The organism is Geodermatophilus bullaregiensis, from assembly GCF_016907675.1.
Taxonomy (GTDB): Bacteria; Actinomycetota; Actinomycetes; order Mycobacteriales; family Geodermatophilaceae; genus Geodermatophilus; species Geodermatophilus bullaregiensis.
The window spans coordinates 2,003,831-2,059,634 of the sequence record NZ_JAFBCJ010000001.1 but is presented as its reverse complement, the minus strand read 5'-3'; the positions used below and the strand labels follow the sequence as shown (position 1 = coordinate 2,059,634).

Below are 55,804 nucleotides of genomic sequence, written 5' to 3'. Positions count from 1 at the left end.
AGTCCTTCGGCCTGGTCGCGCTCGAGGCGCAGGCCTGCGGCACGCCGGTGGTCGCCGCCGCGGTGGGCGGGCTGCTGACCGCCGTGCGCGACGGGGTCTCCGGAGTGCTGGTCGACGGCCGCGACCCGGCCGCCTACGCCGCGGCCATCCGCTCGGTGCTGGCCCGCCGGCCCCTGCTGGCCGCCGGTGCCCGCCGGCACGCGAGCGACTTCTCCTGGGAGCGCACCGCCGACGCCCTGGTCGCGGCCTACGCGTCGGCGGTCACCGAGATGGCCGCCGCGGCGGCTGCCGCGGCCCGCCGTCAGTGGGTCCCGGGCACGCTGTGGCCGGTGCCCGGGACGCAGGTGGCCTGGTGAGCCCGGACGGCGCGGAGCGGCCCGCCCGGGCCGACGTCGTCGCCTCGCTGGACGCGGTCATCGACCGCACGCTGCGCGACAGCGAGCTGGTGCACGAGCACCCGGCGCCCGGCCGGTGGCTGGTCGACCTGCCCGGCACCAAGAAGCTCAAGACGGTGTGCGGGCTGATCGTCGGCGAGCACGCGCTGCGGATGGAGGCCTTCGTCTGCCGCCAGCCCGACGAGAACCGCGAGCAGCTGTGGACCTACCTGCTGCAGCACAACGCCCGCATGTACGGCGTCGCCTACTCCGTCGACCGGGTCGGCGACGTGTACCTGACCGGCCGCCTCCCGCACGCCGCGGTGACGCCCGAGGAGCTCGACCGGCTGCTGGGCGCCGTCCTCAGCTACGCCGACGACCACTTCAACACGATGCTCGAGATCGGCTTCGGCACCTCGATCCGCCGGGAGTGGGAGTGGCGGGTCAAGCGCGGGGAGTCGCTGCGCAACCTCGAGGCCTTCGCCGCCTTCGCCCAGGCCGGCTCCCGCCGGGACGACGGCGACGGCGGCGGCGCACCGGCCGGGGGAGGGGACGGCCCGGACGGCGGGGCGTGACCGCGACCGAGCGGGACCACGCGGCCGTCGGTGCCGACGAGCGCCCCGGCCACGCCCGGCGGTGGTGGGTGCTGGCCACCATGACCGTCTGCCTGCTCGTGGTGATCATGGGCAACACGACGCTCAACGTGGCCATCCCCACGCTGCAGCGCGAGCTCGGCGCCACCCAGGGCGAGCTGCAGTGGGCCGTGGACGCCTACATCGTCGTCTTCGCGGGGCTGCTGTTCTCCTGGGGCGTCATCGGCGACCGGATCGGCCGCCGGAAGGTGCTGCTCATCGGGCTGAGCGTCTTCGCCGCGGGGTCGGTGCTCGCCGCGTTCTCCGGCAGCCCGCTGGAGCTCATCGCCTGGCGGGCGGTCATGGGTGTGGGCGGCGCGGCCGTGCAGCCGACGACGCTCGCCGTCATCACCAACGTCTTCCCGGCGGCCGAGCGGGGTCGCGCCATCGGCATCTGGGCGGCCACCGCGGGGCTCGCGGTCGCCGGCGGACCGCTGGCCAGCGGCCTGGTGCTCACCCACTCCTGGTGGGGCGGCATCTTCCTGATCGGCGTCCCGGTGGCCGTCGTCGGCGTCGTGGGCACGCTGGCGTTCGTGCCGGAGTCGCGCGACCCCGACCCCGGCCGCCTCGACGTCCCCGGCGTGCTGCTGTCCATCGCCGCCCTGGCCGGCCTGGTCTACGGGATCATCCACGGCGGCTCGGGGGTGGGCTGGGCGACGCCGGGCGTGCTGGTGCCGCTGCTGGGCGGGGCGGTGCTCATGGCGCTGTTCGTCTGGCTGCAGCGCCGCTCGGCGCACCCGGCGCTCGACGTCTCGCTGTTCCGCCTCCCGGCGTTCTCGGCGGCGGCCGCGGCGCTGGGGCTGAACTTCTTCGCCCTGATGGGCGCGACCTTCTACCTCGTCTACTACCTGCAGGGCGCCCGGGGCTACGACCCGCTGCAGTCCGGTGCCGCGCTCATCCCGGTGGCGCTGGGGATGGCGCTCATGGCGCCGCGCAGCTCGCGGCTGGCCGAGCGGTACGGCGCCAAGGCCGTCTGCGCCGGTGGGTTCGTGCTGATCACGCTGTCCTTCCTGGGGTTCCAGCTGCTCGACCAGGACGCCCCGCTGTGGCTGCTGCTCACCACGCTGAGCGTGCAGGGCGTGGGCATGGGCGCGGTCATGGCACCGGCCACCGAGTCGATCATGTCGGTGGTGCCGCGGGAGAAGGCCGGAGCGGGCGCCGCGGTGAACAACACCGTCCGCCAGGTCGGCGGCGCCCTCGGCGTGGCCATCCTCGGCTCGCTGCTCGCCACCGCCTACGCCTCGGCGGTCGGCCGGGCCGTCGACGTGCTGCCGGCGCCGCTGCGCGCCGAGGCGAGCACCTCCATCGCGGCCACGCTGGAGAGCGCGCGGGTCACCGCGGCGCAGGCCCGCGCGGCCGGTGACGAGGAGACGGCCGCGGCGGCCGAGGCGCTGGTCGAGCCGGCGCGCGAGGCGTTCGTCTCCGCCATGCACGTCACCGCCGTCGGGACGGCCGCCGCCTCGGCGGTCGCCGCGGTCGTCGTGCTGGTCTGGCTGCCGGGACGACGCCGGCCGGACCGCCCGGCGCCGTCGTGAACGGTGGGGCGGGGGACCGGGCCGGGCCCTAGCGTGGGGCCCGTGCAGGACCGTCCCGCCGCGCAGGAGCGCCTGGGCCGCGCGCTGATCGGCGTGGTGGCCGCCTCCGGCCTGGTCTACCCGCTGCTGCTGTGCGCGGTGCAGCTGGTGTTCGTCCAGCTGTTCGTCGTCGACGTCGCGGCGACCGCGCTGTGGCTGGTCGTCGCCGTCACCTGCTGCGTGGCGCTGGTGGCCGCGGTGCGCTGGGGCGCGGCGCGCCGGGTGCGCAGCCCGTGGCTGCTGGCCGGCCTCGCGCCGCCGGTGCTCTACGAGGCGTGGGTGCTCTGGCCGCTGGTGACCGCCTGATCGAAGGACCTCCCTGCCCCCGCCACTCGCAGGCTCGCGGCGGGCCCCTGCAGGGAGGCCGCGCTCCTCCCCACACCTCGCACGCTCGGCGCGGGACTCTGGGGGCGGCCGTTCCAGCACCTCACCCGGCTCCGGGCGGGTCCCTGCAGGAGGGCCGTCCAGTGCCTCGACAGAGCCGGTCGGGCAGGATGGGCCCGTGACGATGTCTGCGGTGACCTCTCCGGGGACCCTGGTCCTGCTCCGCCACGGCGAGAGCGAGTGGAACAAGGCCAACCTGTTCACCGGGTGGGTCGACGTCGAGCTGTCGGACAAGGGCCGGACCGAGGCCGCCCGCGGCGGGCAGCTGCTCGCCGAGCACGACCTGCTGCCCGACGTCCTGCACACGTCGCTGCTCAAGCGGGCCATCAGCACCGCCGAGCTCGCCCTGGCCGCCGCCGACCGGCAGTGGATCCCGGTGCGCCGGTCGTGGCGGCTCAACGAGCGGCACTACGGCGCGCTGCAGGGCAAGGACAAGGCCGCCACGCTCGCCGAGTACGGCGAGGAGCAGTTCATGGTCTGGCGCCGCTCGTACAGCACCCCGCCCCCGCCGATCGAGGCCGGCAGCGAGTACTCCCAGGACGCCGACCCGCGCTACGGCTTCCTGCCGCCGGAGGTGCGCCCGGCCACCGAGTGCCTCGCCGACGTCGTCGTCCGGATGCTGCCGTACTGGTACGACGCGATCGTGCCGGACCTGCGCAGCGGCGCGACCGTGCTGGTGGCCGCCCACGGCAACAGCCTGCGCGCGCTGGTGAAGCACCTCGACGGCATGGGCGAGGACGAGGTCGTGGGGCTCAACATCCCCACCGGTGTCCCGCTGCGCTACGACCTCGACGCCGACCTCAGGCCGGTCAAGCCCGGCGGCGAGTACCTCGACCCCGACGCCGCCGCGGCCGCCATCGAGGCCGTCCGGAACCAGGGCAAGAAGTAGGCGTCCGGGCGCCGTGCCGGCCGACGGCGCGCGCCGGCCGGCACCCTCGTCAGCCCGCGGTCTCCTGCATCTGCCGCTCGCCGGTGACCAGGTAGACCACGCGGCGGGCGACGCTGACGGCGTGGTCGGCGAAGCGCTCGTAGTAGCGGCCGAGCAGCGTGATGTCGATCGCCGACTCCATGCCGTGCGGCCAGTCGGGGCTGAGCAGCTCGGTGAACAGCTGGCGGTGCAGCGCGTCCATGAGGTCGTCGTCGCTCTCCAGCTCGGTCGCGGCCTGCACGTCGAGCTTCGCGATCACCGCGCCGGTCTTGGTGACCAGGCTCTGCGCGACGTGGCCGGCCTCGAGGAAGATCGGCCGCACCTCGGCGGGCACGGCGGACTCGGGGAAGCGCATCCGGGCCAGCTTGGCCACGTGGGCGGCGAGGTCGCCCATGCGCTCGAGGTCGGCGACGATGCGCATCGCGGTGGTGATCGTGCGCAGGTCGGTGGCCACCGGCTGCTGCCGGGCCAGCAGGGTGAAGCAGCGTTCCTCGAGGCTCTCGCGCACCGCGTCGACGTGCTCGTCCCCGGCGATGACCAGGTCGGCGAGGGCGACGTCGGCGTCGAGCAGGGCGGTCGTCGCCTTGCTCATCGCCGAGCCCACCGAGTTGGCCATCTCCACGAGGCACGTGTTGATGTCCTCGAGCTCTTCGCGGTAGTGCTCCCGCACGGGGTCCTCCTCGTGGCCGGCCGCAGCGTGGCGGGCAGCGCACTCCGGTCGCCGTCTGCATCCGGTGCGCCGACGTCTGGAACTCGAGGGTAGGAGGTGGGCGGGCGGTACAGATCCCCCGCTGGTGAACGAGCGGGCACGGCCACGTGAACAGTCCCCGCCGGTGCCCCCGTGACCACTCGCGCGGGGGATGACCGGACCGCGGCGCGGCCTAGCATCGCCCCTGTGAGCCCGCTGGTCGCCCTCGTGACCGGCCTCGTCGTCGGCGCCGTCGTCGCGGCCGCCGTCCTGCTCCTGCGCCGCGGGACCGCCGTGCCCGAGCGCAGCGTCGGCGAGCCCGACGCCGGGGTGGCCCGGGAGGCCCAGCTGGCCCGCCGCCTGCTCGACCTGATGGACCCCGCGGTGCTCGTCCTCGACGCCGACGAGGCCGTCGTGCTGGCCAACCCCGCCGCACGCGGCTTCGGCATCGTCCGCGACCGCCGCCTCCTGGTCCCCGAGCTGCTGCGCCTGGCGCGTGAGGCGCGCACCTCCGGCAGCCGCCGCGCCGACGTGCAGCTGCCCGGGGACCTGGTCGGCACCGGACCGCACACGGTCGGGGTGCACGCGGTGCGGCTGGGCAGCGGGCCGGCGCCCACCCCGGGTCCGGTCGCCCTGGTGCTGCAGGACGTCACCGAGGCCCGCCGGGTGGAGGCCGTGCGCCGCGACTTCGTGGCCAACGTCGGCCACGAGCTCAAGACGCCGGTCGGTGCGCTGGGACTGCTGGCCGAGGCGATGCAGGGCGCCGCCGACGACCCGGAGACCGTGCAGCGCTTCGCCGCCCGCATGGCGCACGAGGCCGACCGGCTGGCCCGCCTCGTCCGCGAGCTGATCGACCTGTCCCGGCTGCAGGGCGCCGAGCCGCTGCCCGAGCTCGTCCCGGTCGACGTCGACACCGTCCTGGCCGAGGCGGTCGACCGCACCGGCCTCGCCGCGGCCGCCAAGGGCATCACCATCGCCGTGGGCGGCCGGCCGGGGCTGGTCGTGCGCGGGGTGGAGGCGCAGCTGGCGACGGCGGTGACGAACCTGCTGGCCAACGCGGTGGCCTACAGCCCGGCGAACACCCGCATCGCCGTCGGCGCGCGGGCCCGCTCGGGCTTCGCCGAGATCGCCGTGACCGACAGCGGCATCGGCATCCCGCGCCAGGACCGCGGGCGGGTCTTCGAGCGCTTCTACCGCGTGGACCAGTCGCGGGCCAGCAGCACCGGTGGCACCGGGCTGGGCCTGGCCATCGTGAAGCACGTGGCCAGCAACCACGGCGGGTCGGTCACCGTCTGGAGCGAGGAGGGCCTCGGCTCGACCTTCACCCTGCGCATCCCGCTGGCGGCCGAGACGCCCCACCCCGACACCGACCCACCCGAACCCCCCGGTGCGGCACCCGATGCCGTCGCCGGGCAGCTCCAGGAAGGACGCCCATGACCCGAGTGCTCGTGGTGGAGGACGAGGAGTCCTTCTCCGACGCGCTGTCCTACATGCTCGGCCGTGAGGGCTTCGAGGCGGTCGTGGCCCCCACCGGGCCCGACGCGCTGGCCGAGTTCGACCGCGCTGGCGCCGACGTCGTGCTGCTCGACCTGATGCTGCCCGGGCTGCCGGGCACGGAGGTCTGCCGGGCGCTGCGCTCCCGCAGCAACGTCCCGATCATCATGCTGACGGCCAAGGACTCCGAGGTCGACAAGGTCGTGGGCCTGGAGCTCGGCGCCGACGACTACGTCACCAAGCCGTACTCGGCGCGGGAGCTGGTCGCCCGCATCCGCGCCGTCCTGCGCCGGCGGGGGGACGTCGAGGCCCCGGCCGACGGCACGCTGGAGGCCGGCCCGGTGCGCATGGACGTCGAGCGGCACGTCGTCGCCGTGGACGGCGAGCCGGTCGCGCTGCCGCTCAAGGAGTTCGACCTGCTCGAGCTGCTCCTGCGCAACGCTGGGCGGGTGCTGACCCGCGGCCAGCTCATCGACCGGGTCTGGGGCTCGGACTACGTCGGCGACACCAAGACCCTCGACGTCCACGTCAAGCGGCTGCGCGCCAAGATCGAGCCCGATCCGGCCAACCCCAAGCACCTGGTCACCGTGCGGGGGCTGGGCTACAAGTTCGAGACCTGAGGGAGGACCCTCCTGCCCCCCGCCACTCGCAGGCTCGCGGCGGGACCCTGCAGGAGGGCCACCCGGCCCCCGGAGGCAGCCGGCCGGGGGAGTCAGTTGCCCCGGCCGGTCTCCTCCTGCAGCTCGTCGATCTTGCGGGACGCGTCGGCCTTGGTGATGTCCTCCGGCACGTCCTCGCCGGCCTGGCGCGCCAGGGTGTTCAGGTAGCTCTTCTGCGCCCCGGTGGCGGGCTCGTCGCCGGTCACCCAGTCCGACGGGTCCTTCTCGGCGGTGGGGTCGCCGGGCTGGCCGGTGTTGACGTTCTCTTCGCTCATGTGTTCGAGTCTAGGCGGAGGCCAGCTCGGCCGCAGGTCGGGCGGCGGCGCGGACGGCCCGGGCCTCCTCCCAGCGCCGGCCGGTCCGGTACACGTGCACGCTCCCGCAGGAGGGGCACTCCACCGACAGGGCGACGTGCGTCGGGTGGTTGGTGACCGATCGGATGCGCCGGTCTGCGACCAGCTCGTCGGTCCGGGTCACGGGGCAGGTGATCAGCAGCACGTCGACGAGCGTGCTCCGGTGCGGCCCGGCGGACGAGTGGCCGGACTGACACTGTTCGCGTCTTTCCTGCCACACTGTCGGCGTGCACGAGGACCGTCCCGTCGTCGTCAGCGCCGTCGTCGCCGACGGCATCGTCGGCAGCTTCGGCATCGGTGTCGCCGCCGAGGTGTTCGGCTACGACCGCCGCGCCATGGGCCTGCCGCGCTTCGACTTCGCGCTGGTCACCGAGCGGCCCGGGGTCGTGCGCACCGACACCGGCATCCCCATCACCGTGGAGCACGACTTCGCGCGACTGGCGGCGTCCGACATCGTGCTGATCACCGCGTGGGAGGTGTTCGACGCGGAGCCGACGGCGGCGCTGATCGCGGCGGTCCGCGCCGCGCACGCCCGCGGGGCCACGATCGTCACCCACTGCACCGGGGCCTTCGTCGCCGCGGCGGCCGGGCTGCTCGACGGCTGCCGGGCCACCACCCACTGGCGCTGGGCCGGGGAGCTCGCGGCCCGCTTCCCGGCGGTGCGGGTCGACCCCGCCGTCCTCTACGTCGACTGCGGCCAGGTGGTCACCGGCGCGGGGACGGCGGCCGGGGTGGACGCGATGCTGCACCTGGTGCGCCGCGAGTGGGGCGCCGCCGCGGCCAACGCGCTGGCCCGCGAGATGGTCGTCCCGCCGCACCGCGACGGTGGGCAGGCCCAGTTCATCGACGCCCCGGTCGCCGAGTGCGAGGACGACCGCCTCGGCGTCGTGCTCGACTGGGCCCGCGCCCACCTGGCCGACGACCTCAGCGTCGACGTGCTCGCCCGGCGTGCCCTGATGAGCCCGCGCAGCTTCGCCCGCCGGTTCAAGGCCACCACCGGCACGACGCCCCACGCCTGGCTGCTCGGCCAGCGGCTGGCCGCCGCCGAGACGTTGCTCGAGGACAGCGACGCCTCCGTCGAGGAGGTCGCCCGGCTGGTCGGCTTCGGCACCGCCGCCGGCTTCCGCGAGCAGTTCGTCCGCCGTCGCGGCGTCTCGCCGCGGGCCTACCGGCAGACCTTCCGCACCGGCGCGGTCGTGCGGGCGGTGCCCGACGCCGCCGAGGACGGCTCGGCGGCGTGAGGGGTCACAGCGGGACCGGCCGGGCCACGCCGACCAGGGAGTCCAGCCGCCCGGCGTTGGCCGGGGCCAGCGGGTTGCGCACCACCCGGGTCAGCGCCAGCCCCGCGCGGGCCAGCAGCACCCCGTGGGTGCGCGGGGTGAAGTGCCAGATGTGCTCGGCCGGCTTGAGCGTCCACCAGCGGGTGCCCAGCAGGCGCGCGGGCAGCGACGAGACGTAGGGCGTGGAGAACAGCACGACGCCGTCGTCGGCCACCAGCGACCGGACGGTGCGCCAGAGGTCGAGCGGGTCGGGCACGTGCTCCACGGTGTCCCACGCGCAGACGACGTCGAAGCCCGGCCGCAGCGGGGCGTCGGCGAGCTGGCCGCAGAAGACGTCGAGGCCGAGCGTCTCCCGGGCGTGCCGCGCGCCGGTGCGCGACAGCTCCACCCCGCTGGTCTCCCAGCCGGCCCGCCGGGCCGCGTCCAGGAACAGGCCGTAGCCGGCGCCGACCTCCAGCAGCCGGCCGTCCGGGCTCCGGCCGCGCACCCGGTCGAGCAGCGCGAGCCGGCCCGCCGTCCAGGTGCGCTGCAGCAGCATCGCGGGGTCGAACCTGCCGTCGGCGGCCGCGGGGCCGGTGCCGTCCCCGCCGTCGACACCGCCGCCGTACACGCCGCCCTCGAAGTAGCCGACGTCGTCGTAGAGCCGCTGGAGGGCCTCGGGGCGCAGCCGCGGGCTGACGAAGACCAGGCCGCACCGCGGGCACCGCACGACGCCGAAGGGGGCGAGGTCGTGCACGAGCCGGCCGCGCACGCCGCACAGGCAGCAGTCGACCTCCTCGGTGTCCTCGGTCGTCCAGGTCACCGGGGCAGCCACGCGGTCAGCCTACGGAGCCTCCGGCGACGCTCCCGGTACCGGTCCGCGCCGCGCCCACCGGCGCGCCGGCGGTGCCGTCGGGCCCTCCCTCGCCGGTCTCCGGGTGGCGCTGGGCGAGCAGCGTGGTGATCCGCCGGCGGACGGCGTCGGACACCAGCCCGGTCCCGCCGGACGCGGCGTCGGCGCCCAGCAGCTCGCCCGGGACGACGACGTAGCGGGTGGGAGCGGCCTCGGCCTGGGCGAGGAAGGCCGCGCGGACGGCGTCGGCGTCGGCGTCCACCGGGCCGGCGGTGACGGGGGAGTCGACGACCACGGTGAGGTCGGGCAGCAGGCCGCGGGTGGCCCACAGCGACGTCCGGAAGATGCGGTCGGCGTCCAGGCCCTGCCCGGCGCCGTGGAAGGCGATCGAGGTGTCCACGTAGTGGTTGCACACCACGACCTCGCGCCGCTTGAGCGCCGGGCGGATCACCGTGGCCACGTGCTCGGCCCGGTCGGCGGCGGCCAGCAGCGCGGCGGTGTAGGCGGCCACCGGACGGCCCTCGCCGTCGGTCACCGACCGGCCGGCCGGGGGCACCGGCGGGTAGAGCAGCTGGCGCACCTGCCGGCCCAGTGCCGTGTCGCTCGGCTCGTGGGTGGCCACCACGGTGTGGCCGTCCTCCCGCAGCGCCTGCGCGAGGTCGGCGGTGTAGCGGCGGGTGAGGTCGCGGTCGGCGCCCTCGACCACGACGAACAGCCCGACGCCGCTCGAGGAGGCCGAGAGGAGGTCGGAGGTGCCCCACAGCAGCCGCAGCGAGTCGCGCAGGCGGGTCCGGGTCCGGTCGCGGGGCGCCACCTGCCGGACGGCGTAGGCGCTCACCGCGAGCGCGAGGACACCACCCACCAGCAGCGTGAGGCCGGGGCCGCTGAGGGTGAGGACCAGCTCGCCGAAGCGCAGCTCGTGCGTGCCCAGCAGGCCGGCCAGGCCCGGGCCGACGGCGACGGCGAGCAGCAGCACGATCCGCACCGAGGAGATGACGAACGCGAACACCCGGCCGCGCAGCCGGTCCTCGACCTCGAAGCCGATCAGCGTGTAGCCGATGATCCAGGACACCCCGGCGAACAGGCCGACGAGGAAGGCCGCGCCGGTGGCCAGCACGAAGTCCTGCAGCACCGACATGGCCAGCAGCGCCACCCCGGCCAGCCCGATGGAGCGGGCGAACAGCGCGCGCCGCGGCACCGTGGGCAGGATCCGCGGCCCGACGAGCATGCCCAGGGCCAGGCCGGTGAACACGATGCCGAAGACCACGCCGTAGCCGGCCGTGCCGGCGTCCAGCGTCGCGATGTAGAGCTGGGCGACGCCGATGATCAGCCCGCCGGCCCCGAAGGCGCCGATGACGCCGACGTAGAGGGCCCGCATGAGCGGCTGCCCGCGCAGGAAGGACACGCCCTCGACGACGAGGGAGAAGACGTTGGCCGGCGTCTCGCGGTCGGTCGCCGTCGGCGGGATCATCGCCCGCGAGAGGAAGACGGTGACCGCCGAGAGCCCGAAGCTGGCGGCGTTGAACACCAGCGCGACGACGATCGCCGTCCGCGCCTCGCCGCCCTCACCGCCGCCGGGGAAGACCCGGCTGACCGTGGACAGCAGCGCGAACAGCAGCGCGGCCACCGGGACGGCGCCGTAGACGCTGAACAGCGAGACCTGGTTGGCCACCGCCAGCCGCTCCCGCGGCACGATGGCCACCCAGATCGCCTGCTTGGCCGGGTTGGTGAACAGCCCGACCGCCTCGACGAGGAACTGCGCGACGTAGAGCCAGGTCAGCTCGTAGCTGACCGCGATCGACAGGTACAGGCCCAGCGCCAGCAGCTCGCCGACGACGACGGTGGTGCGCCGGTCGAGCCGGTCGGCCAGGGCGCCGGCGAGCGGGCCCAGGACCAGGTCGGGCAGCAGCCGGGTGAGGATGACGCCGGAGATCGCCGCGCCCTGCACCGCCGTCGACTCGTCGCGGGTGAGCTGCTGGGCCAGGGCCGTCGTCGCCAGCAGGCCGAGCCAGTCACCGAGGCTGGAGACGGTGATCGCCGCCCACATGCGCCGGAACACGGGGACGCGGACCAGCGCGAGCAGCGCGTTGTCGTGTCCGCGCCCGCTGGCCGACGACCCCGCACGGCCCGCCGCCTGTCCGTCGATCACAGTCCTCGCCGTCCGGTCGTCGCGGTGGTCCCGAGCAGGGTAGTGGCGGACGGCGCCGTCCGGGCGCTCCCGACCCCCGCCGGAGCGGTGCCGCTCAGCCGGCCGGCCGGCGTCGGTGCAGCGTCAGCGGCACGGGTGGGGGACTGGCCGGGTGCGGCGCGACCATGCCCTGGTCGAGCCGTGCCTCGGTCAGCCGGCGCAGCTCGGCGTAGGCGGCTGCGCCCAGCAGCGCGGTCAGCTCGGGGCCGTAGGTGAGCACCAGCGGCTCGGGGGAGACGTGCGCGGCGGGGGAGCCGGTGCACCACCAGTGCAGGTCCGCGCCGCCCGGGCCCCACCCGCGGCGGTCGAACTCGCCCACGGTGCTGACCAGCACGGTGCTCCCGTCGGGCCGCTCGACCTGCTCCTGCTCGCGGCGCACCGGCAGCTGCCAGCAGACGTCGGGCTTGGTGGTCAGCGGGTGCAGCTCCTCCCGCAGGGCCATGCGGTGCAGTGCGCAGCCGCTGCCGCCGGGGAAGCCGGGCCGGTTGAGGAACACGCAGGCGCCGTCGACCAGGCGGGTGCGCAGCGAGCGGACGCCGCCCTCGTCGTCCGCGGCGTCCTCCTCCGTCCACGCGCCGCGGCCGACGGGGGCCAGCTGCCAGTCCTCGTCGGCCAGGTCGGCGACCGCGGCGGTCACCCGGGCGAGGTCGTCCTCGTCGGCGAAGAACGCGCCGTGGCTGCAGCAGCCGTCGTCGGGCCGGCCGGGGACGACGCCCGCGCAGCCGCGGCCGAACACGCAGGTCCACGCCGAGGCCAGCCAGGTGAGGTCGGCCCGTACGAGGTGTCCGGGGTCGGCGGGGTCGGGGAACTCCACCCACTCGCGGGCGAAGTCGGGGTCGACCTCGGGAGGCGCGTCCTGCACCGCCCCAGCGTAGGGACGCCGGGGACCCCGGCGGCCCTCCGGATCGGCCCGGTGGCGGCGGGACCGGCAGACTGACCGCATGCGGCTCGGGGTGCTGGACGTCGGCTCGAACACCGTCCACCTGCTCGTGGTCGACGCCCACCGCGGCGGACACCCCACCGCGCAGCACGACGACCGGTGGCTGCTGCGCCTCGCCGAGCACGTCGGGGACGACGACGTGCTGTCCAAGGAGGGCGAGAAGGCGCTGGTCAAGGCCGTGCGCAAGGCGTGCGAGCAGGCCGAGAAGCTCGGCTGCGAGGAGGTGCTCGCACTGGTCACCTCGGCCATCCGCGAGGCGCGCAACGGCATGGAGGTGCTCGAGCGGGTCCGCCGGCAGACCGGCGTCTCGCTGCAGGTGACCAGCGGCGAGGAGGAGGCGCGGCTGACCTTCCTCGCCGTCCGCCGGTGGTACGGCTGGAGCGCGGGCCGGCTGCTGGTGCTCGACATCGGTGGCGGGTCGCTGGAGCTGGCCAGCGGCGTGGACGAGGACCCCGAGGTCGCCCTGTCGGTGCCGCTGGGCGCCGGCCGCATGACCCGCCGCTTCCTGCCGGAGGCCGCCACCGGTGGCCGGCCCGACCTCGCCGCCCTCACCGCCCTGGGCGAGCACGCCGTCGACGTGCTCAGGCCCGCGGCGAAGAAGCTCAAGGACGCCGGGCCGCCGGACCTGGTGGCGGCCACGAGCAAGACGTTCCGCACGCTGGCCCGGCTGACCGGGGCCGCCCCCTACTCGGCCGGGCTCCGGGTGCCGAGGGAGCTCTCCTGCGACGCCCTGGGCCAGCTGATCGGCTTCGTGTCGCGGATCGAGTCGCGCGCCCTGGCCGAGCTGCGCGGCGTGTCGCCCGACCGCGCCCACCAGGTGCCGGCCGGCGCGGTCGTGGCGCAGGCCGCCATGCAGGCCCTGGATCTACCCTCCGTGCGGATCTGTCCGTGGGCGCTGCGCGAGGGCGTCATCCTCCGGCGACTCGACTCGTTGGGAGACGCGTGATGGCACAGCCCCGGGACCCCGACCCCCGACGCGACCCGGAGACCGGCGGACGGCCGCTGGCCGACATCCTCCGCGAGGCCGGCATCGAGGCGCCGCGCAGCGTCCGCCGCCGTGGCCGCGGCGAGGACACCGGCGAGACGCCGATCCGGCAGCGCAAGCGCGATCCCGACACCGACGCCGGCCGGCCCAACCCCGGCCGCCGCGCCAGCGACACCGGCCGGGTGTCCGACACCGGCCGGCTGTCCCGCGACACCGGACGGGTCGCCGAGCGGAGCCGGGGCGCCGACACCGGTCGCGTCTCCGACACCGGGCGGGTGTCCCGCGACCCCGGGCGGGTCATCGGCGCCGGCCGGCCGGCCCGGGACGCGCCTCCGCCCCGCGCGCTGGCGAAGGGCCCGGCCGAGCCGTCCACGGCGGCCATCCCGGGGCTCCGGCCCTCCGGCAAGCCCGGAGTCCCCGGGGCGCCGGGCAGCGACCCCGCGCCGGCCACCGGCCCCATCCCGGTGGTCCGCGGCGACCAGCCCGAGCTGCTCGAGGACGAGCCGCTCGGCGCCCGCGAGGGCGTGGTGGCCTGGCTGCGCTTCGCCGGCGAGCTGGTCCTGGCCCTGGCCGCCGGGGTGGGCATCTACTTCCTGTCCACCGTCGTCTGGGAGCAGCTGCCCCAGGTCGCGGTGGTCCTGGCGCCGGCGGCGGTGACCGGCCTGGTCGCCGGGGTCGGCGCCTGGCGGCAGCGCACCGGCCGGGAGCTCCCGGGCCTGCGGCTGGTCGCCGTGCTCGTCTTCGCCGGGACGCTGCTCACCATCGCCCCGGCCGCCGGGCTGCTCGCCGCCGCCACCTGAGGCGCCGGCGGACGGCCCGGCCGTGGCTCACTCGTCCTCGTCGTCGCCGTCCTCGTCGGCGGCCCGGGCGAACTGCTCGACGATCGCCGCGCCGAAGGCGTCGAGGTCGTCGGGGTTGCGGCTGGTGACCAGGTTGCCGTCGACGACGACCTCCTCGTCCACCCACGTCGCCCCGGCGTTGCGCAGGTCGGTCTGCAGCGACGGCCACGAGGTCATCCGCCGGCCTCGGACGACGTCGGCCTCGGCGAGCACCCAGGGCGCGTGGCAGATGGCCGCCACCGGCTTGCCGGCCTCGAAGAACGCCTTGACGAAGGCGACGGCGTCGGCGTCGGCGCGGACGAAGTCGCCGTTGATGACGCCGCCGGGCAGGACCAGCGCCGCGTACTCGTCGGGGTCGGCCACGCTGACCACCGCGTCGACCTTCTTCTCGTCGCCCTTGTCGATGTGCTGGTAGGCGGTGATCGTCCCGCTCGCCAGCGACACCAGCTCCGGCTCGGCCCCGGCCTCCTCCAGGCTCTGCCACGGCCGCTCGAGCTCGACCTGCTCGACCCCGTCGGTCGCGAGCACGGCCACCTTCATCCCGTCCAGTTCTCCTGCCATGCGGCGGCGGCTACCCGCGCCCGCTGAGCGGCACACCCGCGCGCACTACGGTCCGACCGGGACCTCGACAGGCGGGAGCTGGACATGAGCGAGCGGCGGGGCCTGGCGGTCCTGGGTGGCGGGAAGATGGGCGAGGCGCTGCTGGCCGGGCTGGTCCGGCGCTCCGGCCCCGAGGGCGTCGTCGTCTGCGAGCGGCACCCGGAGCGGGGCGAGGAGCTCGCGCAGCGCTACGGCGTCGACGTCGTCGGCCTCGAGGAGGCCGCCGCCCGCTCGCGTGTGCTGCTGCTGGCGGTCAAGCCGCAGGACCTGCCGGACCTGCTCGGCCTGCTCGCCCCCTCGGTCACCGCCGACCACCTGGTGGTCAGCATCGCCGCGGGCGCCTCGACCGCCACGATCGAGGCCGCCCTGCCGGCGGGGGTGCCGGTCGTGCGGGTCATGCCCAACACCCCGGCCCTGGTCGACGAGGGGATGAGCGTCCTGTCCGCCGGGGCGTCCGCCGGCGAGGCCGAGCTCGACGAGGCCGAGGCGCTGCTGTCCACGGTCGGCCGGGTGGCGCGGGTGCCCGAGCACCAGCAGGACGCGGTGACGGCGCTGTCGGGCAGCGGCCCGGCCTACTTCTTCTACCTGGTCGAGGCGATGGTCGACGCCGGGGTGCTGCTGGGCCTGCCGCGGGCGCTGACCACCGAACTGGTCGTGCAGACCGCGCTGGGCTCGGCGGTGATGCTGCGCGAGTCGGGCCAGCACCCGGCCCAGCTGCGCGACGCGGTGAGCAGCCCGGGCGGGACGACGATCGCCGGGATCCGCGAGCTGGAGCGCCACTCCGTCCGGTCGGCGCTCATCGCGGCGATCGAGGCGGCCGCGCAGCGCTCGGTCCAGCTCGGCCGGGCCGACGGGAGCCGGTGACCGTAACCCGCACGGTCGCGCCATGGGGGGACGCTGCGTCACCATGTCGACACAGCAGCTCGCCGACGCGCCGATGCGGCTGTGAAGCGAGGTGCCTAGGTGTAGTTCTGCCCAGGACGGACCGTTCCGCCTGTCCGTTTCTTCCATCGCTTCTGTCACGCCGGTCCCCCTACTCTCTGTATCAGCACGTGCGTGTCCCGTAGTCGGTGGGGAAGCCGACGCCCGACGCGTGCTAGGTCCGGAGATGATCATGACGATGTCCCAGCGCACCCACGCCGCCTACGTCCGCCCGGCCGTCCCCGGCCCGCGGCCGATGGCCCGCCCGATCCCGGCTGCCGCCATGGCCCGCCCCGTCGGCCCGCAGCACCCGGCCGCCGTCCCGGTCGGCCGCCCGGCCGTCCCGCAGCAGCGCGCCGCGGTCACCTTCCTGACCGTCGCCGAGGTCGCCAGCATGATGCGCGTCTCGAAGATGACCGTGTACCGCCTCGTGCACGCCGGCGAGCTCGCCGCCGTCCGCGTGGGCCGCTCGTTCCGCGTCCCCGAGCGCGCCGTGCAGGACTACCTGCGCGACGCCTACACCGACATCGCCTGAAGAAGGACCACCTCGCCCCCCGCCGCTCGCAGGCTCGCGGCGGGCCCCTGCGAGGCGGCCGTTCCAGCACCTCGCCGGACCGCCGCTCGCAGGCTCGCGGCGGGCCCCTGCGAGGCGGCCGTTCCAGCACCTCGCCGACTGCTCGATCGCACCGTCGATCGGCGCCCTCGCCCGGCCCTCCCGGGTGGGATCCGTCCGGCCCGGTTCCCGCGGCAGCGTCGCCGCGGGGGCGCCGGGTAGGCTCGGACGCCGAGCGACACCCCGGCCCCGGCCGGAGCCGTCGCACACGAGCTGATCCACACTCGCGTGGCGCCCGGTTCCGCCCCTGCGGTCCGTGCCACGCGGCCACGACGTCGGGAGCAGGACATGGGTTCGGTCATCAAGAAGCGGCGCAAGCGGATGGCGAAGAAGAAGCACCGCAAGCTGCTCAAGAAGACCCGCGTGCAGCGTCGCAACAAGAAGTGAGCTGACGCTCGTGCCGCCTGACGTCGTCCTCGTGACCGGTGTGAGCCGGTGGCTCGGTGGTGCGCTGGCGGCCGAGCTCGCGCGCGACCGCGCCATCGGTCGGGTCATCGGGGTGGACACCGTCCCCCCGTCGGCGGAGCTGCTCCGCCGTCTCGGCCGCACCGAGTTCGTGCGCGCCGACATCCGCAACCCGCTGATCGGCAAGGTCATCAGCACGGCGGCGGTCGACACCGTCGTGCACATGAACATCAGCTCCACGCCGGCCGGAGCCGGCGGGCGGGGGCCGATGAAGGAGCTCAACGTCATCGGGACGATGCAGCTCCTCGCCGCCTGCCAGCGCGCCCCGTCGGTGCGCCGGCTCGTGCTCAAGTCCACGAGCGCCGTCTACGGCGCCTCGCCGCGCGACCCCGCCGTGTTCACCGAGGCCATGCAGGCCCGCCGGGTGCCCTCGGGCGGCTTCGCCGAGGACAGCCTCGACATCGAGGGCTACGTGCGTTCCTTCTCGCGCCGCCGCCCCGACGTCGGGGTCGCCGTCCTGCGCTTCACCAACTTCATCGGCCCGCGGATCGACTCGGTCCTGACCGGGTTCCTGCGCATGCCCGTCGTCCCGACCGCCCTCGGCTACGACGCCCGCGTCCAGCTGCTGCACGAGGACGACGCGCTCGGCGTGCTGACCCGCGCCACCACCGGCGACTTCGCGGGCACCGTCAACGTCGGGGGAGAGGGCACCCTCCTGTTGTCGCAGCTGATCCGCCGGCTGGGCCGCCTGCAGCTGCCGGTGCCCTCGCCCGCCCTGGGCTCGCTGGGCCGGTTCACCCGCCGGTTCGGTTTCGTCGACTACTCCCCGGAACAGATGCGCTTCCTCAACTTCGGCCGGGTCGTGGACACGACCGTGCTGCGCACGCAGTTCGGCCACGTCCCCCGCTACACCACCGAGGCGGCACTGGACGACTACGCGCGCACCGTGCCGCCCGTCGTCCCGTCCGACCTGGTCGCCGACGTCACGTCCCGGACCGAGGCACTGGTGGCCCGGGCCGGGTCGCTGACCTCCTCGGTCGGCAACGTGGTGCACGGACGGCTCCGGCCGGCACCGGCACCGCCGGGCCTGCGGGCGGTGCGCGATGCCTGAGGCGCGCGTCATCCGCCTGCGGCCCGACGACGAGCAGTCGCACGTCCCGCCGCCGTCGGACGCGACCTGGGACGAGCAGGTGACCGGCGGGCTGGAGTTCCTGCGCCGCCGGGCGACCGGTGAGTACCGGACCGACGAGTTCGGGTTCGACCCCGACCTCACCGACCACGTGCTGCTGCCGCTGCTGCGGCCGCTGTTCCGGCGCTGGTTCCGGGTGGAGACCCACGGTGTCGAGAACATCCCCGCCGACGGCGGGGCGCTGGTCGTGGCCAACCACTCCGGGACGATCCCGGTCGACGCCCTCATGACCACGGTCGCCCTGCACGACGACCACCCGGCGCAGCGCCGGTTCCGGCTGCTGGGCGCCGACCTGGTGTTCGACCTGCCCGTCGTCGGCGAGTTCGCCCGCAAGTTCGGCGCCACGCTGGCCTGCACCGAGGACGCCGAGCGGCTGCTGACCGGCGGCGAGCTGGTCGGCGTGTTCCCCGAGGGGTTCAAGGGGATCGGCAAGCCGTTCCGCGACCGGTACACCCTGCAGCGGTTCGGCCGCGGGGGTTTCGTCACAGCGGCCCTGCGCACCGGGAAGCCGATCGTCCCCTGCGCCATCGTGGGCGCCGAGGAGATCTACCCGATGGTCGGCAACGCGAGGACCGTCGCCCGGCTCTTCGGCCTGCCCTACTTCCCGATCACGCCGACGTTCCCGGCCCTGGGCCCGCTCGGGCTGGTGCCGCTGCCGTCGAAGTGGCTGATCGCCTTCGGTACCCCGATCGAGACGGCGTCCTACGGTCCCGCGGCCGCCGAGGACCCGATGCTGGTCTTCAACCTCACCGACCAGGTGCGCGAGACCATCCAGCAGTCGATCTACCAGCTCCTCCTGCAGCGCACCTCCGTCTTCAGCTGAGTCGCCGTGGGGTCGGCGGTCAGAACGGCCAGGCGTTGCGGCGGCGGAGGGCGACCGCGCCGCCGACCACGCCGCCGGTGAGGGCGGCGGCCGCGACGGTGGGGACGCCGATGCGCGCGGCCTTGCGGCCGGTGCGGAAGTCGCGGATGGTCCACCCGCGCGAGCGGGCGACGGCGCGCAGCTCGGTGTCGGGGTTCACCGCCACCGCGGTGCCGGTCAGGGTGAGCATCGGCAGGTCGTTGGCCGAGTCGCTGTAGGCGGTGCAGCGGGACAGGTCCAGGCCCTCGCGCTCGGCCAGCGCGCGGACCGCCTCGGCCTTCGCCTCGCCGTGCATGAGCTCGCCGACCAGCCGGCCGGTGTAGCAGCCGTCGACCACCTCGGACACGGTGCCGAGGGCACCGGTGAGGCCGAGCCGGTGGGCGATGATCCGCGCCAGCTCGACCGGCGTGGCGGTCACCAGCCACACCCGCTGCCCGGCGTCGAGGTGCTGCTGGGCGAGGTTGCGGGTGCCCGACCAGATCCGGTCGGCCATGAGCTCGTCGTAGATCTCCTCGCCGGCCTGCACGATCTCGGCCACCTCGCGGCCGGTGACGAAGGCCAGCGCGCTCTCGCGGATGGTGAGCATGTCGCCGGCGCTCTCGCTGCCGGCGATGCGGAACTTCGCCTGCTGCCACACGAACCGCTTCAGGTCGCGCGAGGTCAGGTACTTGCGGGAGGCGAGGCCCCGGGCGAACCAGAACAGCGAGGCGCCCATCATCATCGTGTTGTCGACGTCGAAGAACGCGGCCGCGGTGCGGTCCGCGACGACGGCCGGGACGGGCTCGACCTCCGCGGCGGCGGCGGACGCGGCGCCGGCGACGTGCGCCCTGGTCTCCTCGTCCGGCACGGCCCCGGCCGCCCGCCCCCGGCGGCTCCGGAACGGCAGTCCCGGCACCGGCCACCTCCCTGGTCTCCCCACCGCCCGCAGGCGGCACCTCCGCGACCCTAGCCGGGCGGCCGGGGCCCGACGGACCCGGTGCTCAGCAGACCAGCGGCCAGGCGCAGATGGGCAGCGGCGTGTCCAGGACCGGCCCGGACGGCCCGCCGGGGACCGGAGCCGGGGCCGTCTCCGTCGAGGCGTCGTCCCCCTCGTCGGGGACCGGCGACGGCGGCACGGTGGCCTCACCACCCGGGACGGACGGGGTCGGGGTCGGCGTGGGTGCGCCCCCGCCGGTGGGTGCCGAGGAGGGCGGGGAGGGCCCCGCACCCCCGGAGTCGCTCCCGCCACCGCTGGAGGTGGCGGCGGGTGCCGGGGCCTCCGAGGTCGGCGCCGGAGGGGCCTGGCCGGCCGGCCGGGTACCGGTCGGGGGAGCGGGATCGGCGGAGCGGGCGGCCGGGGCGGGTGGGTCCGGTGTCCCGGCGTCCCCGCAGGGGGTGGCTCGCGGGCCGAGCTGGTCGTCCCCCGCGGTCGCCGGACCGTCGGGGCACCCGAGTGCCGTCTGCAGCTCGCCGGCGCGGCTGCCGACCTCGGTGACCAGGCCGAGCGAGTGGCCGGCCGCGGTGCCGGCGTCCTCGGGCAGCGCCGACCGCAGCGCGGACAGGCCCGAACGCTGCTCCTGTGCCCAGCCGCTGACCACCGTCAGCGTGGCGGCGTCCCCGGCGTCGACCGCGCTGGAGAGCACCAGCGCGGCGCCCTCCGCCGTCTGCTCGTCCATGGTCGCGAGCGTGTCGCGCACCAGGTCCGCCGGCGGTCGTCCGGGCGCGCCGTCGACGAGCTCGTCGAGCTCCTCGAGCCGGGTGGTGGCGAACCCCAGCAGCGTCAGGCCGCGCTCGTCACCGGCCAGGGCCAGCCGGGTCTCCTCGGTGCCGCGCTTGAGCCCGTAGAGCGCGTCCCCGGGTCCCGCGTCGGCCGACAGCGCGACCAGGGCACCCAGCGCGGTGACGGACAGGGCCGCGCCGGCGGCCGCCGCGGCGAGCCGCGCCCGCCACCGGCCCGCCGGCCGGCGGTGCGACACGAGCGCGCGCAGCCCGCGCCGCGGCGCCGGCTCCGGGTAGCGGACGGCGGCCATGGCGACCAGCCGGGCGCGGGTGGCCGCACGGAAGCCGGGCGACGGTCCGTCGTCGAGGTCGGTGGCGAGTGCGCGCAGGCGGGCCTCGACGGCCTCCTCGCGGGCGGGCACGGACGCGTGGCGGGAGCCGCCCGCGGCGCCGTGCTCGGGGCTCACCTGGGTCCTCCGGCCGATCGGTCGACGTGCGGTCGACCGGAGCAACGAGGCTGCTCAGGGCCCGTTACGGCATACCGGCCGGTAACAACGTGGCGTCCCTCGGTCGAGGTCCTCCACGTCACCGCAACCCCTCGGGCAGCAGGCCGGCCAGCCGCCGCACCGCCCGGTGCTGCAGCGCCTTGACCGCGCCGTCCCTCTTGCCCATGACCGCGGCGGTCTCCGACACCGACAGCCCCTGCAGGAAGCGCAGCGAGATGCACTCCTGCTGCTCGCCACCCAGCTGCCGGATGCAGGACAGCAGCTGCTCGTTGGTCAGGCGCGCGACGACGGCGTCCTCCGGGCCGTCGGTCGCCCGGTCGGCGTCGCGCATGTCGGCGGTGGTGACCTCGAGCCGGAAGCGGCTGCTCTTGACGTGGTCGCGGATGATGTTGCGGGCGATCGTGACCAGCCACGCGCCGACGTCGCGCCCCTGGAACGACAGCGAGTCGATCCGGCGCAGCGCCCGCACGAAGGTCTCGCTGGTGAAGTCCTCGGCCTGCGCCCGGTCGCCGACCCGGTGGAAGACGTAGCGGTGGACCAGCGTCACGTAGTGGTCGTAGAGCCGGCCGAAGGCCTCGGCGTCACCGGCCTGGGCGCTGCGGACGAGGTCCCAGACGTCGACCTGGCCGGCCGGCAGCTCCTCCTCGAGCGCGGCGAGCTCCGCGGCGAGCGCGTCGTCGTCCTCGGGTGGCAGCTCGGCGACGACGTTCGGCTCCGTGCCGTGGCGGGGGAACGCGGTCGGGCGGGGACGCGGGGCGGGCCGACGGGCCGGGACGACGGACGACCGCTCGTCCACCGGGCGCGGCTGCGGCATGCGGGCGTCGACCTCCTCGTCGGCCCGCCGAGCCGGAACGGCTCACCCGACGGGGCTCTCACAGTCCGGCGGGTGCCCGCGGTGCTGCGTGTCTCTCCCCATGGTGACAACATCGTTGCGTTCCGTCCACATCGACCGGTCGAGCCGCGCCCCCGGGGGTCCTCTTCCAGGGGCGTGCAGCCGTCCATCGAGGAGGCGCCCGTGACGACGCGCCGAGCCACGACCGTGCCCGGACCCGCGACGGGCCTGGCCGCGCTCGTCCGGACCGCGGCCGGGGAGCGACCCGACGCCCCCGCCGTCGTCGACGGGGACGGGCGGCTGACCTGGCGCGAGCTCGACGCCCTCGTCGACCGGACCGCCGCCGGCCTCGCCGCCCGGGGGCTGGTACCGGGGGACCGGGTGGCGGTGCAGTTGCCCAACGGCGTCGACTGGCTGCGCGCCGTGCTCGGCGCCCTGCGCGCGGGGCTGGTCGTCGTCCCGGTGAACACCGCCTACACCGACCCGGAGCTCGCGTACGTCCTCGCCGACTCCGGTGCCGCGCTGCTCGTGGCCGGCGCGGGACGGGAGCCGGTCGCGGGGGTGCCGGTGACCGCCGGGCCGCCGGAGGCCGACGGCCCGCCGCCCGGGCACGACGACGACCCCGGCGCACCGGCGTTCCTGGCCTACACCAGCGGCACCACCGGCCGGCCGCGCGGGGCGGTGCTGACCGCCGGGGCCCTCCGGGCCAACCAGGAGCAGTGCCTGGCGATGGACCCGCCGCCGGTGCGGCCCGACGACCGGGTCCTGCTGGTGCTCCCGCTGTTCCACGTCTACGGGCTCAACGCCGGCTTCGGCCTGGTCGCGGCCACCGGTGCCTGCGCGGTGCTCGTGCCCGCCTTCGACCCGCGCGCCACCCTGGAGGTCATGGAGCGCGAGCGGGTCACCGCCGTCCCCGGGGCGCCGCCGCTGTACCAGGCCTGGCTCGCGGTGGCCGACGCCGAGGGCGACGCGCCCCTGCGGCGGGCCTTCGCGGCGGTGCGGATGGCCTCCTCGGGGGCCGCGCCGCTGCCGGAGGAGACGTGGACGGCGATGCGCGAGCGCGCCGCCGTCCCGGTGTGGGAGGGCTACGGGCTGACCGAGGCCTGTCCCGTGGTGACCAGCACGCTGGCCACCGGGCGGCTGAAGCCGGCGTGCATCGGCGGCCCGCTGCCGGGGGTGGAGGTGGTCCTGCGCGACCTGTCCGCCGGGTACCCGGCCGAGACCGAGGAGGGGCCGGGGGAGATCTGGGTCCGCGGCCCCAACCTGTTCGCCGGCTACTGGCCCGACGGTGCCGACGCCCCCGGTCCCGACGGCTGGCTGGCCACCGGCGACCTCGCCCACCGCGACGACGACGGCGACCTGCACCTGGTCGACCGGCGCAGCGACCTGGTGCTGGTCAGCGGCTTCAACGTCTACCCGGCCGAGGTGGAGCGGGTGCTGGACGCGCACCCGGCCGTGGCCGAGAGCGCGGTCATCGGTGTGCCCGACGCGCGCACCGGGTCCGCCGTCCGCGCCGTCGTCGTCCTCGCGCCCGGGGCGCGGGTCACCGAGGCCGAGTTGCGCGCGCACGCGGCCGCCTCGCTGGCCCGCTACAAGGTGCCGACGTCGATGACCTTCCGCGCCTCCCTCCCGCACTCGCTCACCGGCAAGGTCAGCCGTGCCCGGCTGCGCGAGCTGGGCCTGCCGGCCGACGGTGCCGGGGACGCCGCCGAGGACGCCGGGACCGACCGGGGCGCACGGTGACCGCGGGGCCGCCGCCGCGGCTGGAGCTGCTCACCCGCGCCGGCTGCCACCTGTGCGCCGCGGCGCTGGAGACGGTCACCCGGATCGCCGCCGAGGCCGGGGTGGCCAGCCGGGAGGTCGACGTCGACACCGACCCCGAGCTGCGGGCGGAGTACGGCGACCGGGTGCCGGTGGTGCTGCTCGACGGCCGCGAGCACTCCTACTTCACCGTCGACGTCCCACGCCTGCGCCGCGACCTCGGGATCACCTGACCGGCCGGCGACGTGGTGGAACGGCCCCCGTGCAGGGAGAAGGACCCCCTCCTCCCCACCTCTCGCTCCGCTCGAGGCGGTACCCGGGAGGGGGCCGAGCGGATGGGGCAGCGGGGTTCCTCCGGTATGGTGTCGGACACAGCGGGACGCATCGGCGCTGGCCCGGCACCCGGTGGGCTCACCGGGACTTTGTTCCTGCGTTCACAAGCGGCTACCGTGGCAGTCGCCGGGCGGTGCTCCGCCCGGATCCCCGATGTCGTCCGCCCCCCTCGGCTCCCGCCGTCGTCCGGGCGCGAGCGCTGTGGAGTAGGCCCTGTGATGCAGCCGCGGCCCCGGATCCCGGAGGCCACCGTCGCCCGTCTGGCCGTGTACCTGCGGGTGCTCAGCGGGCTGGCCGACGGCGGTCGCGGCACCGTCTCCTCGGGCGAGCTGGCCTCCGCGGCCGGCGTCAACCCCGCCGGCCTGCGCAAGGACCTCTCGCACCTGGGCCCCTGCGGCGTCCGCGGCGTCGGCTACGAGGTGGCCACCCTGCGTGACCGCATCGCCGGAGTGCTCGGCATGGAGACCGCGCACGCCTGCGTCCTCGTGGGGCTGGGCAACCTGGGGTCGGCACTGGCCGGCTACGGCGGCTTCGGCAGCCGCGGCTTCGAGTTCGTCGGCCTGTTCGACGCCTCGCCGGCCCGGGTCGGCCAGCAGGTCGGTGGCCGGCCGGTCCGCCCGATGGAGGAGCTCGACGAGGTCGTCACCGCCACCCGGGCGACGATCGGGGTCATCGCGACACCGGCCGAGGTGGCCCAGCCGGTGTGTGACCGGCTGACCGCGGCCGGGGTGAGGAGCATCTTGAACTTCGCACCGGTGGCGCTCACCGCGCCCGCGGGCGTCCACGTCCGCCAGGTCGACCTCTCCGTCGAGCTCCAGGTCCTCGCGTTCCTCGACAAGCAGCGCGGCGCGGTGTCCGCCCTCGGCGACGCGCTCTCGCCGGCGGCCGGCCGCGCGGCCGCGCCGGTCGGGGGGATGGCATGAGCCTGCTCGCCGTCGGCATCAGCCACCAGACCGCGCCGGTCGCGCTGCTCGAGCAGTTCGCGATGGGCGCCGACGACCGGGTCAAGGCGCTGCACGAGCTGGTCGAGAGCGACCACGTCAGCGAGGCGCTGGTGCTGGCCACCTGCAACCGCGTCGAGGTCTTCGCCGAGGTCGACCGCTTCCACGGTGGTGTCTCGGAGGTCAGCCGCGTGCTGGCCCGCCAGGCCGGCGCCACCGTCGAGGAGCTCTCGCCCTACGTCACCGTGCACTACGAGGACCAGGCCGTCGCCCACCTGTTCACCGTGGCCGCGGGGCTGGACTCCATGGTGGTCGGCGAGACCCAGGTGCTCGGCCAGCTGCGCGCCGCCTACGCCCTCGCGCAGGAGGAGGGCACGGTCGGCCGCGAGCTGCACCCGGTCGCCCAGCACGCCCTGCGCGTGGGCAAGCGGGTGCACGCCGAGACCGGCATCGACCGCGCCGGCGCCTCGCTGGTGACGGTCTCCCTCGACCGCGCCGAGGCCCGCATCGGCCCGCTGGCCGGCCGGCCGGTCCTCGTCGTCGGCGCCGGCTCGATGGGCGCGCTGGCCGCCACCACGCTGTCCCGGCGGGGCGCGCTGGTGACCGTGGCCAGCCGGTCCCCGGAGTCGGCCGCGCGGCTGGCCGCCGCGGTCGACGGCGGCACCGCGGAGCTGGCCGACCTGCCGCAGGCGATCGCCGCCGCCGACGTCCTGGTCACCTGCACCGGCGCCAGCGGCCTGGTCGTGGGCACCGACGCCGTCGCCACCGCCATGGCCGGGCGGGCCGGCCGGCCGCTGGCCGTCGTCGACCTGGCGCTGCCCCGCGACGTCGACCCCGGCGTGGCCGCGCTGCCCGGCGTGCACGTCGTCGACCTGGCCCTGCTGCAGGGCGAGCGGTCGGCCGGGACGGGCGACCCGGTCGCGGGCTCGGTCGCCGCCGACGACGTCTCCGCCGCGCACGCCCTCATCGAGGCCGAGACCGCGCTGCTGCGCGCCGAGCGGCAGGCCGCCGCCGTGGCCCCCACCGTGTCGGCGCTGCGCAGCCAGGCCGCCGAGGTCGTGGACGCCGAGCTGCTGCGGCTGTCGAGCCGCCTGCCCGACCTCGACGCCCGCGCCCGCAGCGAGATCGCCCGCACCGTGCGCCGCGTCGTCGACAAGCTGCTGCACGAGCCGACCGTGCGGGTCAAGGAGCTGGCCAGCACGCCCGGCGGCGTCGACTACGCCGACGCGCTGCGCGCGCTGTTCGGTCTCGGCATCGACGCCGAGGTCGCCACCGACGGCCCCCGGCTGGCCGAGGCGGTCACCGTCGACCCCGACGACCTGCGCCCCGGTGGTGCGTCGTGACGGTCACCACGGGCACGCTGCGGCTGGGCACGCGTGCCAGCCGGCTGGCCCACACCCAGTCGCGGACGGTCGCCGACGCGATCACCGCGGCCAGCGGCGTGCCGGTCGAGCTGGTGCACATCAGCACCGAGGGTGACCGCTCGGCCGCGGCCATCGCCCAGCTCGGCGGCACCGGCGTCTTCGTCACCGCGATCCGCCACGCGCTGCTCGAGGGCACCGTCGACGTCGCCGTGCACAGCTACAAGGACCTGCCCACGGCCCCCGAGCCGGGCCTGGTGCTGGCCGCCGTCCCGCCGCGGGAGGACCCCCGCGACGCCCTCGTCGCCCGCGACGGGCTGACCCTGGGCGAGCTGCCCGCCGGCGCCCGCGTGGGCACCGGCGCGCCCCGCCGGGTCGCCCAGCTCCGCGCGCTGGGCCTCGGCCTGGAGGTCGTGCCGATCCGCGGCAACGTCGACACCCGCATGGCGCGCGTCGTCCCGGGTGACCTGGACGCCGTCGTGCTCGCCCGTGCCGGCCTCGCCCGTCTCGGCCGGCTCGACGCGGTCACCGAGACCCTCGACCCGCTGCAGGTGCTGCCCGCCCCCGCGCAGGGCGCGCTGGCCGTCGAGTGCCGGGCCGGCGACGAGCGCACCCGCGAGCTGCTCGCCGCCCTCGACGACGCCGCCGCCCGCGCCTGCGTGCTCGCCGAGCGCGCCACGCTGGCCGCGCTGGAGGCCGGGTGCAGCGCGCCGGTCGCCGCCTACGCCGAGCTGGCCGAGGGCGACGACGGGCCCGAGCTGTACCTGCGCGCCTCCGTCACCGCACTCGACGGCAGCGACGGCGTCCGCGACTCGGCCACCGGCCCGGTCGCCCACGCCGAGCGGCTGGGCCGCGCCCTGGCCGCCGAGCTGCTCGACCGCGGCGCCGCCGAGCTCGTGGCGGCGTCCCGGTGACACCTCCCGCCGGGCAGCCCGCCCCGGCTCTCCCAGACCCCGCACACGCCCTCCCGAGGGCCACGACACCAACAAGGACCAGGAGCACGCGATGACGCGCTTCCGCAAGACCCCAGGCCGCGTCGTCTTCGTCGGCGCCGGCCCCGGCGACCCCGGCATGCTGACCGCCCGGGCCACGGCCGCGCTGGCCGAGGCCACGGTGGTGCAGGTCGACCCCGACGTGCCCGTCGCCGTCACCGACGCCGTCCGCGAGAGCCGCCCCGGTCTCGAGCCCACCGCCGTCAGCGGCGAGCCGGCCGAGGTCGCCAAGGGCGCCGTCGCCGCGGCGAAGAGCGGCGAGGTCGTCGTCCGGCTGGTCGCCGGCGACCCGTTCACCTCCGACGCCGTGGTCAAGGAGGTGCTCGCCGTCGGCCGCACCTCCATCCCCTTCGACGTCGTCCCCGGCGTCGCCCCCTCGACCGCCGTCCCGGCCTACGCCGGTGTCGCGCTCGGCGGCACCTCGCTGACCGCCGACCTGCGCGCCGGCGACGTCGACCTGCCGGCCCTGGCCGGTGCGGCGAGCACGCTGGGCGCCCCGGTCGTGCTGCAGGGCGCGGTCGAGGAGCTGCCCGACGCCGCCGCGCGGCTGGTGGAGGGCGGCCTGTCCGGCAGCACCCCCGTCGTCGTCACCAGCGGCGGCTCGGGCACCGGCCAGCGGAGCGTCGTCGCGAAGCTGTCGGCCGTCGCGGAGAAGACCGCCGGGCTCGACCCGCTCACCGGCCCGGTCGTGGCCACCGTGGGCCCGGTCGTCGACAAGCGCGGCAAGCTCTCCTGGTGGGAGAGCCGGCCGCTGTTCGGCTGGCGGGTGCTCGTGCCGCGCACCAAGGACCAGGCCGGCGAGATGAGCGACCGGCTGCGGGCCTACGGCGCGGTGCCGGTCGAGGTGCCGACCATCGCCGTCGAGCCGCCGCGCAGCGCCGCCCAGATGGACCGGGCGATCAAGGGCCTGGTCACCGGCCGCTACGGCTGGATCGTGTTCACCTCGGCCAACGCCGTGAAGGCCGTCCGGGAGAAGTTCACCGAGCTGGGCCTCGACGCCCGCGCCTTCGCCGGCGTCAAGGTCGCCTGCGTGGGCGAGCAGACCGCCGAGTCGGTGCGCGCCTTCGGCATCGTGCCGGAGCTGGTGCCCACCGGGGCGCAGTCGAGCGAGGGCCTGCTGGCCGACTTCCCCGAGTACGACGACGTCCTCGACCCGATCAACCGGGTGCTGCTGCCGCGCGCCGACATCGCCACCGAGACCCTCGCCGCGGGCCTGCAGGAGCGCGGCTGGGAGATCGACGACGTGACCGCCTACCGGACCGTCCGGGCCGCCCCGCCGCCGGCGCCGGTCCGCGAGGCGATCAAGGGCGGCGGCTTCGACGCGGTGTGCTTCACCTCCTCGAGCACCGTGCGCAACCTGGTCGGCATCGCCGGCAAGCCACACGCCAAGACCGTCGTCGCCGTGATCGGCCCGGCCACCGCGGCCACCGCGCAGGAGTTCGGCCTGCGGGTCGACGTCCAGCCCGGGACCGCCGCCGTCGGCCCGCTGGTCGACGCGCTGGCCGAGCACGCCGAGGCCAAGCGGGCGGAGGCCGGGGAGTGACCGCGGCGCAGGGCGGGTCGAGCCCGGGCTTCGCGCGCGGGCGCCGGCTGCGGTCGACGCCCGCGCTGCGCCGGCTGACCGCCCAGACCCGGGTGGCCCCGGCCGACCTGGTGCTGCCGGTGTTCGTCAAGGAGGGCATCGCCGAGCCGGTCGCCATCGGCTCGATGCCCGGCGTCGTCCAGCACACGGTCGACTCCCTGCGGAAGGCCGCGCACGAGGCGGCCGAGGCCGGCATCGGCGGGCTGGTCCTCTTCGGCATCCCCGCGGAGAAGGACGCGGTCGGCTCGCAGGCCGACGCCGCCGACGGGATCGTCAACGTCGCGCTGCGCGAGCTGCGGGCCGACCTCGGCGACGAGCTGGTGCTCATGGCCGACCTCTGCCTGTGCGAGTACACCGACCACGGGCACTGCGGGCTGGTCACCCCGGCCGGCGTCGTCGACAACGACCCCACGCTCGACCGGTACGCGTCGGTGGCGATCGCGCAGGCGCAGGCCGGTGCCCACGTCATCGCCCCCAGCGGGATGATGGACGGGCAGGTGGCGGCCATCCGCCGGGCGCTGGACGGCGCGGCCCACACCGAGACGCCGATCCTGGCCTACGCCGCGAAGTACGCCTCGGGCTTCTACGGGCCCTTCCGCGAGGCGGCCGAGGGCGCGCCCCGGTTCGGCGACCGCTCGACCTACCAGATGGACCCGCCCAACGCCGACGAGGCGCTGCGCGAGGTGGCCCAGGACCTCGCCGAGGGCGCCGACGCGGTCATGGTCAAGCCGGCGCTGCCCTACCTCGACATCGTCACCCGGGTCGCCGACGCCGTCGACGTCCCGGTCAGCGCCTACCAGGTCAGCGGCGAGTACGCGATGGTCGAGGCAGCCGCGGCCAACGGCTGGATCGACCGGGAGCGGGCCATCCTGGAGACGCTCACCGCCATCCGCCGCGCGGGCGCGGGCCAGGTCCTGACCTACTGGGCGGTCGAGGCCGCGCGCCTGCTGCGCTGATGTCCTACGTCGAGCCCGGGGGCTCCTGGCGGCCGCTGTGGCTGGCCGCCGGGGTCCTCGGGCTCTTCGTCGTCCTGGACGTGCTGGCGCCCGGCCCGGACGTGCCGCCGGTGGTGTGGACGTCGGCCGTCGTCGCCGTGCTCGGTGTCGTGGCGTCCGTCTGCTGGACCGCGCGCCGCGCGTGGACCGTGCGGGTGGACCCGCGCGGCCCCGACGGCACGCTGTCGGTGGGCCACGAGCGGGTGCCGCTGGCCGACGTCGACGCCGCCCACCTGCGCGCCGTCCGCGCCGGCACCGCGGGCGTGGACGCCGGCGCCCCGGTGCTCGGCGGCGGCTGGTCGGTGCCGCGCGGCCGGGCCGGGCTGCCCCTGCGGCTGGCCGACGGGCGCACCGTGCTCGTCCCCACCCGGGACCCCGCCGCGCTGGGCAGCGCCCTGCTCGCCTCGGTGCCGGGGAGCCGGACGTCACAGCCCGCCGACCCGGACACCCCCGGCAGCCGTCCCGGGACGAGGGGGACACTGGGGCGGTGACCTCGCTGGACACCGCCCGGTACGACTACGCAGCGCCCGTCTCGGCCGACCTGTTCGCCCGCGGGCAGCAGGTCACCCCCGGGGGCGTGAACTCCCCGGTGCGGGCGTTCCGCGCCGTGGGCGGCACGCCGCGCTTCATGGCGCAGGCCCAGGGCCCGTGGCTCACCGACGCCGACGGCCGCCGCTACGTGGACCTCGTCGCCTCGTGGGGGCCGATGATCCTCGGCCACGCCCACCCGGCCGTCGTCGAGGCGGTGACCGCCGCCGCCCGCCGCGGGCTGTCGTTCGGGGCGCCCACCGAGGCCGAGCTCGAGCTGGCCGAGGAGATCATCGGCCGGGTGCCGCCGGTGCAGCGGGTGCGGCTGGTCAACTCCGGCACCGAGGCGGTCCTCTCGGCGGTGCGGCTGGCCCGCGGCGCCACCGGCCGCCCGCTCGTGGTCAAGTTCGCCGGCTGCTACCACGGCCACGTCGACGCGCTGCTCGCCGCGGCCGGTTCCGGCGTCGCCACGCTGGGCCTGCCCGACACCCCCGGCGTCACCACCGGCGCCGCCGCCGACACGATCGTGCTGCCCTACAACGACGTCGCCGCGCTCGAGCAGGTCTTCGCCGAGCGCGGGGACCAGATCGCCGTCGTGGTCAGCGAGGCCGCGCCCGGCAACATGGGCGTCGTCCCGCCGCTGCACGGCTTCAACGGCGAGCTGCGCCGGATCACCGCGGCGCACGGCGCGCTGCTGCTGCTCGACGAGGTCATGACCGGCTTCCGGGTGTCGCGCTCGGGCTGGTACGGCCTGGACCCCGTCGACGCCGACCTGTTCACCTTCGGCAAGGTCATGGGCGGCGGGCTGCCGGCCGCGGCCTTCGGCGGCCGCGCCGACCTCATGGACCACCTCGCCCCGACCGGGCCGGTGTACCAGGCCGGCACGCTGTCGGGGAACCCGGTCGCCGTCGCCGCCGGGCTCACCACGCTGCGGCACTGCACGGAGGAGGTCTACGCCCGCTGCGACGAGGTGGCCGCGGTCCTGCGCGGCGCGACCAGCGCGGCGCTGTTCGCCGCCGGCGTCCCGCACCGCGTGCAGCAGGCCGGGTCGATGTTCTCGGTGTTCTTCGTGCCCGACGAGCGCCAGGTGCGCGACTTCGCCGACGCCCGCACCCAGGACACCGCCGCGTTCACCGCCTTCTTCCACGAGATGCTCGCCCGCGGCGTGTACCTGCCGCCGTCGGCCTACGAGTCGTGGTTCGTCAGCGCCGCCCTCGGGGACGAGGCCGTGGAGCGGGTGCTCGGCGCGCTGCCCGCCGCCGCCCGCGCCGCCGCGGCCGCCGACCCGGCCGACGCGCCGCCCGCCGAGGTCGCCAAGGACGCCCAGGAGCTCTCTCCGTGAGCGACCGGACGACCGTCGTCCACCTGCTCCGGCACGGGGAGGTGCACAACCCCGAGGGCGTGCTCTACGGCCGGCTGCCGGGCTACCGGCTGTCCACCGCCGGCGAGCAGATGGCCCGGACGGCGGCGGAGTGGTTCAGCGGTCGCGGCGTCACCCACCTGGTCGCCAGCCCGCTCGAGCGGGCGCAGCAGACCGCCGCCCCGATCGCCGAGCGGCTCGACCTGCCGGTGACCCTGGACGAGCGGCTGCTCGAGGCCGGCAACGCCTTCGAGGGGCTCGCGGTCGGCCACGGTGCGTTCCGCCGGCCCCAGCACTGGTGGAAGCTGCGCAACCCGGTGCGGCCCTCGTGGGGCGAGCCCTACGTGGAGATCGCGGCGCGGATGCTGGCCGCCGTCGAGGCCGCCCGCGACGCCGCCCGCGGCAGCGCCGCGGTCTGCGTCAGCCACCAGCTGCCCATCTGGACGCTGCGGCTGCACCTGGAGGGCCGCCGCTACGCCCACGACCCACGGCGCCGGCAGTGCGGGCTGGCCAGCGTCACCTCGGTGACCTACGAGGGCGACCGCGTCGCCGGCGTCTCCTACGCCGAGCCGGCCGGGGCCACCGACCCCGACGCGGTGCCCGGCGCATGAGGCGGACCCTCCTCGCCGCGTCCGCGGCACTCGCCCTGCTCACCGGCTGCTCGACCGGCGACGGCCAGGTCGACGTCACCAACGGCGGCGAGTTCCGCTTCGTCGCCGGCACCCCCGCCGGCGAGGTCATCCCCGAGGCCGAGCGGGCCGCGGCGCCGGAGTTCGGCGGCACCCTGCTCGGCGGCGGTGGTTTCTCCTCCACCGAGCTGGCCGGGGAGGTCGCCGTCCTCAACTTCTGGGGCTCGTGGTGCCCGCCCTGCCGGGTGGAGACGCCGCAGTTCCAGGAGGTCTACGCCGACGTCCGCGACGAGGGCGTGGCCTTCCTCGGCCTGAACGTCAAGGAGACCGACGAGCAGTTCGCCCAGGCGTTCGTCACCAGCGAGGGCATCGAGTTCCCCTCGCTCCACGACCCCGCCGGCGAGGTGGCCCTGGCGTTCCGGGACTACCCGGCGACCGCGATCCCGTCCACCATCGTGCTCGACCGGGACGGCCGGGTGGCGGCCGTCTACACCGGCGAGGTCGCCCAGGACGACCTGCGCGCGGTGCTCGACCTGCTGCTCGGGGAGGGCTGAGTGGGCGCTGAGTTCGCCGCGCTGGTCACCGACGGCCCGCTGCTGGTTGCCGCCGCCGTCGCCGCCCTGGTCGGGCTGGTCAGCTTCGCCTCGCCCTGCGTGCTGCCGCTGGTGCCCGGCTACCTGTCCTACGTCACCGGCCTGGTCGGCAGCGGCGCCCGCCCCGCGCCGGCGCCCGCCCCCGCGGGGGACGGCGGCACCGGCGACGGCGGCACCGCGACCGCGACGGCCACCGCCGTGCGCGCCGACGAGCGCTCGCCCCGCGGGCGCATGGTCCTCGGCGCGCTGCTGTTCGTCCTCGGCTTCACCGCGGTGTTCGTCGCCGTCGGCACGGCGCTGGGCGGGCTGGGCCGGCTGCTGGTGCAGTACGACGACGTCATCACCCGCGTCATGGGCGTCGTCGTCATCGTCGTGGGGTTGGGCTTCCTCGGCCGGCTGCCGTTCCTCCAGCGGACGAGGCGGCTGTCCGTGCGGCCGGCCGCCGGGCTGGCCGGGGCGCCGCTGCTGGGTGTGGTCTTCGGGCTGGGCTGGACGCCGTGTCTGGGCCCGACGCTGTCGGCGGTGTACTCGCTGGCCTACACCGAGGCGACCGCCGGCCGGGGCGCGCTGCTCTCGGTCGCCTACTGCCTCGGCCTCGGGGTGCCGTTCGTGCTGGTCGCCCTCGGCGCCCGCTGGGCGGTCGGGGCGACGGCGTTCCTGCGCCGCCACGCGCAGGGCGTCACCCGCTTCGGCGGCGCCGTCCTCGTGCTGGTCGGGCTGCTGCTGGTCACCGGCGCGTGGGGCGAGATGATGTCGTGGCTGCGCTCGTGGCTGGCCGCCACCGGTCTGGGGGAGTCCCTGCTGTGACGGTGACCGCCCCGCCGCGGGAGGCCGCCGCGCCCCCGCCGCCGCCCGCCCGCCCGTCGGCCCTCCGCCGCGCCGCCGCGTTCCTGCTGCGCCAGTGGCGCCGGCTCACCGCGATGCGCACGGCGATCGTCCTGCTGTTCCTGCTCGCGCTCGCCGCCATCCCGGGCTCGCTGCTGCCGCAGCGCTCGCTGTCGCAGACCAACGTCCGCCAGTACTTCGCCGACCACCCGACGCTGGCGCCGCTGCTGGACCGGCTCTACCTGTTCGACGTCTTCAGCTCGCCGTGGTTCGCCGCGGTCTACCTGCTGCTGTTCGTGTCGCTCATCGGCTGCGTCCTGCCCCGCGCGCTGGAGCACGCCCGCGCGCTGCGCACCCCGCCGCCGCCCGCGCCGCGCCGGCTCTCGCGGCTGCCCGACTCCGCCGAGCTCGCGACCCCGCTGCCCGCCGCGGCCGCGCTCGACGTGGTCGAGGAGGAGCTGCGGGTCCGCCGCTACCGCGTCGTCCGGCGCGAGCGGGACGGCTCGGCGGAGCTCTCCGCGGAGAAGGGGCTGCTCAAGGAGGCCGGCAACCTCGTCTTCCACCTCGCCCTGGTCGCCCTGCTGCTGGCCCTGGCCGGCGGCAAGCTCTGGGGCTACGAGGGCAGCATCCTGGTGACCGAGGGTCAGCGGTTCTGCAACTCCTTCCAGCAGTACGACACCCACTCCGCCGGCCCGCTGGTCGAGGGCGGCGACCTCTCGCCGGTGTGCATCGGCCTCGAGGACTTCCGCGCCGAGTACGAGGAGGACCTCACCGCCTCGTCGTTCACCGCCGACATCACCTACGGCGGGCCCGGGGAGGAGGGCCGGCCGACGACGATCGGCGTCAACGACCCGCTGCGCGTCGACGGCGACCGCGTCTACGTCACCGGCCACGGGTTCAGCCCGACGTTCACCGTGACGCTCCCCGACGGGACGAGCTTCGACGACGTCTCCGCGCCGTTCCTGCCCACCGAGCAGAGCACCATGGCCAGCGAGGGCGCCCTCAAGCTGCCCGACCTGGGCGCCGGCGCCGAGGACCAGCTGGCGCTGCAGGGCTTCTTCGCCCCCACCGGCCTGGTGCAGGGCGGCATCCTCACCTCGATCGACCCGCGGCCCCTGGCGCCCCAGGTCGCGGTCGTGGCCTACCAGGGCTACCTGGGCCTGGACTCGGGCCTGCCGCAGTCGGTCTACTCCCTCGACGCCTCGCAGATCGAGCGCGGCCGGCTCACCGAGGTCGGCTCGGCCAACCTGTCGGTGGGGGAGTCGATGACCCTGCCCGACGGGACGGCGGTCACCTTCACCGGTCACGCCGAGTTCGCCGCCGTCCAGTTCTCGCACGACCCGGGCCAGGTGTGGGTGCTCGCCGCCGCGATCGCCGTCCTGGCCGGCCTGCTCGGCATGCTCCTGCTGCGCCGGGAGCGCGTCTTCGCCCGCGCCACCGCCCCCTCCGGGGACGGCGGTACCGTGCTCGGCGTCGGGGTCCTGACGCGCGGCAGCGGCGACGGCGCACCACGCTTCGCGGCCCTCGCCGACGACCTGCGGGCGGCCCTGGCGGCCCGCGCCACCACCCGCGTCCCGCCCCCCGGCGGAGGCGCACCGCACCCGGAGGCCTCCCCGCGTGACCGCTGACCAGCTGGCCGCCCTGTCCGACACCCTGTTCTCGGTCAGCGTCGGCCTCTACTCCCTGGCCGTCGTGGCCTTCTGCGCCCAGCTGGCCTTCGGCCGCCGGCCGGCCCGCGCCCGGGAGCTGGTGGGGGCCGGCGCCCCGGCCGGACCGGCGCCCGCGGACACCGCGGCGGCCGGTGCCGACGAGCCCGCGCCGGTCCGTCGCTGGGGTCTGGCGGCCATGGCGCTCACCGCGCTGGGGGCGCTCACCCACGCCGGCGTCCTCGTCGCCCGCGGGCTGGCCGCCGACCGGCTGCCCTGGGGCAACATGTACGAGTTCGCGACCGCGGTCGTGCTCGTCGCCGTCGTGGCCTTCCTCGTGCTGGCGGTGCGCTCGCCCGGCCTGCGCCACCTGGGCCTGTTCGTCCTCGCCCCGGTCGTGGTCAGCCTGGTGGCGATCGGCCTGTTCCTCTACGCCGAGGCCGGCCCGCTGGTGGCCGCGCTGCGCTCGAGCTGGCTGGCCGTGCACGTGACGACGGCGATCCTCGGCTTCGGCGTCTTCTTCGTCAGCGGCATCGCCAGCGTCCTGTACCTGGTCCGGTCGCGGTACGAGGCCCGCGGCGGCGACGCCTCCGGGCTGGTGGCCCACCTGCCCTCCGCGGCCACCCTCGACCGCCTCGCGCACCGCACCGCCGTCTTCGGCTTCCCGATCTGGACCTTCGCCGTCATCGCCGGCGCCATCTGGGCCGAGAGCGCCTGGGGCCGGTTCTGGGGCTGGGACCCCAAGGAGACCTGGGCGTTCATCGCGTGGGTGGTCTACGCCGCCTACCTGCACGCCCGGACGACGGCCGGCTGGCGGGGCCGGCCCGCCGCGTGGGTCAACGTGGTGGGCCTGGCGGTCATGGTGTTCAACCTGCTGTACGTGAACATGGTGTCGACCGGGCTGCACAGCTACGGCGGGGTGAACTGACCCACCTCATCCGTCCCACCCGGTCACACCCGTCGCCCGTCTGCCGAGCACGGGCGCCGGTGCGCTCGGTTGCGTGCTTCCATTCCTGCATGACTGCACGCGCGGGGGGCTGCCGTGGAGGTCGTCGTGGGTAGGCACGCGGCCGCCGACGACGCCGGCACCGACCCGATCATCGCGGCCGCACTGGCCTCCAAGGCAGACGCGCCGGGCACCCGGCGCGCCACGGGGCTCCGCGACGCCGACGACCGCGGCCGCGAGGGCTCCGGGAACGGGCTGGGCTGGCCGGGGGACACCACGACCGGCGGCGGGCTGGGCTGGCCGGGGTCGGCCGACACCGCCGAGGGGACCGGGGCCGGCACGGTCGACGAGACCGCCCGCATGGACGCCGTCCCGCCCGTCCCCGCACCGGGGCCCGAGGACGAGCCGGAACCGCCGGGTCCGCGCGGCTGGCGCCGGCTCTTCGGCGGCCACGCCGCCTGAGAAAGGACCTCCCTGCCCCCACCGCTCGCAGGCTCGCGGCGGGACCCCGGGCAGGGGTCGGGGCTAGGCGGGGGAGTCGTCGCGGCGCACGCGCCGGCCGAGCTCGCGGAGGAACTCCGGGTCGTCGTCGGGAGCCACCGGGCGGGTGGCCTGCGTCGGGCCGGGACGGCGGGGCGGTCGCTGCTGGCGCAGTCCGCTCCCGGCCGCGGCCGTCGCCCGCACCACGAGCACCACCACGACCGCCGCGATCACCAGGAGCAGAAGGAACACCTGGGCCACCCCCTCGTCTCGGGTCCGTGCCGTCAATGTACGTCCGCGGGGATACTCGGGGGGCGGAGCGCGACCCGCCTCCCGCGAGCACCGACCCGGAGGGCCCCATCGACGCCGTCGACCGGCAGCTGATCGACCTGCTGCGCGCCAACGGCCGCGCCAGCATCGCCGAGCTGGGCCGCCAGGTGGGGCTGTCCTCCGCCGCCGTCCACGACCGGGTGGGCAAGCTGGAGGCGGCCGGCGTCATCACCGGCTACCGCGCCGTCGTCGACCCCACCGCCCTCGGCCTCGACGTCACCGCGCTGGTCGGCGTCATCGAGAGCGACTCGGTCGACGACACCGGCGTCGAGGCCGCGCTGCGGGAGATGCCCGAGGTCGAGGACTGCTGGCGGGTGGCCGGCAGCGAGGGCTACGTCCTCAAGGTGCGGGTGACCGACATCCCGGCACTGGAGGCGGCCATCAGCGCGTTGAACCGGATCAGGGGCGTCGCCCGCACCCGCACCACCGTCGTCCTCTCCACCAAGTGGGAGGGACGGACGGCATGACGCCCGACCGCAGCCTGGAGGACGGCACGATGGCCCAGACCCCCGCCCCGAGCGCGCCCACCGGCGGCCCGGCGACGCCGCCGCGGATCGTGCCGTGGCTGCTGGTCTACACGCTCGGCCGGCTGGTGATCGCCGTCGCGCTCATCGCCCTGATCTGGCTGGTCGGCCTGCCCGGCTTCCCGGCGCTGCTGTTCGGCCTGCTGCTGTCGATGCCGGTGGCCTACGTGCTGCTGCGCCCGGTGCGCGACCGGCTCACCGAGGGCCTGGCCGCGCGCAACGTCGCCCGGCGCACCCGCAAGGAGCAGCTGCGCGACCGGCTCAGCGGGGACGCCGCCGCCTGACCGGCGGGCGACCGGTCAGGCCGACAGCGCCAGCCCGGCCGCCAGCAGCACGCCGGTGACCAGGGTGAGCAGACCGGTGGCCTGCAGCGCGGCGATCAGCGCCGGCCCGCGCCCGCCGGTGAGCACGACCCGGGACGGCGGCACCGCCAGCGGCGCGGCGAGCAGTCCCAGCAGCGCCCACGGCCGGACGACGCCGATCGCCACGACCACCGCGAACGCGCCGGCCAGCAGCCCGACGTAGAACAGCCGGGTCGCGCGGTCGCCGAGCAGCACCGCGAGCGTGCGCTTGCCCACGAGGGCGTCCCCGGCGACGTCGCGCAGGTTGTTGACCACCAGCAGCGCCGTCGACAGCAGCCCGACCGGCACCGCGGCCGCCAGGGCGAGGCCCTCGACCCGGCCGGTCTGCACGAACGTCGTGCCGGCGACGGCGACCAGGCCGAAGAAGACGAAGACGAACACCTCGCCCAGCGCCCGGTAGCCGTAGGGCAGCGGGCCGCCGGTGTAGGTCCAGGCCGCGGCGATGCACACCGCGCCGACGGCGACCAGCCACCAGCTCGACAGCGCGGCCAGCACCAGCCCGGCTCCGGCCGCGACGGCGAAGGCCAGCAGCGCCGCCACGAGCACCTGCCGCGCGCTGGCCGCGCCCGAGCCGACCAGCCGCACGGGCCCGACCCGGTCGGCGTCGGTGCCGCGCTTGCCGTCGGAGTGGTCGTTGGCGTAGTTGACCGCCACCTGCAGCGCCAGCGCCACCAGCAGCGCGAGCAGCGCCGGGACCGGCCGGAAGCCGCCGAGGGCGGCCGCGGCGCCGGTGCCCACGAGCACGGGCGCGAGGGCGGCGGGCAGCGTGCGCGGCCGGGCGCCGGCCACCCACTGCGCGGGCGTCGCCATCAGGCGGGACCGGCGCCGGTCAGGCGGGCCGCGACGCCCCGGCGGTCGGGCTTGCCGGTGTGCAGCGTCGGCACCGCGTCGAGCAGGTGCAGCTCCCGCGGCGCCGACGGCGGGCCGAGCCGCTCGGCCACCCAGGGGCGCAGGGCGGTGAGGTCGGGGGCGGCGCCCGCGGACGGGACGACGGCGGCCACCACCCGCTGCCCCCACTCCTCGTCGGGCCGGCCGAAGACCACGGCGTCGGCGACGTCCGGGTGCTCGCGCAGCACGCCCTCGACCGCCTGGGGCGCGACGTTCACGCCGCCCGTGACGACGACGTCGTCGAGCCGCCCGGTCACGGTGAGCCGGCCGTCCGGGCCGAGGGAGCCGGCGTCGCGGGTGCGGAACTCACCGCCGGCGAAGGCCGCAGCCGTGCCCTCCGGGTCGCGCCGGTAGCCCAGGGCCAGGACCGGCCCGGCGACGGCGATGCCCTCGTCGTCGGCACGGACGCGCACGCCGTCGAGCGGGACGCCGTCGTAGACGCAGCCGCCGGCGGTCTCGGTCGTGCCGTAGGTGGTCACCACGGCGACCCCCTCCTCGCGGGCCCGCGCCAGCAGGCCGGGGTCGGTGGCCGCGCCGCCCACGAGCACCGCGTCGAACGCGCGCAGCGCGTCGGGCTCGCGGTCGAGGTGGCGGCGCAGCTGGGTGGGCACGAGGGCGGTGTAGCGGCGGTCGCCGTCCGTGCGGGCCCCCGCCGCTGCCAGGTCCTCGCCGGGCCCGAGCACCGTCGGCGTCGTGCCGGCCAGCACCGAGCGGCACAGCACCTGCAGGCCGGCGACCGCCGACACCGGCAGCGCCAGCAGCCAGGTGCCCGGGCCGCCGAGGCGGTCCAGCGTCGCGGTGCCCGACGCCCGCAGCGCCGACGCCGGCAGCAGCACCCCGCGGCCGCGGCCGGTGGAACCGGAGGTGACGACGACGAGGTCGGCGCCGTCCTCCAGCGGTTCCCCGGGCGCGAGGACCTCACGGGCCGCGGCCGCCGGCGGCCCGGCCGGGAGGACGGCGAGCGGCGCGGTGCCGTCGAGGCAGGCGCGGACGGCGGGCAGCACGGTGCCGAGGACGGCGTCCGGGGACTCCGGCGCGGGGAGGACGGTCAGCTGCCGGGGCACGTCGAACGAGGGTACGGCGCGCGCGATCTACGCTGGCGCCGTGATCACCGCCGCGTTCCCGCCGGGGATCGACGAGGTGGCGGTGTGGTCGGTGCCGATGCGCACCCGCTTCCGCGGGATCGACGTCCGCGACGGCGTCGTGGTGCGCGGCCCGGCCGGCTGGGGCGAGTTCTCCCCGTTCTGGGACTACGGCGTCCCCGAGAGCCGCCGCTGGTGGGCCGCGGCCGCCGAGGCCGCGCTGGAGGGCTGGCCGCCGCCGCTGCGCGACTCCGTGCCGGTGAACGTCACCGTGCCGGCGGTCGACGCCGGGCGCGCGCACGCCATCGTCGCGGCGTCGGGCTGCCGGACGGCGAAGGTCAAGGTGGCCGAGCCCGGGCAGGCGCCCGCCGACGACCTCGCCCGGGTGGAGGCCGTCCGCGACGCGCTCGGCCCGGACGGCGCGATCCGGGTCGACGCCAACGCCGCCTGGGACGTCGACACCGCCGTCGCCCGCATCCGGGAGCTCGGCCGGGTGGGCCTGGAGTACGTCGAGCAGCCCTGCGCCACCCTCGGCGAGCTGGCCCTGCTGCGCCGGCGCACCGACGTCCGGGTGGCCGCCGACGAGGTGGTCCGCCGCGCCGACGACCCCCTGGCGGTCGACCTGCGCGAGGCCTGCGACGTCGTCGTCCTCAAGGTGCAGCCGCTCGGCGGCGTGCGGGCGGCGCTACGGGTGGCCGAGGCGCACGGGCTGCCCTGCGTCGTCTCCTCGGCGCTGGAGTCGTCGGTCGGCATCGCCGCGGGCGTCGCGCTGGCCGCCGCGCTGCCCGAGCTGCCCTTCGCCTGCGGGCTGGCCACCGTCGCGCTGCTGACCGGCGACGTGACCGGGACGCCGCTGCTCCCGGTCGACGGCGCCCTGCCGGTGCGTCCGGTGGCGCCCGACGCCCTGCCCTCCGTGGCCGCGCCACCCGCCGTGACGGCGCGGTGGACCGAGCGGCTCACCGCGGTGCTGGCCGCGTGAACCCCTCCACCGCGCTGGCCCGCGTGCTGGTCGACGAGCTGCTGCGCGGCGGCGTGACCGACGCCGTCGTGGCGCCCGGCTCGCGCTCGGCGCCGGTCGCGCTGGCGCTGGCCGCCGCGGAGCGGGCCGGCGCCCTGCGGCTGCACGTGCGCATCGACGAGCGCACCGCGGCCTTCCTCGCCCTGGGCCTGGCCCGCGCGTCGGGCCGGCCGGTGCCGGTGCTCACCACCTCGGGGACGGCGACCGCCCACCTGCACGCCGCGGTCCTGGAGGCCGACGTGAGCGGCGTGCCGCTGGTGGCGCTCACCGCCGACCGGCCGCCGGAGCTGCGTGCCACCGGGGCCAACCAGACCATCGAGCAGCCCGGCCTCTACGGCGGCGCGGTGCGCTGGGCGGCCGACGTCGGGGTGCCCGAGGCCGGCCGCGAGGCCGCGCAGAACCGCTACTGGCGCTCGGTGGTGTCGCGGGCGCTGCTCGCGGCCACCGGCGTGCTGTCGGCCGACCCGGGGCCGGTGCACCTCAACCTGGCGTTCCGCGAGCCGCTGCTGCCCGACGGCGACCCGGCGCCCAGCGGCGAGTGGGCCGGTCGCGACGGCGGCGCACCCTGGACGGCGGCCGCGGCGCCCGGACCCGTCGCCGACCCGCTGCCGGCCGGGCAGCGCACGCTGGTCGTGGCCGGCGACGGGCCGACCGCGCTCGGCCGGGCGTGGGCCGCCGGAGCGGCCGCGGCCGGCTGGCCGGTGGTCGCCGAGCCGAGCGGGGGCGCGTGGACCGGCGACGCCGTGCGCGGCGGGGCGCTGCTGCTCGGGGTGGCCGACTGGCTCGACGCGCACCGGCCCGAGCGGGTGGTCGTGGTCGGCCGCCCGACGCTGTCGCGACCGGTGTCGGCGCTGCTGGCCGACCCGCGGGTCAGCGTGCAGACCGTCGTCGCGACGCCGCGCTGGCCCGACGCCGGCCGCTCCAGCGCGCTGGTCACCCGGGCCGCGCCGCCGGTGGGCCCGGCGGGGGACGACGGCTGGGCCGCGGCCTGGCGGGACGCCGCCGGCCGGGTCGGGACGGCGGTCGACGCGCTGCTCGACGCCGCGCCCGGGCTGACCGCGGCCCGGCTGGCCCGCGACGTCGTGGCCGCGCTGCCGGCCGGCCGGCTGCTTGTCCTCGGCTCCTCGACGCCGGTGCGCGACGTCGACCGGCTCGCCGTCCCGCGCGCGGACGTGACCGTGCTGGCCAACCGCGGCGTCGCCGGCATCGACGGGACCGTCTCGACCGCGGTCGGCGCGGCGCTGGTGCACGGCGGGCCGGCGGTGGCGCTGATGGGCGACCTGACGTTCCTGCACGACCTGCAGGGGCTGCTCACCGGCGACGGGGAGCCGCGGCCGGACCTCACGGTCGTGGTGCCCGACAACGACGGCGGCGGGATCTTCGCCCAGCTCGAGCCCGGCCGGCCGGCGCACCAGCGCGACTACCGGCGGGTGTTCGGGACGCCGCACGGCCGTGACCTGGTCGCCGTGGCGCAGGGCCTCGGCTGGGAGGCGACGGCGGTGCGCGACGCCGGCGAGCTGCCCGCCGCGCTGGCGCTGGGCGGGCCGCGCGTCGTCGTCGTCCGCACCGACCAGCGGGCCGAGGCCGACCTCGCCGTCGCCCTCCGCGACGCGGCGGCCCGCGCGCTCGGTTGACGGTGCGCCGGCGTCCTCAGCCGGGCCGGCGCCACACCAGGGAGTACCGCCAGAACAGCAGCCGCCGCACCCGGACGCCGGGCAGCACGGCCCGCGCCCGCCGCCGGACCTCGCGGACGGTCAGCTCGGGCGCGCGCACCGGCATCCCGCTGACCGGTCCCGCGCGCGGCGCCCGCCGCAGCCGCCGCCAGGCCCCGACGGCGCGGTGCGCCACCGCGGCCAGCGCCTCGACCGGCAGCTCGCGGGGCAGGTCGGTGCGCGGCAGGGCGACGGCGGCCAGCACGCCGCCGGGCCGCACCGCGGCGGCCCACGACCGGAGCGCCTCCTCCAGCGGCAGGTGGTGCAGCACGCTCGTGCTGACGACGGCGTCGTAGCCGCCCGCGGGCAGGTCGAGGGCCAGCGCGTCGGCCTCGACGACGCGGACCGTCGCGGGCACCCGGGCCCGGGCCAGCGCGACCATCTCCGGCGACCGGTCGACGGCGTCCACGCGGACGCCCCGGCCGGCCAGCAGCGCGGCGAGGTCGCCGGCGCCGCAGCCGACCTCGAGCACCCGGTCGCAGCGAGGCGGCAGGGCCCGCAGCAGCAGCGGCCGGTAGTGCGCGCTGTGGTCCCAGGACAGGTCCGGGACCGGCCGCATCAGCTCTCCAGCGCGGCCTGAACGGCGGCGAACTTCGACTGCGTCTCGGCCAGCTCGGCGGAGGGGTCGGAGCCGGCGACGATGCCGCAGCCGGCGAACAGGCGGGCGGTGGCCGGGTCGTCGTCGGAGAGCTGGGCGCAGCGCAGCGCCAGGCCGAACTCGCCGTCGCCGCGGGCGTCGAGCCAGCCGACCGGGCCGGCGTAGCGACCGCGGTCCATGCCCTCGAGCTCGCCGATCACCGCGGCGGCGCGGTCGGGCGGGGTGCCGCACACGGCCGCCGTCGGGTGCACGGCGTCGACCAGCTCCAGCAGCCCGGCGCGGCCGCGGGCCCCCGTCCGGCGCTGGGTGCCGACGACGTCGGTGGCCAGGTGCCGCACGTTGGCCAACGTGAGCAGCGACGGCTCCCCGGGCACCGACAGCGCCGAGCAATAGGGCTCCAGCGCCTGCACCAGCGAGTCGACGGCGAGGGCGTGCTCGGCGCGGTCCTTGGCCGAGTCCAGCAGCCCGGCGGCCAGCCGGTCGTCCTCGGCCCCGGCACCGCGCGGGGCGGTGCCGGCCAGCACCCGCGCGGAGAGCTCCCGGCCGGTGCGGCGCAGCAGCAGCTCCGGGGTCGCGCCGAGCAGGCCGTCGACGGCGAAGGTCCAGCAGTCGGGGAAGCGGGCGGCCAGCCGGTCGAGCAGCCGGCGCGGGTCGAGCGGGACGTCGGCGGTGACCAGCAGGTCGCGGGCGAGCACGACCTTGGCCAGGTCGCCGTCGCCGATGCGGGCCACCGCGGCGGCGACCGCGGAGCACCAGGAGGCGGGGTCGAGCGCGCCGTCGGCGTAGCGCAGCCGGGCGGGGGACGGCGGCAGGGGCAGGGGAGCGGCGAGCACGTCGCGCGGGCCGGCGTCGCCGGTGGTGGTCAGCCACGTGACGCCGTCGCGGCGGCCGACGACGAGCTCCGGGACGACGAACACCGACGTCCCGGCAGCGGGGTCGTAGGCGATGCTGGCGAAGACGACCGGGCCCGAGCCGGGGACGCCGACCCCGTCGTCGACGGCCAGGTCGGCGCTGCGCCCGGCCCACCACGAGGCGGCCTCGGCCAGCGCGCCGGGGCCGCGGACCTCGAGCCGGTCGGCCTCGCCCCAGCCGACGAGGCCCTCGCCGCGGCGGACCCACGACAGCGCGCCGGTGGCGGGCAGCAGGCGCAGCAGGTCGGGGGAGTCGGGCAGCGCGACGGTCGTGACGGCGGGCGCGACGGCGTCCGGCGAGGTCACGGCGGCCGCGGTCACGCTCCCAGAGTAGGCAGCCGGTAGCGTCGGCCGCCGTGGGTCACCGGCGAGAGAGCGCACACACCGCCGGGGCGCGGGCCGGTCTGGACAAGCAGCCGCACGAGGTCGCGGCCATGTTCGACGGCGTCGCCCGCCGCTACGACCTCACCAACACCGTGCTCTCGGGCGGCCGCGACGTCTCCTGGCGGCGGGCCACCCGGGAGGCGCTGGGCGCCCGGCCCGGGGACGTCGTCCTCGACGTCGCGGCCGGGACGGCGGTGTCCACCGTGGCGCTGGCGGCCGGGGGCGTGCGCGCGATCGCCTGCGACTTCTCCCAGGGCATGCTGCGGGCCGGCGCGGCGCGGCCGGTGCCCAAGGTGGCCGGCGACGCGATGGCGCTCCCGCTGGCCGACGCGAGCGTCGACGGGCTGGTCATCTCCTTCGGCCTGCGCAACGTGGCCGACCCCGACGCCGCGCTGCGCGAGTTCCGGCGGGTGGTGCGGCCCGGCGGGACGCTCGTGGTCTGCGAGTTCTCCAGCCCCGTCTGGGCGCCGTTCCGCACCGTCTACACCGAGTACCTGATGCGGGCGCTGCCGCGGATCGCGCGGGCGGTGAGCAGCAACCCCGACGCCTACGTCTACCTGGCCGAGTCGATCCGCGCCTGGCCCGACCAGCCGGCGCTGGCCGCGCGCATCCGGGCCGCCGGGTGGGCCGACGTCGAGTGGCGCGACCTCACTGGCGGGATCGTCGCGCTGCACCGCGCCCGCCGCCCGTGAGCGGCCCACCGCGGCCCCTCTGCAGGGTCCCGCCGCGAGCGTGCGAGTGGTGGGGAGCAGAGGGGTCCTTCCACTAGCGTCGGCACATGACGACACCCACGCCGATGCCCGAGCCGCCCGGGCCCTCGCCGTCGCCCGTCGACCCGATCTCGCCCCCGTCGCCGGCGCCGTTCCCGCAGCCCAGCCCCACGGACCCCACCGCCCCGCCGCCCTCGGGACCCCAGCCCGTCTGACGGCGGCGCGGTGGACGGCCGCCGTCCGTTCGCCGACCGGCGCGACGCCGGCCGGCTGCTCGCCGCGCGCCTCACCGACCCCGCCCGCGCCGCCGCCGTCCCGCTGGGACCCCACGCGCTGGTCCTCGGCCTGCCCCGCGGCGGTGTCGTCGTCGCCGCCGAGGTCGCCGCGGCGCTCGGGGCGGTGCTCGACGTCGTCGCCGTCCGCAAGCTCGGGCTGCCCGGCCGGCCCGAGCTGGCCATGGGCGCCCTCGCCGCGGTGGGGGACACCGTCGCGAGCGTCCGCAGCGAGGCCGTGCTCGCCTCCGTGACCGTCGACGCCGCCGCCGCGGACGAGGTCCGCCGCGCCGAGCTCACCGAGCTGCGCCGCCGCCAGCGTGCCTACCGCGGCGACCGGCCGCCGCCGGCCCTCACCGGCCGCACCGTCGTCCTCGTCGACGACGGCCTGGCCACCGGCTCCACCGTGCGCGCGGCGCTGACCGCCGTCCGCGCGGCCCGCCCCGCCGCCGTCGTCGTCGCCGTCCCCGTCGGCGCCGTCGACGCCTGCGCCACGCTGGACGCCGACGAGGTCGTCTGCCTGCTCACCCCGTCCCCGTTCGGCGCCGTCGGCCGGTACTACGACGACTTCGGCGAGACCACGGACGACGAGGTCCGCGCGGCCCTGTCCGGGTCCCCGGCCTAGGGTCGGGGTCGAGCCGGCCGGCGCCGGCGACCGACGAGCGAGGGGACCTGCGCGTGCCGAGTCCGACGTCCGAGGCCCCGTCGAGCACCGGCGGCACCGCCGACGTCGTGGTGGTCGGCGCCGGCCCCGCGGGGTCGGCCGCGGCCTGGACGCTGGCCACCGCCGGGCTCGACGTCGTCGTGCTGGAGAAGGCCCGCTTCCCCCGCGAGAAGGTCTGCGGCGACGGCCTCACGCCGCGCGCGGTCAAGGCGCTCGACGACATGGGCGTGGACACCTCCCCGGCCGCCGGCTGGGTGCGGCACCGGGGACTGCGCGTCTTCGGCGGCGGCCAGGTGGTCGAGGTCGACTGGCCGCGGCTGTCGTCCTGGCCGGACTTCGGGCTGATCCGCGCCCGCAAGGACCTCGACCCGCTGCTCGCCGCCCACGCCGTGGCCGCCGGGGCCCGGATCGAGCAGGAGGTGACCGTCACCGACCCGCTGCTCGACGACGCCGGCCGGGTCGCGGGCGTGCACGCGCAGGCGGGTCCGGGCAGGGAGCCGGTCACGTGGCGCGCGCCGCTCGTCGTCTCCGCGGAGGGCCTGTCGGGCCGGCTGGCCAAGGCGATCGGGCTGACCCGCCGCGAGGACCGCCCGCTCGGCGTCGCCGTCCGTCGCTACGTGGAGACGCCGCGCGGTGAGGACCCCTACCTCGACATCTCCTTCGACCTCTCCGCCGACGGGCCCACCGCCGACTCCATGCCCGGCTACGGCTGGTCCTTCGGCATGGGCGACGGCACGGCCAACGTCGGCTTCGGCCTGCTCGACACCCGCCGCGGCGGCGGGGCCGACCCCCGCACCGTGCTGCGCCGCTGGCTGGCCACGCTGCCACCGGAGTGGCAGCTGGGCGAGGAGCACGCGGTCACGCCGCTGCGCGGCGCCGGGCTGCCCATGGCACTCAACCGCGGCCCGGCCTACACCCGCGGGCTGCTGCTGGCCGGCGACACCGCCGGGGTGGTCAACCCGTTCAACGGCGAGGGCATCAGCTACGCGCTGGAGACCGGCCGGATGGCCGCCGAGACGGCGGTCGCGGCGCTGGCCGCTCCCGAGGGCCCGGCCCGCGAGGCGGTGCTGCGCGGCTACCCGCGGCGGCTGCAGGAGGCCTACGGCCGCCACCACCGCCTCGGCACGGCCTTCCTCGGGCTGCTCGACCGTCCCGGTCTGGTCCGCTTCGCCACCACCCACGGGCTCAAGCGCCCGGTGATGGTGGACGCGGCCCTGCGGCTGATGGGCAACCTCTCCGACGGCCGCGACGGCGACCGCTTCGACCGCGCCGTCGCGGTGCTCACCCGCCTGGTGCCCTCGGTCTGACCTGCTCCCGGACCGGTCCGTGACCGGACCGTGACACGGTGACGTGAACTCGCTCACCCCCCGTACTGGTGTTCGGGAACCCTCGGGCATAGGCTCGTGACCATCCGTTTGTGAATTTGTTCACAAGCACTGACGAGGTCCTGCGACGTCCGAGGGGAGGCGCTGTGCTCTCGACCTACGTGCCCATCGTGGGCCTGTTCGCGCTGGCCGCGGCCTTCGCCCTGTTCTCCGTGGCGGTGGCGCCGTTCGTCGGCCCCCGCCGCTACAACCGGGCCAAGCTCGAGGCCTACGAGTGCGGCATCGAGCCGATCGACCAGCCGCTGCACGGCGGCCGCTTCCCGGTCAAGTACTACCTCACGGCGATGCTGTTCATCGTCTTCGACATCGAGATCGTCTTCCTCTACCCGTGGGCCGTCGCCAACGACGCGCTGGGTGTCTTCGGCCTGGTCGAGATGGTCGTGTTCATCGCGACCGTCTTCATCGCCTACGCCTACGTGTGGCGCCGCGGCGGGCTCGAGTGGGACTGACGGCCATGACACCGACGGCAGGGAGCTGACATGGGTCTCGAGGAGAAGCTGCCGAGCGGGTTCCTGCTGACCAGCGTCGAGAAGCTGGTCAACTGGACGCGCAAGTCCTCGCTGTGGCCGGCCACGTTCGGGCTGGCCTGCTGCGCCATCGAGATGATGGCCACCGGCGCCGGCCGCTACGACCTGGCCCGCTTCGGCATGGAGGTCTTCCGGGCCTCGCCGCGCCAGGCCGACCTGATGATCGTCGCCGGCCGGGTGAGCCAGAAGATGGCGCCGGTCCTGCGGCAGATCTACGACCAGATGCCCGAACCCCGCTGGGTGCTCGCCATGGGCGTCTGCGCCAGCTCGGGCGGCATGTTCAACAACTACGCGGTGGTGCAGGGCGTCGACCACGTCGTCCCGGTCGACATGTACCTGCCCGGCTGCCCGCCGCGCCCGGAGATGCTGATGGACGCCATCCTCAAGCTGCACCACAAGATCCAGAACGAGCCGCTGGGCGAGCGGCGCGCCCGCCAGCTCGAGCGCGACCGGGCCGAGGGCCGCGCCCGCGACCTGCTGGTCGAGATGCCCTCCAGCGTCCGCGTCGACAAGGAGGCCCGCCGGGCCTACGAGCAGGCCGCGGCCGCCGGTCGCGCCGGCCAGTTCGCCATCGAGCGGCGCGGCGGCAACGCCGTCCTGCTGCCCGAGCAGCACGGCGGCGCCCGGTGACCGGCCCCGGCGACCGCAGCGGCGCCGACGCGAGCCAGGGCGCCACGGCGGGCAGCGGCGGGTTCCGCAAGGGCGCGTTCGGCGTCTCCGGCAGCGGCGACACCTCCGGCTTCGGCGGCCTGGTGCGGGTCGAGCCCGGCGGCGCGGTGGCACTGCACTCGACCGACCGGCCCTACGGCGGCTGGTTCGACGAGGTCACCGACGCGCTGATCGAGGCCGTCGGCGCGGCCACGTACGCCGCCGCCGTCCGGCGGGTGCTGGTCGACCGCGGTGAGATCACCTACTTCGTCGCCCGCGAGCACCTGCTGACCCTCGTACAGGCCCTGCGCGACGACGAGGCGCTGCGCTTCGAGCTGTGCAGCAGCGTCTCCGGCGTCGACTACGAGGGCAGCGGCGGCCCGGAGGTCGAACCCGGCCGGCCGCGGCTGCACGTCGTCTACCACCTGACCTCGATGACCTACCGCCGGCGGATCCGGCTCGAGGTCGCCGTCACGGTGGAGGACCCGCACGTGCCGTCGGTCTCCGGCGTCTACCCGACGGCGGACTGGCACGAGCGCGAGACCCACGACATGTTCGGCGTCGTCTTCGACGGCCACCCGGCGCTGACCCGGATCCTCATGCCCGACGACTGGGACGGGTTCCCGCAGCGCAAGGACTACCCGCTCGGCGGCGTGCCGGTGGAGTACCACGACGCGACGATCCCGCCGCCCGACACCCGCCGGAGCTATCGGTGAGCACCACGTACGACCCGTACGCCGGGTCACGGGAGACCACGGAAGGCCGCGTCTACACCGTGACCGGCGGCGACTGGGACCAGACGCTCGGCGTCGACGTCAGCGGCGAGGAGCGCCTCGTCGTCAACATGGGGCCGCAGCACCCCTCCACGCACGGCGTGCTGCGGCTGGTGCTCGACCTCGAGGGCGAGACGGTGACCAAGGCGCGGGTGGTCATCGGCTACCTGCACACCGGCATCGAGAAGAACGTCGAGTACCGCAACTGGACGCAGGGCACGACCTTCGTGACGCGGATGGACTACCTGGCCCCGCTGTACAACGAGGCCGGCTACTGCATGGCGGTCGAGAAGCTGCTCGGCATCGAGGTGCCGCAGCGCGCGCAGACCATCCGCCTGATGGTCATGGAGATCAACCGGATCGCCTCGCACCTGGTCGGGCTGGCCACCGGCGGCATGGAGCTCGGCGCGCTCACCGGCATGACCAACGGCTTCCGCGAGCGGGAGCTGTGCCTGGACGTGCTGGAGGAGATCACCGGCCTGCGGATGAACCACGCCTACATCCGCCCCGGCGGCGTCGCGCAGGACCTGCCGCCGGGCGCGGTCGAGTCCGTCCGCGAGTGGCTCGCCGTCATGCCCGAGCGGCTGGCCGCCTACCACAAGCTGCTCACCGGCCAGCCGATCTGGCAGCGGCGGCTGAAGGACGTCGGCTACCTCGACGTCACCGGCTGCGTCGCGCTGGGTGTGACCGGGCCGATCCTGCGCGCGGCCGGGCTGCCCTGGGACCTGCGCAAGGTCGAGCCCTACCTCGGCTACGAGACCTACGACTTCGAGGTGCCGACCGCCGACACGTCCGACGCGTGGGGCCGCTACCTGGTCCGCATGGCGGAGATGCACGAGTCGCTGAAGATCGTCGCGCAGGCGCTCGACCGGCTCGAGCCCGGCCCGGTCATGGTCGAGGACAGGAAGATCGCCTGGCCGGCGCAGCTGTCCCTCGGCGCCGACGGCATGGGCAACTCCCTCGAGCACGTGAAGCACATCATGGGCACCTCGATGGAGGCCCTCATCCACCACTTCAAGCTGGTCACCGAGGGCTTCCGGGTGCCGGCCGGGCAGGTCTACGTGCCGGTCGAGTCGCCGCGCGGCGAGCTCGGCTACCACGTCGTCAGCGACGGCGGCACCCGCCCGTTCCGCGTCCACGTGCGCGACCCCAGCTTCGTCAACCTGCAGGCGACGGCGGCGATGAGCGAGGGCGGCATGATCGCCGACGTCATCGCCGCGATCGCCTCCATCGACCCGGTGATGGGGGGTGTCGATCGATGAGCGCGCTGCCCGGATCGGCGGAGGGCGCGGCGACGACGGGGCTGGTCGACAGCCCCGTCGAGCCGGTGACCGCGGACCTGCCGCCGCTGACCGCGCAGACCCGGATCGAGGCGCGGGAGATCATGGCCCGCTACCCGCAGCCGCGCTCGGCGCTGCTGCCGATGCTGCACCTGGTGCAGAGCTACCAGGGCTACGTCTCGCCCGAGGGCGTCGCGCTGTGCGCCGAGGAGCTGGGGCTGACCAAGGCCGAGGTCGGCGCGGTCGCGACCTTCTACACGATGTACAAGCGCCGCCCGACCGGCCGGCACCTGGTCAGCGTCTGCACCAACACGCTGTGCGCCGTCCTCGGCGGGCAGCGGATCATGGACGCGCTGTCGGCCGACCTCGGCGTCCACCACGACGAGACGGCGGCCGACGGCTCGGTCACCCTCGAGCACGCCGAGTGCCTGGCCGCCTGCGACTACGCGCCCGTGGTCACCGTCGACTACGAGTTCTACGACCAGCAGGACGTCGACAGCGCCCGCGCGCTGGTGGCCGCGCTGCGCCGGGGCGAGAAGCCGCCGCCGACCCGGGGCGCGCCGCTCACCGACTTCCGCGGCGTCTCCCGGCAGCTGGCCGGCTTCTCCCAGCACGCCGACGCCGCCGGTGCCCGCGCCGCCGTCGACGCGCCGGGGGAGTGGGGCCCGACGCTGGCCGGCGTCCGGCTGGCCGCCGAGCGCGGCGAGACCGCCCCGCCCATGGCCGGCCCCGAGCCCGGGGCTCCCGACACCGGCGAGCCCGTGGACACCGTCGCGCCGTCCGGGGACGCCGGCCAGACGCCGGAGAAGGAGGCCGGCGACGCCCGCGTCGCCGCCGCCGACAACCCCGCCGAGCGCGCCGGCGCGGCGCAGACGCACCCCGACGAGGGCACCGAGTACGGCCGGAAGACGCCCTCCGGCCCCCGGCCCACCACCGACACACCTGCGGGCACCGAGCCGGGGACCTCCGGCCAGGGACCCACCAGGGAGGCCTGACACCGTGCCCCTCACCCCCGTCCTCACCTCGCGCTGGGACGCCGACCAGCCCTGGCGCCTGTCCACCTACGAGTCGCTCGACGGCTACGCCGCGCTGCGCACCGCGCTGTCGATGTCGCCCGACGAGCTGGTCACCCTGGTCAAGGACTCCGGTCTGCGCGGACGCGGCGGCGCCGGCTTCCCGACCGGCATGAAGTGGAGCTTCATCCCGCAGCCCAAGCCGGGGGAGACGCCCACCGGCCCGGCCGCGATGCCCAAGTACCTCGTGGTCAACGCCGACGAGGGCGAGCCGGGCACCTGCAAGGACCTGCCGCTGATGATGACCGACCCGCACTCCCTGGTGGAGGGCGTGATCATCTCCGCGTACGCGATCCGGTGCCGGTTCGCCGTCATCTACGTCCGCGGCGAGGCGGTGCACGCCCACCGCCGGCTGGTCTCCGCCGTCGAGGAGGCCTACGCGGCCGGCTACCTCGGCACCGACGTCCTCGGCTCGGGCTACGACCTCGAGCTGGTCGTGCACGCCGGTGCCGGGGCCTACATCTGCGGCGAGGAGACGGCGCTGCTCGACTCGCTCGAGGGCTACCGCGGCCAGCCGCGCCTCAAGCCGCCGTTCCCCGCGGTCGCCGGGCTCTACGGCGCCCCGACGGTGATCAACAACGTCGAGACGCTGGCCACCGTCCCGTTCGTCGTCCGCGGCGGCGCCGAGTGGTTCAAGCGCTTCGGGCCGGAGAAGTCGCCGGGGCCGAAGATCTACTCGCTGTCGGGCCGCGTCGTGCGCCCCGGCCAGTACGAGGCCCCGATGGGCACCACCATGCGCGAGCTGCTGGCGATGGCCGGTGGCGTGCGCCCCGGCCACGAGCTGAAGTTCTGGACGCCGGGCGGCTCGTCGACGCCGTACTTCACCGCCGAGCACCTCGACGTCCCGCTCGACTTCGACTCGGTGGCCGCCGCGGGCTCCATGCTCGGCACCACCGCGCTCATGGTGTTCGACGAGACCGACTCGATCGTCGAGGCCACCCTGCGGTTCACCGAGTTCTACGCGCACGAGAGCTGCGGCAAGTGCACCCCGTGCCGCGAGGGCACCTACTGGCTGGTGCAGGTGCTGCAGCGGATGGTCGACGGCCGCGGGACCGCGGCCGACCTCGACCTGCTCACCGACACCTGCGACAACATCCTCGGCCGGTCGTTCTGCGCCCTCGGTGACGGCGCGACCAGCTGCATCACCAGCTCGCTGAAGTACTTCCGCGACGACTACGTCGCCCTGCTGCCGCCCGAGGAGCAGGCCCGCCTGGGCCGCTCCCTGCGCCTCGAGCCCGTCGGAGTCGCCTCGTGACCTTGACACCCACCAGCCCCGAGCCCGCCGCGGCGGTGCCGCCCGGCGTCCCCGGGCCGCACACCCCGCCCGACGCCGTGCACTGCACCATCGACGGCTTCGACGTCGCCGTGCCCAAGGGGACGCTGATCATCCGGGCCGCCGAGATGGTCGGCATCCAGATCCCGCGGTTCTGCGACCACCCCCTGCTCGACCCGGTCGGTGCCTGCCGGCAGTGCCTGGTCGAGGTGGAGGGCCAGCGCAAGCCGGTCGCCTCCTGCACCATGCCGGTCAGCGACGGCATGGCCGTGCACACCCAGCTGACCAGCGCGGTCGCCGACAAGGCGCAGCAGGGCACGATGGAGCTGCTGCTGATCAACCACCCGCTGGACTGCCCGGTCTGCGACAAGGGTGGTGAGTGCCCGCTGCAGAACCAGGCGATGAGCAACGGCCGCGCCGAGTCCCGCTTCGTCGACGTCAAGCGGACCTATCCCAAGCCGCTGCCGATCAGCAGCCAGGTCCTGCTCGACCGCGAGCGCTGCGTGCTGTGCGCCCGCTGCACCCGCTTCTCCCAGCAGGTGGCCGGCGACCCGTTCATCGAGCTGTTCGAGCGGGGCGCGCTGGAGCAGGTCGCCGTCTACGAGGACGAGCCCTTCTCCTCCTACTTCTCCGGCAACACCACCCAGATCTGCCCGGTCGGTGCGCTCACCAGCGCCCAGTACCGGTTCCGCTCGCGGCCCTTCGACCTGCGCAGCGAGCCCTCGGTGTGCGAGCACTGCGCCTCGGGCTGCTCGATGCGCACCGACTACCGGCGGGGCAAGGTCATGCGCCGGCTGGCGGGGGAGGACCCGGCGGTCAACGAGGAGTGGACCTGCGACAAGGGCCGCTACGCCTTCCGCTACGCCGCCACCAACGACCGGCTGACCACCCCGCTGGTCCGCCGCGACGGCGTGCTGGAGCCGGCGTCCTGGCCCGACGCCTGGGCGGCCGCGGCCGAGGGCCTGCGCGCCGCCCGCGCGGCCGGCGGGGTGGGGGTGCTGCCCGGCGGCCGGCTGACGGTCGAGGACGCCTACGCCTACGCCAAGTTCGCCCGGGTCGCGCTGGGCACCCACGACGTCGACGCCCGCGCCCGCGCGCACTCGGCCGAGGAGCAGGCGTTCCTCACCGCGCACGTCGCCGGCACCTACCCCGACAGCGGCGCGGTGACCTACGACGACCTCACCGCCGCCCCGGCCGTGCTGCTCGCCGGCTTCGAGCCGGAGGAGGAGTCGCCGATCGTCTTCCTGCGGCTGCGCCGCGCGGTGCGCAAGGGCTCGCTGAGGGTCTACGACCTGGCGCCCTTCGCCACCCGCGCGGCGCAGAAGCTGCGGGCCACCGTGCTGGTGACCCTCCCGGGCACCGAGGCGCGGGCGCTGGGCGCGCTGGCCGAGGGCACCTGGGGCGGGCCGGCCGTCGAGGCGCTGCGGCAGCCCGGCGCGGTCGTGCTCGCCGGCGAGCGGCTGGCCGAGGTCCCGGGCGCCTTCACCGCGCTCGCCGCGCTGGCCCGCGCCACCGGGGCCCGGGTGGCCTGGGTGCCGCGGCGGGCCGGGGAGCGCGGCGCGGTGGAGGCCGGCGCCCTGCCGGGGCTGCTGCCGGGCGGGCGCCCGGTCGCCGACCCGGTGGCACGGGCCGAGGTGGCCGCGCTGTGGGGCCTGGACCCCACCGGTCTCCCGGCCGCGCCGGGCCGCGACACCACCGGCATCCTCACCGCCGTCCGCGACGGGCGGCTGGGCGGCCTGCTCGTCGGCGGCGTCGACCCGGCCGACCTGCCCGACCCGCAGCTGGCCGAGGCGGCCCTGGCGGCGGCGTCCTTCGTCGTCAGCCTCGAGCAGCGGCCCGGCTCCGTCACCGAGCACGCCGACGTCGTCCTGCCGGTCGCCGCCGCGCCGGAGAAGGCGGGCAGCTATCTCGACTGGGAGGGGCGGGTGCGCTCCTTCGACGCCACGCTGCACGGCACCGGGCAGCTGCCCGACGGCCGGGTGCTGCACGGCCTGGCCGAGTACCTCGACGTCGACCTGCGGCTGCCCACGCCCGAGGCGGCCCGCGCCGAGCTCGCGGCACTCGGTGCCGCCCCCGAGCGGGCCGAGGCCACCGGGCTCGACGTCCCGCCGCTCACGACCCCGCAGCCGGGCGAGGGCGAGGCGCTGCTGGCCTCCTGGCGGCAGCTGCTCGACGTCGGCACGTTGCAGCGCGACGAGCCCGAGCTCGCCGGCACCGCCCGCCCGCCGGTGGCGCGGCTGGGCGCCGAGGCCGCCGCCCGGCTCGGCCTGGTCGACGGCGACGGGCTCACCGTCACCGGCGCCACCGGCTCGGTGACCCTGCCGGTGGCCGTCACCGAGATGCCCGACGGCGTGGTCTGGCTGCCGATGCGCTCACCCGGCAGCGAGCTGCGCACCCAGCTGGGTACCGCGCCCGGCGGCGTCGTCGGTCTCAGCGGCGGCCGTCCCGGCGGCCTCCCGGCCGGCGCGGGAGGTGCCGCGGCGACCGAGCTCGCGGGGTCGTCCCGCGGCCGAGCACCCGGGGGCGCGACCGCGACGAGCGCCGGCGAGGCCCGGTCGTGACCCTGCTCGCCGTCGCCGCCGACCAGCCGACGCTCGAGGACTTCGGGCGCGACGTCTGGTGGATCGTGCTCCTCAAGATCG

General features: G+C 76.4%; 60 protein-coding genes (2 of these 60 cut by a window edge). 45 read left to right on the top strand and 15 right to left on the bottom strand.

What is annotated here, in order from left to right:
* The 5 genes from mshA to JOD57_RS09680 all read left to right on the top strand — a co-directional run.
* Positions 1 to 356: the 3' portion of a D-inositol-3-phosphate glycosyltransferase gene (mshA, locus tag JOD57_RS09700; RefSeq protein WP_204691837.1), read on the top strand. It extends 985 nt beyond the left edge of the window; the window shows 356 of its 1,341 coding nt (coding positions 986-1,341); its start codon lies beyond the left edge, outside the window; it ends in the stop codon at positions 354 to 356.
* Entirely contained in the window at positions 353 to 949 is a 597-nt protein-coding gene (locus tag JOD57_RS09695) for a type III secretion system chaperone family protein (protein WP_307824583.1), read from the top strand. Before mshA ends, JOD57_RS09695 begins: the two co-directional genes overlap by 4 nt.
* On the top strand, positions 946 to 2,541 hold the full coding sequence (locus JOD57_RS09690) for an MFS transporter (RefSeq protein ID WP_204691836.1): 1,596 nt from the start codon (positions 946 to 948) through the stop codon (positions 2,539 to 2,541). The genes JOD57_RS09695 and JOD57_RS09690 overlap by 4 nt, the downstream gene beginning before the upstream one ends.
* A 42-nt stretch (positions 2,542 to 2,583) precedes the next feature.
* On the top strand, positions 2,584 to 2,886 hold the full coding sequence (locus JOD57_RS09685; protein ID WP_204691835.1) for a hypothetical protein: 303 nt from the start codon (positions 2,584 to 2,586) through the stop codon (positions 2,884 to 2,886).
* Positions 2,887 to 3,088: 202 nt separating this feature from the next.
* On the top strand, positions 3,089 to 3,853 hold the full coding sequence (locus JOD57_RS09680; protein ID WP_204694763.1) for a phosphoglyceromutase: 765 nt from the start codon (positions 3,089 to 3,091) through the stop codon (positions 3,851 to 3,853).
* 49 nt (positions 3,854 to 3,902) lie between these two features.
* On the opposite strand, the gene phoU is transcribed toward JOD57_RS09680, so the two are convergent.
* Positions 3,903 to 4,562, bottom strand: a complete 660-nt coding sequence (gene phoU / locus JOD57_RS09675) for a phosphate signaling complex protein PhoU (RefSeq protein ID WP_204691834.1) — start codon at positions 4,560 to 4,562, stop codon at positions 3,903 to 3,905.
* 225 nt (positions 4,563 to 4,787) lie between these two features.
* Here phoU and JOD57_RS09670 point away from each other — a divergent pair, with 225 nt between their 5' ends.
* Both JOD57_RS09670 and JOD57_RS09665 read left to right on the top strand, forming a co-directional pair.
* On the top strand, positions 4,788 to 6,017 hold the full coding sequence (locus tag JOD57_RS09670; protein ID WP_204691833.1) for a sensor histidine kinase: 1,230 nt from the start codon (positions 4,788 to 4,790) through the stop codon (positions 6,015 to 6,017).
* Entirely contained in the window at positions 6,014 to 6,694 is a 681-nt protein-coding gene (locus tag JOD57_RS09665; protein WP_204691832.1) for a winged helix-turn-helix domain-containing protein, read from the top strand. Before JOD57_RS09670 ends, JOD57_RS09665 begins: the two co-directional genes overlap by 4 nt.
* A 92-nt stretch (positions 6,695 to 6,786) precedes the next feature.
* Here the strand turns inward: JOD57_RS09665 and JOD57_RS09660 are convergent, their stop codons facing one another.
* Both JOD57_RS09660 and JOD57_RS09655 read right to left on the bottom strand, forming a co-directional pair.
* Positions 6,787 to 7,008: a DUF3072 domain-containing protein gene (locus JOD57_RS09660; protein ID WP_204691831.1), complete on the bottom strand. Its 222-nt coding sequence runs from the start codon at positions 7,006 to 7,008 to the stop codon at positions 6,787 to 6,789.
* 10 nt (positions 7,009 to 7,018) lie between these two features.
* Positions 7,019 to 7,231, bottom strand: a complete 213-nt coding sequence (locus tag JOD57_RS09655; protein WP_204691830.1) for a hypothetical protein — start codon at positions 7,229 to 7,231, stop codon at positions 7,019 to 7,021.
* A gap of 82 nt (positions 7,232 to 7,313) precedes the next feature.
* Between JOD57_RS09655 and JOD57_RS09650 the strand changes: the two genes are divergently transcribed.
* A complete protein-coding gene (locus JOD57_RS09650; RefSeq protein WP_204691829.1) occupies positions 7,314 to 8,327 on the top strand; it encodes a helix-turn-helix domain-containing protein in 1,014 nt (337 codons plus the stop codon).
* Positions 8,328 to 8,331: 4 nt separating this feature from the next.
* On the opposite strand, the gene JOD57_RS09645 is transcribed toward JOD57_RS09650, so the two are convergent.
* The 3 genes from JOD57_RS09645 to JOD57_RS09635 form a co-directional block, all read right to left on the bottom strand.
* Positions 8,332 to 9,180: a class I SAM-dependent methyltransferase gene (locus JOD57_RS09645; RefSeq protein WP_204691828.1), complete on the bottom strand. Its 849-nt coding sequence runs from the start codon at positions 9,178 to 9,180 to the stop codon at positions 8,332 to 8,334.
* A gap of 4 nt (positions 9,181 to 9,184) precedes the next feature.
* Positions 9,185 to 11,347 (bottom strand): bifunctional MFS transporter/dTMP kinase, encoded by a 2,163-nt coding sequence (locus JOD57_RS09640; RefSeq protein ID WP_204691827.1) that lies wholly within the window; start codon positions 11,345 to 11,347, stop codon positions 9,185 to 9,187.
* Between the two features lie 94 nt (positions 11,348 to 11,441).
* A complete protein-coding gene (locus JOD57_RS09635; protein ID WP_204691826.1) occupies positions 11,442 to 12,248 on the bottom strand; it encodes a DUF3109 family protein in 807 nt (268 codons plus the stop codon).
* Between the two features lie 79 nt (positions 12,249 to 12,327).
* Between JOD57_RS09635 and JOD57_RS09630 the strand changes: the two genes are divergently transcribed.
* Both JOD57_RS09630 and JOD57_RS09625 read left to right on the top strand, forming a co-directional pair.
* A complete protein-coding gene (locus JOD57_RS09630; RefSeq protein WP_204691825.1) occupies positions 12,328 to 13,272 on the top strand; it encodes a Ppx/GppA family phosphatase in 945 nt (314 codons plus the stop codon).
* On the top strand, positions 13,272 to 14,111 hold the full coding sequence (locus JOD57_RS09625; protein ID WP_204691824.1) for a hypothetical protein: 840 nt from the start codon (positions 13,272 to 13,274) through the stop codon (positions 14,109 to 14,111). Before JOD57_RS09630 ends, JOD57_RS09625 begins: the two co-directional genes overlap by 1 nt.
* A 27-nt stretch (positions 14,112 to 14,138) precedes the next feature.
* On the opposite strand, the gene JOD57_RS09620 is transcribed toward JOD57_RS09625, so the two are convergent.
* On the bottom strand, positions 14,139 to 14,711 hold the full coding sequence (locus tag JOD57_RS09620) for a type 1 glutamine amidotransferase domain-containing protein (protein WP_204691823.1): 573 nt from the start codon (positions 14,709 to 14,711) through the stop codon (positions 14,139 to 14,141).
* A gap of 84 nt (positions 14,712 to 14,795) precedes the next feature.
* Between JOD57_RS09620 and proC the strand changes: the two genes are divergently transcribed.
* The 5 genes from proC to JOD57_RS09595 all read left to right on the top strand — a co-directional run bounded on the left by proC (position 14,796) and on the right by JOD57_RS09595 (position 18,701).
* Complete coding sequence (gene proC / locus JOD57_RS09615; protein WP_204691822.1) at positions 14,796 to 15,614, top strand: pyrroline-5-carboxylate reductase; 819 nt, start codon at positions 14,796 to 14,798, stop codon at positions 15,612 to 15,614.
* Between the two features lie 250 nt (positions 15,615 to 15,864).
* The gene (locus JOD57_RS27415; protein WP_239568312.1) at positions 15,865 to 16,206 is read left to right on the top strand and encodes a helix-turn-helix domain-containing protein; all 342 of its coding nucleotides are present in this window, start codon (positions 15,865 to 15,867) and stop codon (positions 16,204 to 16,206) included.
* 366 nt (positions 16,207 to 16,572) lie between these two features.
* On the top strand, positions 16,573 to 16,671 hold the full coding sequence (locus tag JOD57_RS09605) for a 30S ribosomal protein bS22 (RefSeq protein ID WP_012854759.1): 99 nt from the start codon (positions 16,573 to 16,575) through the stop codon (positions 16,669 to 16,671).
* A 31-nt stretch (positions 16,672 to 16,702) separates the two neighbouring features.
* Positions 16,703 to 17,800 (top strand): NAD-dependent epimerase/dehydratase family protein, encoded by a 1,098-nt coding sequence (locus JOD57_RS09600; protein ID WP_307824582.1) that lies wholly within the window; start codon positions 16,703 to 16,705, stop codon positions 17,798 to 17,800.
* The gene (locus JOD57_RS09595; protein ID WP_204691820.1) at positions 17,793 to 18,701 is read left to right on the top strand and encodes a lysophospholipid acyltransferase family protein; all 909 of its coding nucleotides are present in this window, start codon (positions 17,793 to 17,795) and stop codon (positions 18,699 to 18,701) included. The genes JOD57_RS09600 and JOD57_RS09595 overlap by 8 nt, the downstream gene beginning before the upstream one ends.
* Before the next feature lie 19 nt (positions 18,702 to 18,720).
* Here JOD57_RS09595 and JOD57_RS09590 read toward each other — a convergent pair whose 3' ends face one another.
* The 3 genes from JOD57_RS09590 to JOD57_RS09580 form a co-directional block, all read right to left on the bottom strand.
* The gene (locus JOD57_RS09590) at positions 18,721 to 19,635 is read right to left on the bottom strand and encodes an HAD family hydrolase (RefSeq protein ID WP_204691819.1); all 915 of its coding nucleotides are present in this window, start codon (positions 19,633 to 19,635) and stop codon (positions 18,721 to 18,723) included.
* Positions 19,636 to 19,720: 85 nt separating this feature from the next.
* Positions 19,721 to 20,905, bottom strand: a complete 1,185-nt coding sequence (locus JOD57_RS09585; RefSeq protein WP_204695060.1) for a DUF5667 domain-containing protein — start codon at positions 20,903 to 20,905, stop codon at positions 19,721 to 19,723.
* A 118-nt stretch (positions 20,906 to 21,023) separates the two neighbouring features.
* Positions 21,024 to 21,758 carry a sigma-70 family RNA polymerase sigma factor gene (locus JOD57_RS09580; RefSeq protein ID WP_204691818.1) on the bottom strand — a complete coding sequence of 245 codons (735 nt, stop codon included), beginning with the start codon at positions 21,756 to 21,758 and terminating at the stop codon, positions 21,024 to 21,026.
* A gap of 201 nt (positions 21,759 to 21,959) precedes the next feature.
* Between JOD57_RS09580 and JOD57_RS09575 the strand changes: the two genes are divergently transcribed.
* From JOD57_RS09575 to JOD57_RS09505, 15 genes are all read left to right on the top strand, one after another.
* Entirely contained in the window at positions 21,960 to 23,519 is a 1,560-nt protein-coding gene (locus JOD57_RS09575) for an AMP-binding protein (protein ID WP_307824581.1), read from the top strand.
* Entirely contained in the window at positions 23,516 to 23,770 is a 255-nt protein-coding gene (locus JOD57_RS09570) for a glutaredoxin family protein (RefSeq protein WP_204691817.1), read from the top strand. The genes JOD57_RS09575 and JOD57_RS09570 overlap by 4 nt, the downstream gene beginning before the upstream one ends.
* Before the next feature lie 318 nt (positions 23,771 to 24,088).
* A complete protein-coding gene (locus JOD57_RS09565; protein ID WP_239568309.1) occupies positions 24,089 to 24,793 on the top strand; it encodes a redox-sensing transcriptional repressor Rex in 705 nt (234 codons plus the stop codon).
* Complete coding sequence (locus tag JOD57_RS09560) at positions 24,790 to 26,154, top strand: glutamyl-tRNA reductase (protein WP_204691815.1); 1,365 nt, start codon at positions 24,790 to 24,792, stop codon at positions 26,152 to 26,154. Before JOD57_RS09565 ends, JOD57_RS09560 begins: the two co-directional genes overlap by 4 nt.
* A complete protein-coding gene (hemC, locus tag JOD57_RS09555; protein ID WP_204691814.1) occupies positions 26,151 to 27,086 on the top strand; it encodes a hydroxymethylbilane synthase in 936 nt (311 codons plus the stop codon). Before JOD57_RS09560 ends, hemC begins: the two co-directional genes overlap by 4 nt.
* Positions 27,087 to 27,177: 91 nt before the next feature.
* Positions 27,178 to 28,707: a uroporphyrinogen-III synthase gene (locus JOD57_RS09550; RefSeq protein WP_204691813.1), complete on the top strand. Its 1,530-nt coding sequence runs from the start codon at positions 27,178 to 27,180 to the stop codon at positions 28,705 to 28,707.
* Positions 28,704 to 29,702 (top strand): porphobilinogen synthase, encoded by a 999-nt coding sequence (hemB, locus tag JOD57_RS09545; protein ID WP_204691812.1) that lies wholly within the window; start codon positions 28,704 to 28,706, stop codon positions 29,700 to 29,702. Before JOD57_RS09550 ends, hemB begins: the two co-directional genes overlap by 4 nt.
* Positions 29,702 to 30,232, top strand: a complete 531-nt coding sequence (gene mce1N, locus JOD57_RS09540; RefSeq protein ID WP_239568305.1) for a transport-regulating membrane protein Mce1N — start codon at positions 29,702 to 29,704, stop codon at positions 30,230 to 30,232. The genes hemB and mce1N overlap by 1 nt, the downstream gene beginning before the upstream one ends.
* Positions 30,229 to 31,611 carry a glutamate-1-semialdehyde 2,1-aminomutase gene (hemL, locus tag JOD57_RS09535; RefSeq protein WP_204691811.1) on the top strand — a complete coding sequence of 461 codons (1,383 nt, stop codon included), beginning with the start codon at positions 30,229 to 30,231 and terminating at the stop codon, positions 31,609 to 31,611. The genes mce1N and hemL overlap by 4 nt, the downstream gene beginning before the upstream one ends.
* Entirely contained in the window at positions 31,608 to 32,240 is a 633-nt protein-coding gene (locus tag JOD57_RS09530; RefSeq protein ID WP_204691810.1) for a histidine phosphatase family protein, read from the top strand. The genes hemL and JOD57_RS09530 overlap by 4 nt, the downstream gene beginning before the upstream one ends.
* Positions 32,237 to 32,812, top strand: coding sequence for a TlpA family protein disulfide reductase (locus JOD57_RS09525; protein ID WP_204691809.1), 576 nt, complete (start codon positions 32,237 to 32,239; stop codon positions 32,810 to 32,812). Before JOD57_RS09530 ends, JOD57_RS09525 begins: the two co-directional genes overlap by 4 nt.
* A complete protein-coding gene (locus JOD57_RS09520) occupies positions 32,813 to 33,658 on the top strand; it encodes a cytochrome c biogenesis CcdA family protein (protein ID WP_204691808.1) in 846 nt (281 codons plus the stop codon).
* Positions 33,655 to 35,304 (top strand): cytochrome c biogenesis protein ResB, encoded by a 1,650-nt coding sequence (gene resB / locus JOD57_RS09515; RefSeq protein WP_204691807.1) that lies wholly within the window; start codon positions 33,655 to 33,657, stop codon positions 35,302 to 35,304. The genes JOD57_RS09520 and resB overlap by 4 nt, the downstream gene beginning before the upstream one ends.
* Positions 35,294 to 36,250, top strand: a complete 957-nt coding sequence (gene ccsB / locus JOD57_RS09510; protein ID WP_204691806.1) for a c-type cytochrome biogenesis protein CcsB — start codon at positions 35,294 to 35,296, stop codon at positions 36,248 to 36,250. The genes resB and ccsB overlap by 11 nt, the downstream gene beginning before the upstream one ends.
* A 126-nt stretch (positions 36,251 to 36,376) precedes the next feature.
* Positions 36,377 to 36,730 (top strand): hypothetical protein, encoded by a 354-nt coding sequence (locus tag JOD57_RS09505; protein ID WP_204691805.1) that lies wholly within the window; start codon positions 36,377 to 36,379, stop codon positions 36,728 to 36,730.
* A gap of 63 nt (positions 36,731 to 36,793) precedes the next feature.
* Here JOD57_RS09505 and JOD57_RS09500 read toward each other — a convergent pair whose 3' ends face one another.
* On the bottom strand, positions 36,794 to 37,000 hold the full coding sequence (locus JOD57_RS09500) for a hypothetical protein (RefSeq protein WP_204691804.1): 207 nt from the start codon (positions 36,998 to 37,000) through the stop codon (positions 36,794 to 36,796).
* A 35-nt stretch (positions 37,001 to 37,035) separates the two neighbouring features.
* On the opposite strand from JOD57_RS09500, the gene JOD57_RS09495 reads away from it, so the two are divergent.
* A complete protein-coding gene (locus JOD57_RS09495) occupies positions 37,036 to 37,545 on the top strand; it encodes an Lrp/AsnC family transcriptional regulator (RefSeq protein WP_239570887.1) in 510 nt (169 codons plus the stop codon).
* Entirely contained in the window at positions 37,542 to 37,886 is a 345-nt protein-coding gene (locus JOD57_RS09490) for a DUF4229 domain-containing protein (protein WP_239568292.1), read from the top strand. The genes JOD57_RS09495 and JOD57_RS09490 overlap by 4 nt, the downstream gene beginning before the upstream one ends.
* 15 nt (positions 37,887 to 37,901) lie before the next feature.
* Here the strand turns inward: JOD57_RS09490 and JOD57_RS09485 are convergent, their stop codons facing one another.
* Together JOD57_RS09485 and menE are read right to left on the bottom strand one after the other, a co-directional pair.
* The gene (locus JOD57_RS09485) at positions 37,902 to 38,774 is read right to left on the bottom strand and encodes a 1,4-dihydroxy-2-naphthoate polyprenyltransferase (RefSeq protein WP_204691803.1); all 873 of its coding nucleotides are present in this window, start codon (positions 38,772 to 38,774) and stop codon (positions 37,902 to 37,904) included.
* The gene (gene menE, locus JOD57_RS09480; protein WP_204691802.1) at positions 38,774 to 39,916 is read right to left on the bottom strand and encodes an o-succinylbenzoate--CoA ligase; all 1,143 of its coding nucleotides are present in this window, start codon (positions 39,914 to 39,916) and stop codon (positions 38,774 to 38,776) included. The genes JOD57_RS09485 and menE overlap by 1 nt, the downstream gene beginning before the upstream one ends.
* A gap of 40 nt (positions 39,917 to 39,956) precedes the next feature.
* On the opposite strand from menE, the gene JOD57_RS09475 reads away from it, so the two are divergent.
* Positions 39,957 to 40,913, top strand: coding sequence for an o-succinylbenzoate synthase (locus JOD57_RS09475; protein ID WP_307824580.1), 957 nt, complete (start codon positions 39,957 to 39,959; stop codon positions 40,911 to 40,913).
* Positions 40,910 to 42,586: a 2-succinyl-5-enolpyruvyl-6-hydroxy-3-cyclohexene-1-carboxylic-acid synthase gene (gene menD, locus JOD57_RS09470; protein WP_204691801.1), complete on the top strand. Its 1,677-nt coding sequence runs from the start codon at positions 40,910 to 40,912 to the stop codon at positions 42,584 to 42,586. The genes JOD57_RS09475 and menD overlap by 4 nt, the downstream gene beginning before the upstream one ends.
* Positions 42,587 to 42,602: 16 nt before the next feature.
* Here menD and JOD57_RS09465 read toward each other — a convergent pair whose 3' ends face one another.
* Positions 42,603 to 43,223: a class I SAM-dependent methyltransferase gene (locus tag JOD57_RS09465; RefSeq protein ID WP_204691800.1), complete on the bottom strand. Its 621-nt coding sequence runs from the start codon at positions 43,221 to 43,223 to the stop codon at positions 42,603 to 42,605.
* Positions 43,223 to 44,494 (bottom strand): isochorismate synthase, encoded by a 1,272-nt coding sequence (locus JOD57_RS09460; RefSeq protein ID WP_204691799.1) that lies wholly within the window; start codon positions 44,492 to 44,494, stop codon positions 43,223 to 43,225. Before JOD57_RS09460 ends, JOD57_RS09465 begins: the two co-directional genes overlap by 1 nt.
* A 35-nt stretch (positions 44,495 to 44,529) precedes the next feature.
* On the opposite strand from JOD57_RS09460, the gene JOD57_RS09455 reads away from it, so the two are divergent.
* The 11 genes from JOD57_RS09455 to nuoH all read left to right on the top strand — a co-directional run.
* Entirely contained in the window at positions 44,530 to 45,249 is a 720-nt protein-coding gene (locus tag JOD57_RS09455; protein ID WP_204691798.1) for a demethylmenaquinone methyltransferase, read from the top strand.
* 243 nt (positions 45,250 to 45,492) lie between these two features.
* The gene (locus JOD57_RS09450; RefSeq protein WP_307824579.1) at positions 45,493 to 46,164 is read left to right on the top strand and encodes a phosphoribosyltransferase; all 672 of its coding nucleotides are present in this window, start codon (positions 45,493 to 45,495) and stop codon (positions 46,162 to 46,164) included.
* A 53-nt stretch (positions 46,165 to 46,217) separates the two neighbouring features.
* Positions 46,218 to 47,510, top strand: a complete 1,293-nt coding sequence (locus JOD57_RS09445; protein ID WP_204691797.1) for a geranylgeranyl reductase family protein — start codon at positions 46,218 to 46,220, stop codon at positions 47,508 to 47,510.
* A 164-nt stretch (positions 47,511 to 47,674) separates the two neighbouring features.
* Complete coding sequence (locus JOD57_RS09440; RefSeq protein WP_204691796.1) at positions 47,675 to 48,037, top strand: NADH-quinone oxidoreductase subunit A; 363 nt, start codon at positions 47,675 to 47,677, stop codon at positions 48,035 to 48,037.
* A 30-nt stretch (positions 48,038 to 48,067) separates the two neighbouring features.
* Positions 48,068 to 48,745, top strand: a complete 678-nt coding sequence (locus tag JOD57_RS09435) for a NuoB/complex I 20 kDa subunit family protein (protein ID WP_204691795.1) — start codon at positions 48,068 to 48,070, stop codon at positions 48,743 to 48,745.
* The gene (locus JOD57_RS09430; protein WP_204691794.1) at positions 48,742 to 49,479 is read left to right on the top strand and encodes an NADH-quinone oxidoreductase subunit C; all 738 of its coding nucleotides are present in this window, start codon (positions 48,742 to 48,744) and stop codon (positions 49,477 to 49,479) included. The genes JOD57_RS09435 and JOD57_RS09430 overlap by 4 nt, the downstream gene beginning before the upstream one ends.
* Positions 49,476 to 50,798, top strand: coding sequence for an NADH-quinone oxidoreductase subunit D (locus tag JOD57_RS09425; RefSeq protein WP_204691793.1), 1,323 nt, complete (start codon positions 49,476 to 49,478; stop codon positions 50,796 to 50,798). The genes JOD57_RS09430 and JOD57_RS09425 overlap by 4 nt, the downstream gene beginning before the upstream one ends.
* Positions 50,795 to 51,811, top strand: coding sequence for an NADH-quinone oxidoreductase subunit NuoE (nuoE, locus tag JOD57_RS09420; protein ID WP_204691792.1), 1,017 nt, complete (start codon positions 50,795 to 50,797; stop codon positions 51,809 to 51,811). The genes JOD57_RS09425 and nuoE overlap by 4 nt, the downstream gene beginning before the upstream one ends.
* Positions 51,812 to 51,815: 4 nt before the next feature.
* Positions 51,816 to 53,144 (top strand): NADH-quinone oxidoreductase subunit NuoF, encoded by a 1,329-nt coding sequence (nuoF, locus tag JOD57_RS09415; protein WP_204691791.1) that lies wholly within the window; start codon positions 51,816 to 51,818, stop codon positions 53,142 to 53,144.
* Entirely contained in the window at positions 53,141 to 55,723 is a 2,583-nt protein-coding gene (locus JOD57_RS09410) for an NADH-quinone oxidoreductase subunit G (protein WP_204691790.1), read from the top strand. Before nuoF ends, JOD57_RS09410 begins: the two co-directional genes overlap by 4 nt.
* Positions 55,720 to 55,804 carry the beginning of an NADH-quinone oxidoreductase subunit NuoH gene (gene nuoH / locus JOD57_RS09405; protein ID WP_307824578.1) on the top strand. It continues 1,418 nt past the right edge of the window, so the window shows 85 of its 1,503 coding nt (coding positions 1-85); its start codon is at positions 55,720 to 55,722; the stop codon falls past the right edge of the window. Before JOD57_RS09410 ends, nuoH begins: the two co-directional genes overlap by 4 nt.

Coding starts and splice junctions, on each gene's coding strand:
- JOD57_RS09485 (WP_204691803.1), bottom strand. CDS start 38,774: ATGGCGACGCCCGCGCAGTGGGTGGCCGGCGCCCGGCCGCGCACGCTG.
- JOD57_RS09525 (WP_204691809.1), top strand. CDS start 32,237: ATGAGGCGGACCCTCCTCGCCGCGTCCGCGGCACTCGCCCTGCTCACC.
- JOD57_RS09625 (WP_204691824.1), top strand. CDS start 13,272: ATGGCACAGCCCCGGGACCCCGACCCCCGACGCGACCCGGAGACCGGC.
- JOD57_RS09630 (WP_204691825.1), top strand. CDS start 12,328: ATGCGGCTCGGGGTGCTGGACGTCGGCTCGAACACCGTCCACCTGCTC.
- JOD57_RS09580 (WP_204691818.1), bottom strand. CDS start 21,758: ATGCCGCAGCCGCGCCCGGTGGACGAGCGGTCGTCCGTCGTCCCGGCC.
- JOD57_RS27415 (WP_239568312.1), top strand. CDS start 15,865: ATGACGATGTCCCAGCGCACCCACGCCGCCTACGTCCGCCCGGCCGTC.
- JOD57_RS09605 (WP_012854759.1), top strand. CDS start 16,573: ATGGGTTCGGTCATCAAGAAGCGGCGCAAGCGGATGGCGAAGAAGAAG.
- JOD57_RS09435 (WP_204691795.1), top strand. CDS start 48,068: ATGGGTCTCGAGGAGAAGCTGCCGAGCGGGTTCCTGCTGACCAGCGTC.
- JOD57_RS09680 (WP_204694763.1), top strand. CDS start 3,089: ATGTCTGCGGTGACCTCTCCGGGGACCCTGGTCCTGCTCCGCCACGGC.
- JOD57_RS09465 (WP_204691800.1), bottom strand. CDS start 43,223: ATGCGGCCGGTCCCGGACCTGTCCTGGGACCACAGCGCGCACTACCGG.
- proC (WP_204691822.1), top strand. CDS start 14,796: ATGAGCGAGCGGCGGGGCCTGGCGGTCCTGGGTGGCGGGAAGATGGGC.
- JOD57_RS09665 (WP_204691832.1), top strand. CDS start 6,014: ATGACCCGAGTGCTCGTGGTGGAGGACGAGGAGTCCTTCTCCGACGCG.
- JOD57_RS09660 (WP_204691831.1), bottom strand. CDS start 7,008: ATGAGCGAAGAGAACGTCAACACCGGCCAGCCCGGCGACCCCACCGCC.
- JOD57_RS09620 (WP_204691823.1), bottom strand. CDS start 14,711: ATGGCAGGAGAACTGGACGGGATGAAGGTGGCCGTGCTCGCGACCGAC.
- JOD57_RS09490 (WP_239568292.1), top strand. CDS start 37,542: ATGACGCCCGACCGCAGCCTGGAGGACGGCACGATGGCCCAGACCCCC.
- JOD57_RS09565 (WP_239568309.1), top strand. CDS start 24,089: ATGCAGCCGCGGCCCCGGATCCCGGAGGCCACCGTCGCCCGTCTGGCC.
- JOD57_RS09550 (WP_204691813.1), top strand. CDS start 27,178: ATGACGCGCTTCCGCAAGACCCCAGGCCGCGTCGTCTTCGTCGGCGCC.
- JOD57_RS09495 (WP_239570887.1), top strand. CDS start 37,036: ATGTACGTCCGCGGGGATACTCGGGGGGCGGAGCGCGACCCGCCTCCC.
- JOD57_RS09560 (WP_204691815.1), top strand. CDS start 24,790: ATGAGCCTGCTCGCCGTCGGCATCAGCCACCAGACCGCGCCGGTCGCG.
- JOD57_RS09595 (WP_204691820.1), top strand. CDS start 17,793: ATGCCTGAGGCGCGCGTCATCCGCCTGCGGCCCGACGACGAGCAGTCG.
- mce1N (WP_239568305.1), top strand. CDS start 29,702: ATGTCCTACGTCGAGCCCGGGGGCTCCTGGCGGCCGCTGTGGCTGGCC.
- nuoE (WP_204691792.1), top strand. CDS start 50,795: ATGAGCGCGCTGCCCGGATCGGCGGAGGGCGCGGCGACGACGGGGCTG.